General features: G+C 68.8%; 49 protein-coding genes (1 of these 49 running past the window's edge). 19 read left to right on the top strand and 30 right to left on the bottom strand.

The features are described from left to right. The 4 genes from JN22_RS29195 to JN22_RS29180 all read right to left on the bottom strand — a co-directional run. Positions 1–327, bottom strand: the 5' portion of a protein-coding gene (locus JN22_RS29195; RefSeq protein ID WP_085557440.1) for a ParA family protein. 318 nt of this gene lie to the left of the window's left edge; the window shows 327 of its 645 coding nt (coding positions 1–327); its start codon is at positions 325–327; its stop codon lies off the left edge, out of view. A 205-nt stretch (positions 328–532) separates the two neighbouring features. Further along, on the bottom strand, positions 533–1,465 hold the full coding sequence (locus tag JN22_RS29190; protein WP_085557439.1) for a replication protein RepA: 933 nt from the start codon (positions 1,463–1,465) through the stop codon (positions 533–535). A 623-nt stretch (positions 1,466–2,088) separates the two neighbouring features. Next, positions 2,089–3,057, bottom strand: a complete 969-nt coding sequence (locus tag JN22_RS29185; RefSeq protein WP_085557438.1) for an IS5 family transposase — start codon at positions 3,055–3,057, stop codon at positions 2,089–2,091. Positions 3,058–3,763: 706 nt separating this feature from the next. Then, positions 3,764–4,249 (bottom strand): transposase, encoded by a 486-nt coding sequence (locus JN22_RS29180; RefSeq protein ID WP_179166286.1) that lies wholly within the window; start codon positions 4,247–4,249, stop codon positions 3,764–3,766. On the opposite strand from JN22_RS29180, the gene JN22_RS29175 reads away from it, so the two are divergent. From JN22_RS29175 to JN22_RS29160, 4 genes are all read left to right on the top strand, one after another. After that, the gene (locus JN22_RS29175; RefSeq protein ID WP_317852940.1) at positions 4,242–5,183 is read left to right on the top strand and encodes an ABC transporter ATP-binding protein; all 942 of its coding nucleotides are present in this window, start codon (positions 4,242–4,244) and stop codon (positions 5,181–5,183) included. The two genes, JN22_RS29180 and JN22_RS29175, sit on opposite strands and share 8 nt — an antisense overlap. After that, on the top strand, positions 5,167–6,189 hold the full coding sequence (locus JN22_RS29170; protein WP_085557435.1) for an ABC transporter ATP-binding protein: 1,023 nt from the start codon (positions 5,167–5,169) through the stop codon (positions 6,187–6,189). Before JN22_RS29175 ends, JN22_RS29170 begins: the two co-directional genes overlap by 17 nt. A 22-nt stretch (positions 6,190–6,211) precedes the next feature. After that, entirely contained in the window at positions 6,212–6,760 is a 549-nt protein-coding gene (locus JN22_RS29165) for a carboxymuconolactone decarboxylase family protein (protein WP_085557434.1), read from the top strand. Positions 6,761–6,892: 132 nt separating this feature from the next. Continuing rightward, positions 6,893–7,927, top strand: coding sequence for an aldo/keto reductase (locus JN22_RS29160; protein ID WP_085557433.1), 1,035 nt, complete (start codon positions 6,893–6,895; stop codon positions 7,925–7,927). A gap of 48 nt (positions 7,928–7,975) precedes the next feature. Here the strand turns inward: JN22_RS29160 and JN22_RS29155 are convergent, their stop codons facing one another. The 11 genes from JN22_RS29155 to JN22_RS29105 are packed head-to-tail and all read right to left on the bottom strand — an operon-like array spanning position 7,976 to position 20,631. Further along, positions 7,976–8,962: a ketopantoate reductase family protein gene (locus JN22_RS29155; RefSeq protein ID WP_085557432.1), complete on the bottom strand. Its 987-nt coding sequence runs from the start codon at positions 8,960–8,962 to the stop codon at positions 7,976–7,978. Then, positions 8,959–10,623 (bottom strand): rhodanese-like domain-containing protein, encoded by a 1,665-nt coding sequence (locus JN22_RS29150; protein WP_085557431.1) that lies wholly within the window; start codon positions 10,621–10,623, stop codon positions 8,959–8,961. Before JN22_RS29150 ends, JN22_RS29155 begins: the two co-directional genes overlap by 4 nt. Further along, positions 10,620–11,414: a class II aldolase/adducin family protein gene (locus JN22_RS29145; protein ID WP_085557430.1), complete on the bottom strand. Its 795-nt coding sequence runs from the start codon at positions 11,412–11,414 to the stop codon at positions 10,620–10,622. The genes JN22_RS29150 and JN22_RS29145 overlap by 4 nt, the downstream gene beginning before the upstream one ends. Next, complete coding sequence (locus JN22_RS29140; protein WP_143268719.1) at positions 11,411–12,433, bottom strand: ABC transporter ATP-binding protein; 1,023 nt, start codon at positions 12,431–12,433, stop codon at positions 11,411–11,413. Before JN22_RS29140 ends, JN22_RS29145 begins: the two co-directional genes overlap by 4 nt. After that, positions 12,430–13,446 carry an ABC transporter ATP-binding protein gene (locus tag JN22_RS29135; protein WP_143268712.1) on the bottom strand — a complete coding sequence of 339 codons (1,017 nt, stop codon included), beginning with the start codon at positions 13,444–13,446 and terminating at the stop codon, positions 12,430–12,432. Before JN22_RS29135 ends, JN22_RS29140 begins: the two co-directional genes overlap by 4 nt. A gap of 3 nt (positions 13,447–13,449) precedes the next feature. Beyond that, a complete protein-coding gene (locus JN22_RS29130) occupies positions 13,450–14,343 on the bottom strand; it encodes an ABC transporter permease (protein WP_223677964.1) in 894 nt (297 codons plus the stop codon). Beyond that, entirely contained in the window at positions 14,340–15,323 is a 984-nt protein-coding gene (locus JN22_RS29125; protein ID WP_143268706.1) for an ABC transporter permease, read from the bottom strand. Before JN22_RS29125 ends, JN22_RS29130 begins: the two co-directional genes overlap by 4 nt. A 25-nt stretch (positions 15,324–15,348) precedes the next feature. Then, positions 15,349–16,179 carry an SDR family NAD(P)-dependent oxidoreductase gene (locus JN22_RS29120; protein WP_085557427.1) on the bottom strand — a complete coding sequence of 277 codons (831 nt, stop codon included), beginning with the start codon at positions 16,177–16,179 and terminating at the stop codon, positions 15,349–15,351. Positions 16,180–16,204: 25 nt separating this feature from the next. Further along, the gene (locus JN22_RS29115) at positions 16,205–17,593 is read right to left on the bottom strand and encodes an LLM class flavin-dependent oxidoreductase (RefSeq protein WP_085557426.1); all 1,389 of its coding nucleotides are present in this window, start codon (positions 17,591–17,593) and stop codon (positions 16,205–16,207) included. Continuing rightward, positions 17,590–18,975: an LLM class flavin-dependent oxidoreductase gene (locus JN22_RS29110; RefSeq protein ID WP_085557425.1), complete on the bottom strand. Its 1,386-nt coding sequence runs from the start codon at positions 18,973–18,975 to the stop codon at positions 17,590–17,592. The genes JN22_RS29115 and JN22_RS29110 overlap by 4 nt, the downstream gene beginning before the upstream one ends. A 9-nt stretch (positions 18,976–18,984) precedes the next feature. Continuing rightward, positions 18,985–20,631, bottom strand: coding sequence for an ABC transporter substrate-binding protein (locus JN22_RS29105; RefSeq protein ID WP_085557424.1), 1,647 nt, complete (start codon positions 20,629–20,631; stop codon positions 18,985–18,987). 400 nt (positions 20,632–21,031) lie between these two features. On the opposite strand from JN22_RS29105, the gene JN22_RS29100 reads away from it, so the two are divergent. The 4 genes from JN22_RS29100 to JN22_RS29085 all read left to right on the top strand — a co-directional run bounded on the left by JN22_RS29100 (position 21,032) and on the right by JN22_RS29085 (position 26,535). Further along, positions 21,032–22,372 carry an LLM class flavin-dependent oxidoreductase gene (locus JN22_RS29100; RefSeq protein ID WP_085557423.1) on the top strand — a complete coding sequence of 447 codons (1,341 nt, stop codon included), beginning with the start codon at positions 21,032–21,034 and terminating at the stop codon, positions 22,370–22,372. Between the two features lie 68 nt (positions 22,373–22,440). Continuing rightward, the gene (locus JN22_RS29095; RefSeq protein WP_085557422.1) at positions 22,441–24,069 is read left to right on the top strand and encodes an ABC transporter substrate-binding protein; all 1,629 of its coding nucleotides are present in this window, start codon (positions 22,441–22,443) and stop codon (positions 24,067–24,069) included. Continuing rightward, positions 24,066–25,262 (top strand): acyl-CoA dehydrogenase family protein, encoded by a 1,197-nt coding sequence (locus tag JN22_RS29090; RefSeq protein WP_085557421.1) that lies wholly within the window; start codon positions 24,066–24,068, stop codon positions 25,260–25,262. Before JN22_RS29095 ends, JN22_RS29090 begins: the two co-directional genes overlap by 4 nt. A 31-nt stretch (positions 25,263–25,293) precedes the next feature. Continuing rightward, positions 25,294–26,535, top strand: coding sequence for an acyl-CoA dehydrogenase family protein (locus tag JN22_RS29085; RefSeq protein WP_085557420.1), 1,242 nt, complete (start codon positions 25,294–25,296; stop codon positions 26,533–26,535). A gap of 62 nt (positions 26,536–26,597) precedes the next feature. On the opposite strand, the gene JN22_RS29080 is transcribed toward JN22_RS29085, so the two are convergent. Together JN22_RS29080 and JN22_RS29075 are read right to left on the bottom strand one after the other, a co-directional pair. Continuing rightward, positions 26,598–27,734, bottom strand: coding sequence for a mandelate racemase/muconate lactonizing enzyme family protein (locus tag JN22_RS29080; RefSeq protein ID WP_085557419.1), 1,137 nt, complete (start codon positions 27,732–27,734; stop codon positions 26,598–26,600). Further along, on the bottom strand, positions 27,731–29,065 hold the full coding sequence (locus JN22_RS29075) for an MFS transporter (RefSeq protein WP_085557418.1): 1,335 nt from the start codon (positions 29,063–29,065) through the stop codon (positions 27,731–27,733). Before JN22_RS29075 ends, JN22_RS29080 begins: the two co-directional genes overlap by 4 nt. Before the next feature lie 147 nt (positions 29,066–29,212). On the opposite strand from JN22_RS29075, the gene JN22_RS29070 reads away from it, so the two are divergent. Further along, positions 29,213–30,109 carry a LysR family transcriptional regulator gene (locus tag JN22_RS29070; protein WP_085557417.1) on the top strand — a complete coding sequence of 299 codons (897 nt, stop codon included), beginning with the start codon at positions 29,213–29,215 and terminating at the stop codon, positions 30,107–30,109. A gap of 569 nt (positions 30,110–30,678) precedes the next feature. After that, entirely contained in the window at positions 30,679–31,512 is an 834-nt protein-coding gene (locus JN22_RS29065) for a ParB/RepB/Spo0J family partition protein (protein ID WP_085557416.1), read from the top strand. A gap of 51 nt (positions 31,513–31,563) precedes the next feature. Here JN22_RS29065 and JN22_RS29060 read toward each other — a convergent pair whose 3' ends face one another. The 9 genes from JN22_RS29060 to JN22_RS29020 form a co-directional block, all read right to left on the bottom strand. Next, positions 31,564–32,664 (bottom strand): peroxidase-related enzyme, encoded by a 1,101-nt coding sequence (locus JN22_RS29060; protein ID WP_085557415.1) that lies wholly within the window; start codon positions 32,662–32,664, stop codon positions 31,564–31,566. Next, entirely contained in the window at positions 32,661–34,130 is a 1,470-nt protein-coding gene (locus JN22_RS29055) for an NAD(P)-binding domain-containing protein (RefSeq protein ID WP_085557414.1), read from the bottom strand. The genes JN22_RS29060 and JN22_RS29055 overlap by 4 nt, the downstream gene beginning before the upstream one ends. An 80-nt stretch (positions 34,131–34,210) precedes the next feature. Next, a complete protein-coding gene (locus tag JN22_RS29050; protein WP_085557413.1) occupies positions 34,211–34,939 on the bottom strand; it encodes an ABC transporter ATP-binding protein in 729 nt (242 codons plus the stop codon). A 14-nt stretch (positions 34,940–34,953) separates the two neighbouring features. Then, positions 34,954–35,874, bottom strand: coding sequence for an ABC transporter ATP-binding protein (locus JN22_RS29045; protein WP_085557412.1), 921 nt, complete (start codon positions 35,872–35,874; stop codon positions 34,954–34,956). A gap of 7 nt (positions 35,875–35,881) precedes the next feature. Beyond that, the gene (locus JN22_RS29040; RefSeq protein ID WP_085557592.1) at positions 35,882–37,720 is read right to left on the bottom strand and encodes an ABC transporter permease; all 1,839 of its coding nucleotides are present in this window, start codon (positions 37,718–37,720) and stop codon (positions 35,882–35,884) included. Between the two features lie 20 nt (positions 37,721–37,740). After that, positions 37,741–38,922 carry an ABC transporter substrate-binding protein gene (locus tag JN22_RS29035; RefSeq protein ID WP_085557411.1) on the bottom strand — a complete coding sequence of 394 codons (1,182 nt, stop codon included), beginning with the start codon at positions 38,920–38,922 and terminating at the stop codon, positions 37,741–37,743. A gap of 30 nt (positions 38,923–38,952) precedes the next feature. Beyond that, complete coding sequence (locus JN22_RS29030; RefSeq protein WP_085557410.1) at positions 38,953–40,140, bottom strand: ABC transporter substrate-binding protein; 1,188 nt, start codon at positions 40,138–40,140, stop codon at positions 38,953–38,955. Positions 40,141–40,314: 174 nt separating this feature from the next. Further along, a complete protein-coding gene (gene groL / locus JN22_RS29025) occupies positions 40,315–41,946 on the bottom strand; it encodes a chaperonin GroEL (RefSeq protein WP_085557409.1) in 1,632 nt (543 codons plus the stop codon). A 73-nt stretch (positions 41,947–42,019) separates the two neighbouring features. Next, a complete protein-coding gene (locus tag JN22_RS29020) occupies positions 42,020–42,313 on the bottom strand; it encodes a co-chaperone GroES (protein ID WP_085557408.1) in 294 nt (97 codons plus the stop codon). A gap of 294 nt (positions 42,314–42,607) precedes the next feature. Between JN22_RS29020 and JN22_RS29015 the strand changes: the two genes are divergently transcribed. The 8 genes from JN22_RS29015 (at position 42,608) to JN22_RS28980 (ending at position 52,351) form a co-directional block, all read left to right on the top strand. Continuing rightward, complete coding sequence (locus JN22_RS29015) at positions 42,608–44,302, top strand: FAD-dependent oxidoreductase (protein WP_143268699.1); 1,695 nt, start codon at positions 42,608–42,610, stop codon at positions 44,300–44,302. Continuing rightward, complete coding sequence (locus JN22_RS29010) at positions 44,299–44,646, top strand: 4Fe-4S dicluster domain-containing protein (RefSeq protein WP_085557406.1); 348 nt, start codon at positions 44,299–44,301, stop codon at positions 44,644–44,646. The genes JN22_RS29015 and JN22_RS29010 overlap by 4 nt, the downstream gene beginning before the upstream one ends. 36 nt (positions 44,647–44,682) lie before the next feature. Beyond that, positions 44,683–45,726: an ABC transporter substrate-binding protein gene (locus JN22_RS29005; protein WP_085557405.1), complete on the top strand. Its 1,044-nt coding sequence runs from the start codon at positions 44,683–44,685 to the stop codon at positions 45,724–45,726. A gap of 61 nt (positions 45,727–45,787) precedes the next feature. Continuing rightward, entirely contained in the window at positions 45,788–47,107 is a 1,320-nt protein-coding gene (locus JN22_RS29000) for an LLM class flavin-dependent oxidoreductase (protein WP_085557404.1), read from the top strand. A gap of 234 nt (positions 47,108–47,341) precedes the next feature. Then, positions 47,342–48,217, top strand: coding sequence for an ABC transporter permease subunit (locus JN22_RS28995; RefSeq protein ID WP_085557403.1), 876 nt, complete (start codon positions 47,342–47,344; stop codon positions 48,215–48,217). Beyond that, positions 48,214–48,939 carry an ABC transporter ATP-binding protein gene (locus JN22_RS28990; RefSeq protein WP_085557402.1) on the top strand — a complete coding sequence of 242 codons (726 nt, stop codon included), beginning with the start codon at positions 48,214–48,216 and terminating at the stop codon, positions 48,937–48,939. The genes JN22_RS28995 and JN22_RS28990 overlap by 4 nt, the downstream gene beginning before the upstream one ends. Before the next feature lie 71 nt (positions 48,940–49,010). After that, the gene (locus JN22_RS28985; protein WP_085557401.1) at positions 49,011–50,051 is read left to right on the top strand and encodes an NrtA/SsuA/CpmA family ABC transporter substrate-binding protein; all 1,041 of its coding nucleotides are present in this window, start codon (positions 49,011–49,013) and stop codon (positions 50,049–50,051) included. Further along, the gene (locus tag JN22_RS28980; protein ID WP_085557400.1) at positions 50,051–52,351 is read left to right on the top strand and encodes a molybdopterin-dependent oxidoreductase; all 2,301 of its coding nucleotides are present in this window, start codon (positions 50,051–50,053) and stop codon (positions 52,349–52,351) included. Before JN22_RS28985 ends, JN22_RS28980 begins: the two co-directional genes overlap by 1 nt. Positions 52,352–52,408: 57 nt before the next feature. On the opposite strand, the gene JN22_RS28975 is transcribed toward JN22_RS28980, so the two are convergent. From JN22_RS28975 to pyk, 4 genes are read right to left on the bottom strand one after another with little or no spacing between them, the layout of a single operon-like run. Next, on the bottom strand, positions 52,409–53,161 hold the full coding sequence (locus JN22_RS28975) for a metallophosphoesterase family protein (protein ID WP_223677963.1): 753 nt from the start codon (positions 53,159–53,161) through the stop codon (positions 52,409–52,411). Then, positions 53,158–54,084, bottom strand: a complete 927-nt coding sequence (locus JN22_RS28970; RefSeq protein WP_085557398.1) for an AEC family transporter — start codon at positions 54,082–54,084, stop codon at positions 53,158–53,160. The genes JN22_RS28975 and JN22_RS28970 overlap by 4 nt, the downstream gene beginning before the upstream one ends. 19 nt (positions 54,085–54,103) lie before the next feature. Then, positions 54,104–54,838 carry a TSUP family transporter gene (locus JN22_RS28965; RefSeq protein WP_179166285.1) on the bottom strand — a complete coding sequence of 245 codons (735 nt, stop codon included), beginning with the start codon at positions 54,836–54,838 and terminating at the stop codon, positions 54,104–54,106. A gap of 43 nt (positions 54,839–54,881) precedes the next feature. Continuing rightward, positions 54,882–56,318 carry a pyruvate kinase gene (gene pyk / locus JN22_RS28960; RefSeq protein WP_085557591.1) on the bottom strand — a complete coding sequence of 479 codons (1,437 nt, stop codon included), beginning with the start codon at positions 56,316–56,318 and terminating at the stop codon, positions 54,882–54,884. Between the two features lie 421 nt (positions 56,319–56,739). On the opposite strand from pyk, the gene JN22_RS28955 reads away from it, so the two are divergent. Then, positions 56,740–57,323: PLP-dependent transferase (locus JN22_RS28955; RefSeq protein WP_179166284.1), on the top strand; the 584-nt coding region annotated here is incomplete at its 3' end.

Below are 57,323 nucleotides of genomic sequence, written 5' to 3'. Positions count from 1 at the left end.
CAGGTCCGCTTTGGTCGGGATCAACACCAAGCTGGATATGTCGATCGCGTTGATCAGGGCGGTGCTGTTGGCGCCCGGCACATCGATGAGGACGAAGCTGTGGGACTCGGCCATCGCGTTGGCCACTTGGACGAGGTCGTCAGCCTGGACGACGCGACCTTCGACGAGTTGGGACTGCGCGAGCCAACCGGACAGGTTCTTGTTCGGATCGGCATCGAGGGCGCACACCGCCTCGCCCTTACGCTTCAGGAACTCGGCCATCGAGTAGGCAAGGGTGGTCTTGCCCACGCCGCCTTTGCTGCTGCCGAAGGTGATGATCCTGCCCATCTGATGCTGTCCCCCGCACGTGCGATCAACCAGGCAGGGCCGGAAAGGTCCGACCGCCACGGCTCTGGTCTGGCGGGAGGGTGCGAGATCCGCAGCGGCGGTGTCAACGCCTATAGGGGAGGCGCATTTCAACCCTGGTACAGCTTTCAGTCCAGGCAAGGAGTGGACTTTGGGGGCGCGCCCCTAAAGTCCACGGAATGGTCGACTACCTGATGAGGAACTGCTTCTCCGGGATCGGAGGTGCGGACGGCTTCAGGACCACAGCTTCATCCGTGATTTCGACATCCGCTTCTGGGTAGACTGCAAGGGCGGCCTTGAGCGGCTCAATGAACCGTTCCTTGAACTTCCGGATGCGGTCATAGCCGGCGCCGAACTGTCCGTGGAGAGCCGCCCAGGTGACAGGTGCCGGCTTGTCCAAGGAGTGCAGGCGGTAGGCAAGCCAGATATAGACGTCGATCGCCATGCTCTGGTTGGAGATATGCCGCAGTGCAGGCTCTGCAATTGGTACCGGATGGTCAGTAAGAGCCTTGTAAAAGTTGTCGCCAAGCCTGACGGTGTCGACCCATAGACGGGGCTGGTTGTCATCATCGGCTTCGTAAAGCTGGATGCCGCCCTTGACGATTGAGTCCTTCGCGAACTTGGCCTTGCGGCCATCGTCGTCCCATACGAATGTCAGATTGCAGGCTGAAATTCGATTTGCCTGCTCCTTGATGTCCCTGTAGCTCTTTCCACCGATCGGCACACCCATGCGGCTCATCCACTCTCGCATGCTCCTGCCGAGTTCGACCTCGGGGCAACTGGTCTGGATGGCGCGGGTTTGGAGATAGAGCAGCATCAGGCGGGCACGGCTGCCGAAAGGAACACCGTAGAGCTTGTCCTCGCCGCCGGGGAGAGGAAGGCGGCCGGGTTCGATGATCAGCCGAACCTTATGGCCCTGCCGGCGCCAGACCGCCTCATCTTCGAGCCGTTTGTGTGGTAGTGCGGTGAGGCAGAATCCGGAGTAGGTGATGCCAAGGGCAGGATTCTCTTCAGCCAGCATTCGAGCGGCAATGTCTACATACTGCCGGTCTTCGACCGGGACGAGGCGCTTGGCTTCGTCGCGACCGTGTTTGATGATGAGCTGGTGAATTTCAGCCATGGCCTACTCCTGATCCGGTGGCAGGATGACGATCAGTCCTAGATTCTTCAAGTTGGACTCTGGGGGCGCAGGCTATTTGACAACCTAGTAGTTATCTTACTATTTGATTCGCCCCTATAGTCCACGGGATTTGCCGATTCGCATCGATTCGCCTGCCCCCAGAGTCCATGGGGTTGCCCCCAAAGTCCAAGTTTTGACTGTGCTCAACTCGCCCGTCGTTGGGTCGCTGCCGAGCCGTTGAACGCGAATCGAGACACAGGAACCCGAATCGGAGCCGCGCCCCCAGAGTCCAAATGCCGGCACCGTCGGATCGGCAGAGCCGGCAATTAGGATGAAGCGCCCCCAAAGTCCACTGTTCCAGACCGGATGGCGCTGTTCTGCTCCGCCCGAGCGCAATCCTATGCGCCCCTAGAGTCCAAAGCTGTTCTCAGGCGCCCCTAAAGTCCACGCCTTCAGATCGACATTCGAGGTGTCAATGAATCAATGTTCTTGAAAAGTTCTCTCCGGCGCACATTGTTGCTCTGATACCCGGGGTGGGCGCTGAAGCGGGGGAGGGGACGGTGCGGATCGACTTTGGTGCAGAACTCGGCCTGCCGACGGATTTCGCCCAGAAGCGATGGAGATCAGGCGACCTTCCGGGAGATCGGCATGCCAAGACTGGTCATGCGATTGATGACGGCGCAGGCGGCCTTGGCTTCGGCTTTTTGTGCGGGCAGAGTGCGGGCGCGCAGGCTGCGTCCGATCAAAACCTTGTACCGAAGCATCGCCACCTCGACCAACGATCTCCTGCCGTATTGGACGGCTCGCTGCCAGCCCAGCCGACCATGCTCCTTGATCATCTGGATGTGGCGGTCGCGCCGGGTGGGCGCGCTCTCGGCGATGTCGCTCACCACCGCAGTCGCGCGCGGCGGGATGATCACCTCGGCGTCCGGCGCACGCTCGGCGACAGCACGATAGACGGGCTCGCCGTCGTAGGCGCCGTCCGCCAGCACCGTGCCGATCGGGCGGGCGATCTGGTCGAGCAACGGGCGAACCAGAGAGGCATCCCCTTCCTCGTTGCTCGTCAGCTCCGAGGCGAGGATCTCGCCGGTATCGGGATTGACGGCCAGATGGAGTTTGCGCCAGCTCCGGCGCGCTTGGCCGCCGTGCTTTTCCAGATGCCACTCGCCCGTGCCGAACACCTTCAGCCCGGTGGAATCGATGACCACGGTGACCGGCCCGTCCGTCTTCGTCAGTTCGCTTACCACCTCCAGGTCGGCGCTGCGCCGGGAGAAGCTGGTGTGATCGGGGACCGGCAACTCCAGGCCGAGCAGGCGCATGAGCGATCCCAGCAGCCCCTCGGTCTGGCGCCACGGCCGACCGAAGGCCAGGCGCAGCAGCATCCCGGCTTCGATCGCCAAGTCTGAGTACCGCACCGGCCGGCCACGCCGCTCCGTGGCGGGCGGCGTCCACGCGGCGATCGCCTCCGGCGACACCCAGATCGTCAGGTCACCCCGCCGGCGCAGCGCCGCATCGTAAGCTGACCAGTTCTCCACACGGTACCGGACCTTCGGGATCTTGTGGCGGCAGCTCTCGTTCATTTTGTATGGCATCGCAGGCTCGGCTTCAGCGGGGCCGCTTTCGCACACCACCGGCCCGGCCATTTTGCACCAACGTCTACGGCCGGCAGTGATCCGCCCGCTCGCGGCGTCCAGCCGGCGCCGCCCGGGCCAGGTGGAAGTGTCGTTTCACCCTACCGAGGACCGGCGGGTCGAAGGAATTGGCATTCAACCGCTACGATGCATTCGGACGAATGCCAACCGATTGGTTCGGCTTCGTTTGTCCGGCAAACCTTCATCCCAAGGGTTTGCCGGACAATCTCCTCTTGGTTGTCCAGATGGGCCCCCCCTTGCGCTGTCCTCGGCCTGGAGTCGCTCCCACGGTGATGACCTAACCAACCTCAGCAACCACTACATAGAGGGCGAGGCACCTGGAGGCGACGCCACCGATCTCCCGCGGGATTCTCGGTCGAAGACATGGACGTTGGGGCGCCGCGCGCAAGCCCGTACTAGGCGGATCAGAAGGCGCACGCCTGGGCAACGTTATAGGCCACCTTCACTCCATCCGGCGGCGCCCCAGCGGGATCCACCGGCTTCAGCCCCTGTTCAGCGTACAGCTGGGCCAGATCCTCGACGCTCGTCCCCGGAGCGGTCCAGCCATACGGCGCATGCGGCTCGCCGCGACCGAAACGCTCCAGCGCCGCCCAGCGTGTTGCAGGGAGGCTCGGCGGACCGAGAAGCTTCCTTTCCCGGCTTCTGCTCACGCGGCGCGGACGGAGTTCGGGCGTCCAAGGTCGAGCATGCGGTTAAGGACCTCCACGGCGATAGCGATCTCGGTTGTCTGCGCCGCAGCGGTGTGGGAGCGCAGGGTGCTGCCGATGATGCGTTTCCAGCGCCCGATCTGGGCCTCCACCAGCGCGCGCAAATTGTATCGGCTGTGGCGTTGCCAGTTCAGCCGCCCAATTTCGGCGATCTGCTGAAGGTGCCGGTCACGCTGCGTCGGCGCGGTTTCGGCGGTGTCGCTGAGCACGGCGCCGACGCGCGGCGGCACCACAACCGCAGCCTCCGGATGGCGCGCCTGCATGTCGGCGTAAACACACAGACAGTCGTAGGCACCGTCGCCCAGGAAGGCGGCGATCGGGTCAGCCACCTGATCCAGCAGTGGCCCGACCTGTGCGGCGTCATCGACGGCCCGGTCGGTCAGGGCCGCAGCGACAATCCGGCGCAGCCTGCTGGCGGTGCGCAACCTGTCCTTCCAGGTGGCGCGCGGCGAGACGCTGGCCATCGTCGGAGAGTCCGGCTGCGGCAAGTCGATCACCGCGCTGGCCCTTCTCGGCCTCGTTCCACCGCCGGGCCGCGCCGAGGGCAAGGCGATCCGGCTGGAGGGACGCAACCTGTTGGGGCTCGGCCCCGAGGCTTTGCGCGATGTCCGTGGCCGCCGGATCGCCATGGTCTTCCAGGAGCCGATGACCACGCTCAACCCGGTGCTGACCATCGGCGAACAGATCGTCGAAGCCATCCGCGACCATGAAACGGTGAGCCGCCGCGAGGCCCGCGACCGCGCGCTGACGCTGCTGGAGCGCGTACACATTCCCGACCCGGTCCGCCGCTTCGGCGAGCACCCGCACCGGCTGTCCGGCGGAATGCGCCAGCGGGTGGTGATCGCCATGGCGCTGGCCTGCAACCCGGCGGTTCTGGTCGCCGACGAGCCGACGACGGCGCTCGACGTCACCATCCAGGCGCAGATTCTCGACCTGATCGACGAGCTGAAGCAGGGCGGCATGGGCGTCGTCCTCATCACCCACGATCTGGGCGTCGTCGCCGGCCATGCCGAGCGGGTGCTGGTGATGTATGCCGGCCGCAAGGTCGAGGAGCGCGCCGCCACCGACCTGTTCGCAACCCCGCTGCACCCCTACACCCGCGGCCTGATCGCCGCCCGCCCGCGCCGCCGCGTCGAGGGCGGGGAGCGTCCCCGGCTGGTCGAGATCCCCGGCACCGTGCCGTCGCTGGCGGCGATGCCGCCGGGCTGCGCCTTCGCCCCGCGCTGCGCGCTGGCGACGGAAGACTGCACCGTCGCCGAACCGCCCCTGACATCGTTGGAAGACGGGCAGGTCGCCTGCCTTCGCGTCGGAGACTTCCTTGCCCCAAGCCACAGCCTTCCCCATGTCCGCCTCGCCTGACACCGTGCGGCCCGATGCGGGGCAGGGAGACCCGCTGCTGGCGGTCGAGGACCTCGTCGTCCGCTACGACACGCCGCAGGGTGTCGTCCACGCGGTGGACGGGGTGTCGCTGACCGTCGGGCGGGGCGAGACGCTCGGCCTCGTGGGCGAGTCAGGCTGCGGGAAATCGACGCTCGGCCGGGCGATCTTGCGGCTGATCGAGCCGGCGTCCGGCCGCATCCGTCTGGACGGCGAGGATCTGTCCGGCAAGAGCCGGGCGGCACTGCGCCCGATCCGGCGCAAGTTGCAGATGGTATTCCAGGACCCGTTCGGCTCGCTCGATCCCCGCTGGACCGTTGGGCAGCTGCTCGCCGAACCACTGCACGTCCACGGCATCGGCCGGCGGTCGGAGCGGCGTGACCGTGTCATCGACCTGCTCGCCCGCGTCGGCTTGCCTGCGGATGCGGCCTCGCGCCATCCGCACGAGTTTTCCGGCGGCCAGCGCCAGCGGATCGGCATCGCCCGCGCGCTCGCCCTGTCGCCGGCCCTGGTGGTCTGCGACGAGCCGGTGTCGGCGCTCGACGTCTCGGTGCAGGCGCAGATCCTCAATCTGCTGGACGATCTGCAACGCGACCTCGGCGTCGCATTCCTGTTTATCAGCCACGACCTGTCGGTGGTCGAGCACATCGCCGACCGGGTCGGCGTGATGTATCTCGGCCGCATCGTCGAGACCGCCCCGCGCGCGGTGCTGTGGCGGCGTCCGCTGCACCCCTATACCCGGGCGCTGTTCGATGCGGTTCCACGCATGGAGCCGGACCGGCCGGCGGAGCGGCGGACGCGGGCGGCGCTGACCGGCGACCTGCCCAGTGCCTTCGCGCCGCCGGCCGGCTGCCGTTTCCACACCCGCTGCCCCCTGGCGGTCGAGCGGTGCCGCCATGAGGCGCCATCGCTGCGTGCCGTCGGCGACCCGGACCACCTCGTCGCCTGTCACCTTGCCGAGCCCCCGTCCAAAACCGATCTTGCCTGATCCGACAGAAGGAACCGTTCCCATGGCCCGTGTCCGCAACATCGAAATCGAGGACGTCAGCGGCGAAGCCCGTGCCGTCTACGAGCGCATCCAGCGCGACTACGGCCCCTTCGGCAACATGCTGCGCGTCTTCGCCCACCGCCCGCCGGCCTTGCGTCATGTCTTCGGGTTGCTGCTGGAGTCCGCATCCGACGCGGTGATCTCCAAACGGCATCTGGAGATCGTGCTGGTGACCGCATCGAAGGCGGCAGCCTGCGCCTACTGCGTCGCGCACCATGCCCCGCGTCTGGTCGAGCAGGGCCTGCCTGCCGCGACGGTGGAGCGGATCCTCGATCCCGACGTGCCGGGGCTCGACCCGGTGGACCGTCTGGTCCGGGACTATGCGGCGCAGGTCACCCGCGACCCGGCGCGGGTGAGCGACGCCCTGTTCGCCCGTCTGCGCGAGCATTTCAGCGAGGAGCAGGTGGTCGAACTGACGCTGCGCACCGCGCTCTGCGCGTTCTTCAACCGGTTCAACGAGGCGCTGGGCATCGAGATCGAGGAGGACGCCCTAACGCTGCCGCTTGCCTGAATGGCGGGGCGACTGTTCTACTGGTCTCGGCGCAGGGGTCGGTAGCAACAAGAACGTACAAGACTGCCTGCCGGGGGGCTGCCGGCCGGGGATCCGCAGGGTGAGGCTTCCAGCCAAGGGAGATTTGGGGACATGGTCGATTACCGCAATCTTGGCCGCAGCGGACTGAAGGTTCCGCCGCTGGCGCTGGGCACCATGATGTTCGGCGGGCAGGCCGACGAGGCGACTGCCCACCGCATCATCGCGAAGGCGCGGGCTCAGGGCTTCACCTTCATCGACACGGCCGACGTCTATCATCGCGGCGCGTCGGAGCGGGTGGTCGGAAGCGCGGTCCGCGGCGACCGCGACGCCTGGGTGCTGGCGACCAAGTTCGCCAACCCGATGGGGGAGGGGCCGAACAGCAGGGGCATTTCGCGCAAGTGGATCGTCGAAGCGGTGGAGAATAGCCTGCGCCGCCTCGGCACCGACTACATCGACATCGCCTATATCCACCGGGCGCCGCTCGACGCACCGCTGGACGAGGCGGTGCGGGCCATCGCCGACCTGATCCGGGCCGGCAAGCTGCGCTATTTCGGCCTGTCCAACTTTAGCGGCTGGCGGATCGCCGAGATCGTCCATCTGGCCGACGCCCACGGCATCGACCGGCCGGTGGCGAGCCAGCCGCTCTACAACATCGTCGACCGCAAGGCGGAGGTGGAGCAGCTTCCGGCCGCGGGCCATTACGGGATCGGCGTCGTCTCCTACTCGCCGCTCGCCCGGGGCGTGCTGACCGGCAAATATGTTCCCGGTGCGGCGCCGGCGCCGGACACCCGGGCCGGCCGGGCCGACCGCCGCATCCTCGAAACCGAATGGCGCCCGGAATCCCTGGCCATCGCCCAGGAAATCCAGCGCCATGCAGCCACCCGCGGCATCTCCGCCGCCGATTTCGCACTGGCCTGGGTGCTGAACAACCGGCTGGTCACCGCCGCCATCGCCGGCCCCCGCACCGAGGAACAGTGGGACGCCTATGTGCGGGCGCTCGATTACCGCTTCACCGCCGAGGACGAGGCGCTGGTCGACCGTCTGGTGTCGACGGGCAATGCGTCCACCCCCGGCTACAACGACCCCGGCTATCCGGTCGAGGGCCGCGTCCCGTTCGTCCCGGCGGCCGGTCCGGCGCCGGACTGACGGACCGCCTGCCGCCGATGGCGATGCCAGAAAAGACCTACGCCGCCGTCACCGGCGCAGGGACCGGTCCAGGCCGCGCAGGATCGGCAGGACGATGTCGATGACCGGTGTCGGGACGGACCGCTCCCTGGCAAAGGCCTGCACTTGGCCGAGCAGGCATTCGACCTCGGTGGCGCGGCCGTGCAGGACATCCTGCAACATGGATGGCCGGGTTTCCGACCGCGTGGCGGCCCACCTCATCGTATCGTCGGCATCGACGTGCTGGGTCAGATCATAGCCGAGCGCCCGGGCTGTGTCGGCCACCTCGTCGGCGATGCGCCGCCCGAGTTCGGCCAGCTCGGGGTCGGCGGCCCGGTCCTTCGCCGACAGTCGGGTCAGGGCGGCCAGCGGGTTGCCCGGCGCGTTGACCAGCAGCTTGAGCCAGATGTCGGTCCGGATGTCGGTCGACAGCAGGGCGGGCATGCCGGCGCCGGTGAACAGCTCGACCAGCCCACGCGCGCGTGGGCTGTCGTCGCCGTCGGGTTCGCCGATGATGAACCGGTTGTGCGCGCCATGGACGACGACACCCGGCTCGACGATCTCGTTGGGCGACATCACGACGCCGCCCAGCGCCCGCGCCGGTCCGACCTGACGCCAGAGTGCGGCGTCGGGATCGAGCAGCGGCAGCGGACCGCCGCCCTCCCGCAGGCCATAGTTCCACCACCACGGGATCCCGTTCAACAGGAAGACCGCGACCCCATCGGGAGCCAGCAGCCGGGCGAGCGCGCCCGCCGCCGGCGGTAGGGCCGGCGCCTTCAGCGTGACGACGACGATGTCCTGCGGCGGCAGGATCGACGGGTCGTCGGTCGCCACCGGCACCGCGACGCGGAACTCTTCCCGGCTGCTCCGGAAGGTGAGGCCGCGCTCGCGCATCGCGGCCAGATGAGGACCGCGCGCGACGACGGCGACGCCAGGGATACCGGCGCGCAGCAGCCTCGCCGCCACATGGCTGCCCACCGCGCCCGCCCCGAAGATGCAGATCCGCGGGGCGGTCATCGCGCCGCCGGTCCGATGCGGAATCCGGCGGCTTCCGGCGTGCCGACGGCCCCCGGAAGCGACAGCTCCCAGTCGAGATAGGCGCGCGACGCTTCGAGGTTGCCGCTGTGGCGGTCATGGAGCCAGAACAGATGGTCGATGCGGTCGGCGTCGGCAGGCTCGACGGGCGACGAGACGACCGTAAGGCCGGCGGCTGTCCAGGCCGCCTCGCCGCCGGGAAGGACCGCGGCCGGAATGCCGGCCTCCTCCAGGTCCAGGGCCAGGAGATGGGCGGTCGCGGGATCCCGCCCGGTCACCACGACCCCGGCCGCGCGGTCGAACCGTTCCGGCGGGCCGAGGCGCGAGCGGTTGGCCCAGAGCGCTCCCGCCGGGTGGGAGCGGCGGTAATCGCCGCTGGAATCCGAGAAAAGCAGAACCGCGCCGCGCCGCAGCCGGTCGCCGGCCTCCTCGGCGGAAAGAACCTTCGCCCAGGAGGGAGCGACGGGCACCGCATGGGCGGGAGGCGGGGCGGTCCCCGACACCAGCCCCGGCAGGACCAGCGCATCCCAGCCGAGCTGGCGCAGCCAGTGTGCCGTCACGGTGGCGCGCACGCCGTCGTCGTCGGTCAGCACGATCCGTGCCCCGCGGGTGGCCGCCCATTTGTCGAGCGCCTGCACCAGCTGCCCGCCCTGGGCGGACGGAACCCCCTCGGCATGCCCCCCGGCATGCTCGGTCGGCAGGCGGACGTCGAAGAGATAGGTGGTTCGGGCGGGATCGGCACGCAGCCACTCCAGCGCGGCGCGGTCGATCACCGGGACGGCGAAGCGCCGGGCAAGGTCGGCGGCGCGCCGCCGCGCCGTTTCGCGGGCCTCCGGCCCCACCGGCGGCCGGGGCGGAAGCGGGGTGTCGCGCTCCAGCTCGAAGCCGGCGAGGCGCCAGCCCTGGGTTCCGCCCGACAGGGCGACCACGCGGTTGGGAATGCCGGCGTTGATCAGTGCCTGCGCGCCGATGATGCCGCGCGTCCGTCCGGCGCAGGACACGACGACGAGACTTTCCGGCGAGGGAACGAGGTCGGCGAAGCGGTGGACGATCTCAGCACCCGGCGCGCTGACGGCGCCCGGCACGTGGAAACGCTCGAACTCCTCGGCGGTGCGGCTGTCGAGAATCACCAGATCGGCACCGGCCCGGACAAGCCGGTCGAGTTCGGTCGCCTCGATGTCCGGCGTATGGTAGGCGTGTTCGACGCATTCGGCGAAGGCCTTGCCCGGTACGTTGACGCTGGGGAAGAGCGGCAAGCCGGCGGCGGACCAAGCCTCCACCCCGCCGGACAGCACATGGACGCCGGTATAGCCGAGCGCCGAGAGCCGGCGGGCTGCCCGCGCGGCGACAAGCTCTTCGGCCAGCAGCACGATGCGGGTGTCGGCGCGCGGGACGAGCGCGGCGATTTCGAACTCCAGCCGGCTGAAGGGAATGTTGACGGCGAGAAGCGGGTGCCCCTCGCCGAAGGGGCCTTCCTCGCGCAGGTCGAGGAAGGCGATCTCGCCGCCGTCCTCCAGCCAGTGCAGAAGCGTCCGGGGATCGATGCCGGTCGTCCCGGCCGGCGTCTCAATCGGCGTCTCGGCCGGGGCGTGGGGGAAGGCGGTCAAGGCGGTGCCCTTTCGGTCGAAAACGGAGACGGTCATTCGCGGTAGCCGGGATTCTGGCGGTCGAGCAGCCGCTTCAGGGCGCCGAAATGCAGCTCGTGGCCCGACGGCACGCCGGGGGCCAGCGGGCCGCCGGCGATGGTGGCGTGGACATGCGCCACCATCTCGCCGGGCAGTTCGCGCAGCGGCTTGCCGGTCCATTGGGCGAAGAGCTGCACCCGCGCCGCCCGCTCCAGCGTATAGAGCCGGTCGTAGGCTTCCGAGACGGTCCGGCCGGCGACCAGCACGCCGTGATGCGCCATGATCAGGATGGTCTTGTCGCCGAGGATGTCGGCCAGACGCTCGCCCTCGGCCGGGTCGCGGGCGAGGCCGGTGTAGTCGTCGTCATAGGCGATCTCGGCGATCAGCTGGGCCTCGGTGTGCCCGATCGGCAGCAGCCGCTGGTCCTGCAACCGGGTCAGCGCGCTGGTGTAGGGCATGTGGGTGTGGAACAGCGCGGCGTGCTGCGGCTTGCGCCGGTGGATGGGGGCGTGGATGCAGAAGGCGGAGCGCTGGAGCGGTCCCTTGCCGTCGAGCAGGCGGCCGTCGTAATCGACGGTGAGCAGGTCGCCGGCCTTGATCTCCGACCAGTGCAGCCCGAGCGGGCTGACATAGAATCGGTCGTCATGTCCCGGCACCGCCAGGGTGAAATGGTTGTACATGCCCTCGCTCATCTCCTGGATCACCGCCAGGCGCTGGGCCGCGGCCAGATCGACGCGGGCCTGCCTCTGTTCGGCCGTCGCGAAACTCGGGTCATGCGCGGGGACGGGCTTGCCGGTGACGGCGTTCATTGGACGGTGTCCTTCTGCAGGCAATGGGGGAGGGACGGGGCTGCCGCGCCACCGAGTGCGCCATCGGGCGCGGTATGGAGATGACAGGCGACCGCATGTCCGGGGGCGATCTCGGCCAGCCGCGGCGTCTGCTCGCGGCACAGGCGGGTTGCGAAGGGGCAGCGGCCGGCGAAGCGGCATCCTGGTGGCGGATCCTGCGGTGCCGGCAGGTCGCCCGGCAGCAGCCGGGTCCGATCCAGCCCGCGCCGTTCCGGTTCCATGCGCGGAACCGCGGCGATCAGCGCCTGGGTGTAGGGGTGGGCCGGCGACCGCCACAAGGCCGCGCGGTCGGCGATCTCGACGATCTGGCCGAGATACATCACGGCGATCCGGTCGGCGAGATGCTGGACCACGGAAAGGTCGTGGCTGATGAACAGGTAGGCGATCCCGCGCGACGCCTGGAGGTCGGCCAGCAGGTTGAGGATCTGCGCCTGCAGCGAGACGTCGAGCGCCGACACCGGCTCGTCGCAGACGATCAGGCTCGGCTCCAGCATCAGGGCGCGGGCGATGGCGATGCGCTGGCGCTGGCCGCCGGAGAATTCATGCGGAAGCCGGTCCGCCATCTCGGGGTGCAGCCCGACCTGGGCCATGACCTCGCGCACCCTGTCGCGCCGCTCGCTCCGGTCGCCGCGGCCATGCACCGCCAGCGGCTCCTCCAGGGCGCGGTGGATGCGCTGGCGTGGGTCGAGCGAGGCCGCCGGATCCTGGAACACCATCTGGAGGCGGCGGCGGTGCGGGCGCAGATGGCGGCCGTTCAGCCGGCCGATGTCCACCCCGTCGAGCCGGATGGCGCCGGAATGCGGATCGACGATCCGCATGATCGCCTTGCCGAGCGAGGATTTGCCGCAGCCGGACTCGCCGACCAGACCCAGCGTCCTGCCGGCGTGCAGGGCGAAGGACACGCCGTCCACCGCCATCAGGGAGCCGCGCCGGGTGACGTAGCGGACACGGAGATCCTCGACCTCCAGAAGCGCGCTCATTCCGCCGCCCTCCATTGGTTGCGGTCGGCCCATTGCGGGACCTGTCGGGGCGTCCAGGCCGGCAGCTCGGCCCTGTGGCAGGCGACCGCTGCCTGCCCGTGCCGCTGCAACGGCGGGACGGTGGCGCAGCCGGCGTCGGCGTCGGCGCAACGCGGAGCGAAGGCGCATCCCGGCCGGATGGCGCCCGGCAGGGGCACCAGGCCGGGGATTTCCTGCAACCGCTGCCGCGGCGGCGGCTCGCCCAGCGTCAGCCGCGGCTTGGCCCCCATCAGCCGGCGGGTGTAGGGGTGCAGCGGGGCGGCGAACAGGCCGGGCGTGTCCTGCTCCTCGACCTTGCGTCCGGCATACATCACCAGCACGCGGTCGGCGGTTTCGGCAACGACGCCGAGGTCGTGGGTGATGAGGATCAGCCCCATGCCGAGGTTGCGGCGCAGCTCGTCGAGCAGGCAGAGGATCTGCGCCTGGATGGTGACGTCGAGCGCCGTCGTCGGCTCGTCGGCGATCAGCAGGGCAGGGTTGGCGGCGATGGCGATGGCGATGGCGACCCGCTGGCGCATGCCGCCCGAGAAGCGGTGCGGATGGTCGTCGAGGCGGCGGTGGGCGTCGGGAATATGGACGAGATCCAGCAGCTCCGCCGCCCGCGCCCGCGCCGCCCGTGCACCGAGCGGGCTGTGGGCGCGCACCGCCTCGGCGACCTGTTCGCCGACGGTCAGCACCGGATTGAGCGCCGACATTGGATCCTGGAAGACGATGCCGACGCGGTCGCCGCGCACGGCGCGCATCCGCGCCTCGGGCAGGCCGGTCAGGTCCAGCCCGTCGAGCCGCACCCGTCCGCCGATCCGTCCCGGCGGCGCCACCAGCCGGGTCAGCGCCAGCGCCGTCATCGACTTGCCGCAGCCGGATTCACCGACGATGGCCAGCGTCTCGCCGGCGTCGACCGAGAAGGACAGCCGGTCGACGACGACGGCGTCGCCGAAACGGACGGTCAGGTCTTCGACTTCGAGCAGGCTCATGGCTCACCTCACGGGGGTGCGGGGATTGAGGAGATCGTTCAGGCCGTTGCCAATCAGCATGAAGCCCATGACGGTGAGGAAGATCGCCCCGCCGGGAAGCGCCGTCATGTACCAGGCGGTGCGCAGCATCGGCCGGCCGGCGCCGACCATGCTGCCCCAGCTCATGCCGTTGGGGTCGCCGAGGCCGAGGAAGGACAGCGAGGCGTCCGACAGGATCGCCTGGGCCACCAGGATCGAGGCGGCGACCACGACCGGCGCCAGGCTGTTCGGCAGCACATGCAGCAGGACGATCCGCCCATGTCCCATGCCCAGCGTGACCGCGGCGTCGACATAGTCGAGCCGGCGCACCCGCACCGCCTCCGCCCGCACCAGCCGGGCGATCTGCGGCCAGGCGGTGATGCCGATGGCGAAGCTGATGCTGGCGGTGGTCGGCCCGAGGATCACCACCAGGATGATGGTAAAGAGCAGGCTCGGCATGGTCTGGAACAGTTCGCTGATCCGCATCAGCACGTCGTCGACGGCGCCGCCGAAATAGCCGGCCAGCACGCCCGCGGCGATGCCGACCAGCAGCGCCAGCGCCGCCGCGGCGATGCCGACGGTCAGCGAGGTGCCGGCGGAATGGGCCATCGCCGCCGCCATGTCGCGGCCCAGCATGTCGGTGCCGAGGGGGAAGCGGGCGTCGATGCCGGGCCAGGTGCCGGCTGGGCCGGCCATGTCTCGCGGATCGCCCGGATAGAGCAGGCCGGCGGACAGGGCAACGGCGACGACGGTGGCCAGCAGCAGCAGGCCGACCAGCAGCGCCCGCGAACCGCGCAGCCGGCGGAGCCCCGGCGTGCGCATCAGGCGCTGGAGGATGCCGCCCGGCATCCCGCCATGGGTCGGGGCGGACAGGCTCATTGACGGACCTCCACCCGAGGGTCGAGCGCCGCATAGAGCAGGTCGACCGCCAGATTGACGACGATGACGATGAAAGAGCTGCACAGGAAGATGCCGAGCAGCAGGTTGACGTCGCGCGAGAACACCGCCTCCTGCGCCAACCGGCCGAGGCCGGGCCAGCCGAAGACCGTCTCGACCACCACCGTGCCGCCGAAGATGGCGCCGAGCTGCAGGCCGGTGACCGTCACGATGGGCAGCAGGGCGTTGCGCAGAACGTGGCGGATCACCACGCGGGCCTCTGTCAGCCCCTTGGCCCTGGCCGTGCGCACGAAATCGAGCCCGTAGACCTCCAGCATCGCCGAGCGGGTGATGCGGACATAGATCGACAGGAAGAACAGGCTGAGCGTCACGGCCGGCAGCACCAGATGCCGGCCGATGTCGAGCCACTCGTCCCAACGGCCGAGGTAATCCGCCCCCACCGTCACCATGCCGGCCGACGGCAGCCAGCGCAGCTCGATGGAGAACAGCACGATCAGCATCAGCCCGACCCAGAACAGCGGGGTGGCGAAGCCCATGGTGGAGACGACCGAGATCGCCTCGTCCAGCAGGCTTCCGCGCGACCGCGCCGCCACCACGCCGAGCAGCACGCCGATCAGGAGCGCGAACAGGATCGCGGTCAGCGACAACAGGATCGTCGCCGGAAGGCGTTCGAGGATCAACTCGCCCACCGGCATGCCCTGGCGGAAGGAATAGCCGAGGTCGAAATGCAGGATGCCCTGGATGTAGTTCAGAAACTGGAGGTGGACCGGAATGTCGAGCCCGTAGAGCCGGCGCAGGTTCTCCATGAACTCCGGCGTCGCCGAGCCGGATTCTCCGGCGATGACGTCGGCGAGGTCGCCCGGCGTCAGCTTCAGCAGCAGGAAGTTCAGCAGCACGATGGCGAAGGCCATCGGCAGTGCCTGGACCAGCCGGCGGAAGACGTAGCGCAGCGATGTCGGCATGGCGTTCTCCGTCCTCGGGCGGCCGCTACAGGGCCAGGCTCTGACCGCCATCCACCGCGACCAGCGCGCCGACCACGTAGCTCGCCCGCTCGCTGGCCAGGAACAGCGCCACCTCGGCGATCTCGTGGGCCTCGCCGTAGCGGCGCAGCGGCGTGGCGGCGGCACCGGCGGCCAGCGCCTCGTCGCGGCCGATGCCGAGGCGCTTGGCCTCCAGGGCGAGGTTCTGCTCGATGCGGTCGGTCAGGGTGAAGCCGGGATTGATGGCGTTGATGCGGATGCCGTAGGGCGCGTATTCGCGGGCGAGCCCCAGCGTCGACAGCAGCAGGGCGGCGTTGGCGGAGCCGCCCGGCAGGTGGGTGCCGGAGGGAATCCGGCCGCCGGTGCCGACGATGTTGACGATGGCGCCGATCTGGCGGGAGGGAGGCAGTCTCGTTTCCGTACGGGCATCCGCCCCCGCCCGGCGCCGGAAGCTCTTGAGCACGGCGTCCTGGGCGTGGATGTAGGGGAAGAACTTGGCGTCCAGCCCGGCCTTCCAGGCGGCGGCGTCGAGCTCCTCGGCCGGGGTGCGCGTCGCGGCGCCGGCGCTGTTGATCAGCACCTCGACCGGGCCGAAGGGGCGTTCGGCCTCGGCGACGGCACCGGCGGCCTCGGCGGCGTCGGCGAAATCGGCGGCGACCGTCGCGACCTCCAGCCCGTCGGCGGCCAGGGCGGCCTGCGCGGCGGCGAGGTTCTCAGGGCTGCGCGATGCGATGACCACGCGCGAGCCTTCCCGGGCGAAGGCGCGGGCGGCGGCGAGGCCGAGCCCCTTGCTGCCGCCGGTGACGAGGACGACCTTGCCGGCAAGGGCGAGATCCATGGCGAAACTCCTGTTGATCTGGCGGTCAGGCTGTAGGGCCGGGATGGCGGAAGGCGTGGCCGGGATGGCGCGGCGAAAGCCGGGCGCGGCCGGGACCGAACAGCTTCTCGCGCAGGGTGCCGGGGCTGTAGTCGGTCTTGTAGACCCCGCGGTCCTGCAGTTCGGGCACCAGCAGGTCGACGATGTCGGTCAGGTTGGCCGGCTCCACCACGCGGGTGAGGTTGAAGCCGTCGGCGCCGGCCTCGACCCAGGTCAGCAGCTCGTCGGCCACCTGCGACGGCGTGCCGACGATGAAGGGGCCGCGCCCGCCGACCTCGCCGAAATCGGCGAGGTCGCGCACGCGCCAGACGCGGTCTGGGCTGCGCAGGGTCATCGCCTCGATCTTCGACTGCATGCCGTTGCTCTTGACGTAGCGCACCGGATCGTCGGGGCCGTATTGCGAGAAGTCGATGCCGGTCCAGCCCGACAGCAGGGCGAGCGCGCCGCGGGTGTCGAGATGGCTGCGGTACTCCTCGTACTTGTCGCGCGCCTCCGCCTCGGCCGGGGCGACGATGACGGTGGCGCCGACGAAGACCAGCAGATCCTCCGGGTGCCGGCCATAGGCGGCGGCGCGGCGGCGGATGTCGGCGGCGGCCTCCGCCACCGCGGCCCTGCTCTGGTTCATGAACACGCATTCGGCGTGGCGGGCCGCGAACTCGCGCCCGCGGCCCGAGGTGCCGGCCTGGTAGAGCAGGGGGGTGCGCTGCGGCGAGGGTTCGCTGAGATGGATGGCGTCGAGGTCGAAGAAGGTGCCGTGATGGGTGATCCGGTGGACCTTCTCCGGCCGGACGAAGACCCGGCCGGCCTTGTCGCGAACCGCGGCACCGTCCTCCCAGCTGCCTTCCCACAGCCGGTAGGCCAGTTCCAGGAACTCGTCGGCGCGGTCGTAGCGCTGGTCGTGCTCCCGCACCCCGCCGTCGCCGATTGCCCGTGCGGCGCTTTCCAGATAGCCGGTGACGATGTTCCAGCCGACCCGCCCCTTGGTCAGGTGGTCGAGCGTGGAGAAGCGGCGGGCGAGGTAATAGGGCTGCTCGTACCCGACCGAGGCGGTGACGCCGAAGCCGAGATCGCGGGTCGCCGCGGCCATGGCGGAGATCAGGACCGACGGGTCGTTGCTCGGGATCTGGGCGCCGGCCGCCAGCGCCGCGTCCGGCGTGCCGGCATAGACGTCGTAGACGCCGGAGACGTCGGCCAGGAAGATGCCGTCGAGCTTGCCGCGCTCGGCGATGCGTGCCAGTTCGATCCAAAAATCGAGGTCGGTGTAGTCGACGCAACGGTCCTTCGGGTGGGTCCACAGGCCGGCCCAGGAATGGCCGGGCGCGTTCATGTGGAAGGCGTTCAGACGGATTTCCTTTTGGCGGGTCCGGCCGGTCATGCCGCGTCCTCCGCCGGCAGGTGCCGGAAGGCCGCCGCCGGATGCGGGGCGCCCAGCCGGGCCCGTCCGGGGCCGTAGAGCTTCTCGCGCAGCGTGCCGGGGGCGTAGTCGCGTTTGCAGGCGCCGCGGCGCTGCAGTTCCGGCACCACCAGATCGACGAAATCGACGTAGCTGTCCGGCGCAACCGCATAGGCGAGGTTGAAGCCGTCGGCGCCGACCTCCTCGACCCACGACTGCAACTCGTCCGCCACCTGGTTTGGCGAACCGACGATCACCGGTCCCTGCCCGCCGATGCCGGCATGGCGGGCGATCTCGCGCAGGGTCCAGGAGCGGTCGGGATCGGCGGTGGTGAAGGCCTCGATGGTGGAGACCACGCCGTTGTCGCGGTTCTCGAAGCGCAGGACCTCGTCGGGATCGCGCCCGGCGAGATCGATTCCGGTCCAGCCGGAGAAGAGCACGAGGGCGCCTTCGTGGCTGATGTAGCTCTGGTAGTCCGCCAGCTTGGCCTTCGCCTCCCGTTCGGTCTCGCCGGTGATGACGGTGACGAGCGGGAAGAACAGAAGCTCGGCCGGATCGCGGCCGTTCTCGGCGGCGAGGTGGCGCACGTCGCGGACGACGGCGCCGGCCACCGTCTTGCTGGGGGCGGCCAGGAAGATGCCTTCGGCGTGCCGGGCGGCGAACTGGCGCCCGCGCTGCGACCCGCCGGCCTGGAAGAGCAGGGGCGTGCGCTGTGGCGACGGCTCGGTCAGGTGGATGGCGTCGAGGCGATAATGCTCCCCGTCGTGACGGACGCGGTGCACCTTGGCGGGATCGGCGAAGATGCCGGCCTCGCGGTCCCAGAGGACCGCATCGTCCTCCCAGCTGCCCTCCCACAGCTTGTAGACCACCTCCATGAACTCGTCGGCGATGTCGTAGCGCCGGTCGTGGGCGACGATGCTGCGCCCCAGCCCCTTGGCGCCGGCCGCCGACTTGCCGGTGACGATGTTCCAGGCGAGCCTTCCGCGGGTGAGCTGGTCGAGGGTGGACAGCCGGCGGGCGAACAGATAGGGCTGCTCGAAGGACAGGTTGCCGGTGACGGCGAAGCCGAGGTCGCGGGTGGCGTGCGCCATCGCCGGGATCAGCAGGATCGGGTCGTTGGTCGGCACCTGCGAGCCGTGGCGCAGCGCCGCCTCGATCCCGCCGCCATAGACGTCGTTCACCCCGATGCCGTCGGCGAGGAAGACGGTGTCGAACCTGCCGCGCTCCAGCGTGCGCGCCAGTTCGACCCAGTAGCCGAGATCCTGGTAGGAGGTGGAGCGGTCGCGCGGATGCCGCCACAGTCCCGGCGACTGGTGGACCGGCCGGTTGACGACGAAGGCGTTGAAACGGATTTCCTTGGCCATGCGTTCCTCTCAGGCCGACAGCCAGGCGTCGGCGAGCGAGGCCAGCGCCGCATCGGGGGCCTGTGCCAGGCCCCGGAGTTTCCGGCTGTGGATGGTGACGTGCCGCATTTCGGACAGCGGCAGGATCGGCAGATCGGTCATGGCGATCGCCTGCAACTCGCCGAACAGCGCCTTGCGTTTTCCGGCGTCCGGCTCGACCTGGAGCGCCTTGATGACGCGGTCGGCCTCCGGGTTGTCGTAGCCGGTGTTGTTGGAGGTCGGAACCCCCCGGACATGGTTGGTCGACAGCAGCAGCCGCGGCAATCCCATCTCGGGATCCATCATCACGGCAACGGTGTTGCTGTCGATGTCGTAGGCGTAGTCGGTGTAGACCCGCCTGGTCCAGCTCGGATAGTCCTGGCCGCGCAGGACGAAGTCGATGCCGACCTTCTTCAGGTTGTTGCGGATGTATTCGCCGGCATCCCGATAGGTCTCGCCGAAGGGCAGATAGTCGTGGGTGACGGTGAAGCGGATGCCGTTCGTCCCCCGTAGCAGGCCGGCCTCGTCAAGCAGCGCTTCCGCCCTGCCGGGATCGTAGTCATGGCGCGGGACGTCGGGATTGTGGAACCGGGTGAGCTGCGACGGCACGGGGCTTACCGCCGGCTTGCCGAAGCCGTACCAGACCGTGTCGATCAGCCCCTGGCGGTCGATGGCATGGGCGATGGCGCGCCGCACCCGCAGGTCGGCCAGATGCGGGTTCGACAAATTGAAATCGAGCAGGAAGACGTGGGACTGGAAGGCATAGCCGCTGGTGCTGACCGCCAGCGCCGGGTCGTTGCGGAGCCGGGCGACGTCGGCGAGAGGGACCGCGGTGAAGGGAGCATAGTGGATCTCGCCGGTCTCCAGGGCCACCGCCCGCGACGCGGCATCGGGAATGATCCGGAAGACGAGGCGGTCGAGGTGGGGCTTGCCCTCGTCCCAGTAGCCGGGATTGCGGTCCAGCACGATGTGCTGGCCCTTCCTCCACTCCTTGAAGATGAAGGGGCCGGTGCCGACCGGCGCGTTGTTCCTCGGATTCTTCAGGATGTCGGTGTTCTCGTACAGGTGCTTCGGCATCACCTGCGATTCCGCCGCGTTCAGCGCGCTCAGGATCACCGGGGCCGGTGCCGAGAGGCGGAAGATCGCGGTGTGCGGATCGGGCGTCTCGACGTCGAGCAGGGCGGCGAAGGTTACCCGGCCGCGGGCATGAAGCTTCTTCCACAGCTCCAGCGCGCTGAACCGCACGTCGGCGGCGGTGAAGTCCGCGCCATCATGCCATTTCACCCCCTTGCGCAGCCGGAAGAGGATGCTGCGGCCTCCGTCCGACACCTCCCAGGATTCGGCCAGCGCGGGCTGCGGCAGCATCTCCTCGTCGTAGCGCAGCAGCCCGTCATAGACGTTCGCACTGACCGAGGCGTTGGCATAGTTGTTGTTTACCGCGCTGGCGAGTGCCGTCGGTTCCGGCTGGATAACCGCCACCAGGGTACCGCCGCGCACCGGCTGCCCGGCGGCGGGAACCGCTGCCGCGGACGCCACTCCTCCCGGCAGTCCCAGCGCGGCGAGCGCGATGAAGGCCCCCTGCGAGAAGCGGCGGCGCGAGACCGCCGGAAGCGGCGATCGTGAGGGATTCTTGAGCAACGCGGCCTCTCCCGGCCGGCATCGGCCGGCCTCTGTCCTGATGGCGTTGAGAGCGATCTTGCGGCTGGCGTCCGGCCGGACCTGACATTGTCCGCCTGGTCCGGATCCGCCCGGCGAGGGTGGCTGGAGGGTGTCCAGTGCTTTCCGCCCGTCTGGTTTCTACCCTTACTCATTTTTGTCTATAAGATCCATAGACAAAAATATCCCGGTATGTGATTTTATGTATAACAACGATGGACATGCGTAAAACATGTCCGGATTTCCAGGCTTTCCCGTGGAACCGGGGGGCCTGCGTGCAGCCCGACCACCCAGCGCCGCACCCCCGTCCTGGCCGTCCGCAGCCCCTCCGCCGTGTTCCGTCTTCCGTTCCAGCGCCATGCGCCATCCAGCGAGAGCCGCCATGAGCCCCCCGAGACAGCTGCACCTGAATCTGAACTTCATGAATGCCGGTTCCTACAGCTCCGCCTGGCGACGGCCGGAGAGCGAGGCGGCGGACTTCATCGACCCAGCCTTCCTCGTGCGCCAGGCCCAGATCGCCGAGCGGGGCACCTTCGACGCCGTCTTCCTCGCCGACAATCCGGCCCTGCCTGACCGGCCGGATCTGCGGCCCTACCAGGCCCTGGAGCCGACCATCGTGCTGGCGGCGATGGCGGCGGCGACGACGCACATCGGGCTGATCGCCACCCTGTCGACCACCTACAACGAGCCTTACAACGTGGCGCGCCGCTTCGCGTCGCTCGACCATGTCAGCGGGGGCCGGTCGGGATGGAACATCGTCACCACCGCTGAAACCGGCACGGCGCGCAACTTCGGTCTCGACGAGGTGCTGCCCCATGACCAGCGCTATGCCCGCGCCGTCGAATTCGCCGATGTCGTGACCGCCCTTTGGGACAGCTGGGAGCCGGACGCCCTGGTCGGCGACAAGGAAAGCGGGCGCTTCATCGACGGTTCCCGCATCCATCCGATCGACCATCGGGGACGCTACTTTTCCGTACAGGGGGCGCTCAACGTTCCGCCTTCGCCGCAGGGCCGGCCGGTCATCGTCCAGGCCGGTGGGTCGAGCGACGGCCAGGACCTCGCCGCCCGCCATGCGGATCTCGTCTTCTCGGTCGCGCACAGCCTTGATGAGGCCAGGAGCTTCGCCGACGGCTTGCGGGCCCGCCTGCTGCGTGCCGGCCGGGCCCCGGCCGACGTGGTGATCTGCCCCGGTCTGGTTACCATACTGGGCAGCACGGAAGCCGAAGCGAAACGGCGCGAGCGGGAGCTGTGGGAGAGCGTGCCGATCGATTATGGGCTTGCGCGGCTGGCCCGCACCCTCAACGTCGATCCCGGCCGGCTGAAGCTGGACGAGCCGCTCCCCGCCGACATCCCGTTCCCGGAGAATCACAGCCAGACCTTCTTCAAGGGAACCGTGACGCTCGCCCAGCGGAACGGACTGACGGTGCGCGATCTCGTCAAAGCCCAGGGCGGCGGCGGGACCCAGCACCGCCTGGCCGTCGGCACGCCGGAGCAGGTGGCCGACGGGATCGAGGCGTGGTTCCGCTCGGGCGCCGTCGACGGCTTCAACATCATGCCGGACGTCACCGCCTCCGGCCTGGAGGTCTTCGTGGAGGAGGTCGTTCCGCTGCTGCGCAGGCGCGGGATCTTCCGCGAGGCCTACAGCGGACGAACACTGCGCGACCATCTGGGATTGCCGCCGCCGTCCGTCCGGCATCGTCGACCGGCGGCGGCCACGGCCTGATGCCGGTCCCGCAACACCAGACTTTCACACCCAGACTTTTACACCGCCCAATCCAGAAGGAATCGACCATGGTCCTCGTCCGTGGGCGCCCCGCCGCGCGCCCATTCGTCCGTCCGTTCGCCCTTGCCGCCCTGGCCTTCGGACTGGCGGCGCTCCCGCTCCAGGCCGGGGCGCAGCAGGCCGCGGCGCCGGTACGCGGCGGTACGCTGATCGCCACGATCGAGCCGCAGCCGTCCGTCCTCACCACCGCCTTCAACAACCAGTATGCCAACGCCGCCCTGTCGACGAACGTGTATGACGGGCTGCTGAGCTATGCCGAGGATCTCTCGGTCCGGCCGAGCCTCGCCGAAAGCTGGGAGGTCGCGCCCGACGGGCTGTCGATCACCTTCAAACTGCGTCACGGCGTCAAATGGCATGACGGGGTCGAGTTCACCTCGGATGACGTGAAGTTCAGTGCGCTGGAGGTGTGGAAGAAGACGCACCCGCGCGGGCGGCTGACCTTCGCGTCGCTGCAGGACGTCGAGACGCCGGACAGATACACCGCCGTCTTCCGCCTCTCCGCACCGTCGCTGGTGATCCTGAGCGCCTTGAACGCGGCGGAATCCCAGATCCTGCCGAAGCATGTCTTCGAGGGTGCGCCGATCCAGACCAACCCGGCCACCTCCCGGCCGGTCGGCACCGGTCCCTTCCGCTTCAAGGACTGGAAGAAGGGCCAGTATGTCGAGCTGGAGCGCAATCCGGACTATTGGGACGAGGGCAAACCCTATCTCGACCGGGTCATCTTCAAGGCTATCCCCGACACCGCGAGCCGCGCCGCGGCGCTGGAAACCGGGGAGGTGCAGTACGCACCCTACGACGCGGTGCCGTTCGGCGACGTCGCCAGGCTGCGCAAGGATCCGAACCTGCGGTTCGAGACGCGCGGCTACGATTACCATTCGCAGTTCTACATCCTGGAATTCAACCTGCGGAACCCGATCCTGGCGAACGACAAGGTCCGCAAGGCGGTCGCCCATGCGGTCGACAAGGCGAAGCTGGTGGAAACCGTGTGGTACGGGCTGGGTAAGCCGTCGACCGGACCGATTCCGGCCAGCGTCAAGACATTCTACACGTCGGACGTCCAGCGCTATGACTTCGACGTTGCGGCGGCGAACCGGCTGCTCGACGAGGGTGGCTATCCACGCAAGGCCGACGGCATCCGCTTCGCGCTCAACCTCGACTTCACCGCGGTCGGCGACGTGACCTCCCATTCGGCCGAGTTCATCCGGCAGAACCTGAAGGCCGTCGGCATCGACGCGAAGCTGAACAGCACGGACGATCCGACCTACCTGCGCAAGGTCTACAAGGACTACAGCTTCGATCTCAACCTGTTGCAGATTTCGCCGCTGATCGATCCGCAGATGGGGCTGTTCCGGCTTTACTGGACCAAGGCCCAGGCGCCGGGCGTCCCTTACGTCAACGCGTCCAGCTATTCCAGCCCGGCGATGGACGGCATCATCGAGGCGATCCGCGTCGAGAGCGATGCGGACAAGCGGAAGCTCCTGTTCCACGACCTCCAGCGTCAGGCGATGAACGACCTGCCGCTGGTGCCGCTGTTCGACATGCAGCACTTCACCTTCTACAACCGCAAGGTCCACGGCATCAACACGACCCCGGACGGCGCGATCTCGTCGTTGAAGAACGTGTGGATCGAGCGATGAGCGGCCCCCCCGTACGCGACCGCGCCGCGCTCGTCGAACTGTCGGCCGAATTCGGCCGGCGCTTCGCCACGGGCGCCGCTGCCCGCGACCTCGAACGCCGGATGCCGTTCGAGGAGATTTCCGAGCTGGCGCGCAGCGGCGTGTTGGCGGCCCGCGTGCCGGCCGCCTATGGCGGGCCGGAGGTGAGCATGGGCGAGTTCGCCCGGATCATCGTCAACCTGTCGAAGGGCGATCCGAACATCGCGCAGTCCGCCGCCGCGACCTTTCCCAATGTCGAGAAGATCCGCATCTACGGCAGCGATGCGCAGAAGCGGCGCTATTTCGGCCTGCTGCTGGACGGCCGGCGGCTCAACGGCAACGCGGCGGCGGAGCGCGGCGGCACCCGCATCGGCGACATGGCGACGCGGATCGTCTCCGACGGCGGCGGCTATCGGCTCGACGGGCGCAAATACTACACGACCGGCAGCCTGTTCGCCGAATTCACCCTGGTCACGGCTCTGCTGGAGGGTGGCCGGGCGGCGGCGGTGGTTCCGGTCGACCGCGCAGGCGTCACCGTCATCGACGATTGGGACGGGATGGGGCAGCGAACGACGGCGAGTGGCACCATGATCTTCGAGAATGTCCGGCTCGACGAGGGCGAGGTCATGCCGATCCCCGATTACGGCCGCCGCCGCACCTACGAAGGCGCTTTCGCCCAGCTTCTGCATTCGGCCCTCGACACCGGGATCGCGCTGGCGGCGCTGGAGGACGCCGTCGTCTATGGGCGGACCCATGCCCGTCCGCTGCCCGAGGCCGGGGTCGGGCTTGCGGTCGAGGACCCTTACGTCCAGTACACCGTCGGCGAGATGGCGGTCCTGGCCCATGGCGCCGAGGCGCTGGTCGGACGCGCCGCGGCGGTTCTGGACGAGGCGGTCCGCCTGTTCCATCGCGACGGCGCCGCCGACCGGCTGCTCGGCGAGGCCTCGGTCGCCGTCGCCGAGGCGAAGTTCGCCGCCAGCGAGGCGTCGGTGAAGGTGAGCGAGATGCTCTACCGGATCGGCGGGGCATCCGCCACCTCGCGGGCGCTCAACCTCGACCGCCACTGGCGCAATGCGCGCACCCATACCACCCACGATCCGGTGGCCTACAAGGCCAAGGCAATCGGCAACTTCTACCTCACCGGCGCGCTGCCTCCGATCAACACCAAGATCTGATCCGCACCGGGTCGACATAGTGGAGACGACAATGACCGTTATCGACAGGACCGGCCCGCGCCACGGCGAGCCCGGGATCGGCGAGGCCGAGGTCCCCGGACCCGGTTCGCCCGCGCTGCGCCGACTGGTCGAAGCCATCGCCGCAGGGGCCGAGGCCCGTGACCGCGGCGAGGGGAGGGCAGGCGAGGCGATCGATCTGCTGCGCGCGGCCCGTCTCGGCGCCTTCCGGCTGCCGCGGCAGGACGGCGGCGGCGGGGCATCGCTGACCGACCTGTTCGAACTGGTGCTCGACCTTGCCGAGGCCGATTCCAACATCCCCCATATTTTGCGCAACCATTTCGCCTTCGTGGAGAAGGCGCTGCGCACCGCGGACAATCCGAAATACGCGCGCTGGCTCGGCCATGTGCGCGACGGCCGTATCATCGGCCTCGGCGTCAGCGAACTCGGCATCCAGAACATCGGGCTGAACGACGGCGACACCCGCCTCGAACCGTCCGGGACCGGCTACGTGCTGAATGGACGGAAATACTACAGCACCGGCAACTTCTATTCCGACTTCATCCTGGTGAATGCGCGGACGCCGGACGGCAGGACGGCGTCGGCCTTCGTGCCGACCAGCAGTGAAGGGGTGACCGTCGACGACGACTGGGACGGCATCGGCCAGCGGCTGACCGCCAGCGGCACGACGGTCCTGTCACGGGTGCCGGTGTCGCGGGACGACGTGCTGTTCGGCGCCGACGAGGATGTGCGGCTGCCCTTCCGGGCAACCTTCGCGCAGCTCTACCTGACCGCCATCGTCGCCGGCATCCTGCGTGCCGTGGTGGCGGATGCCGCGGCACTGGTGGCGGGGCGCGAGCGAAACTACTACCACGCCGTCGCCGCCCGTCCGGCCGACGACCCGTTGCTGCAGCAGGTCGTCGGCCGGCTGTCGAGCGCCGCCTATGTCGCCGAGGCCGCGGTGCTCAGGGCGGTCGACGCGCTGGATGCCGCTTTCCGCTCCGCCGTAGTCGGGCCTCCCGATCAGGCGCTTTTCGTCGAGGCGGCACTGCGCACCGCGAAGTCGAAGGTGATGGTGGACGAACTGGCTCTCGATGCGGCGACCCGCCTGTTCGAGGTCGGCGGCGCCTCCGCCATCCGGGCCGGCAACCGTCTGGACCGCCACTGGCGGAACATCCGCACCCTCTCGTCACACAATCCGAATGCCTACAAGGCGCGGGCGATCGGCGATCATGCGGTCAACGGGACCCCGCTGCCGACCGCGGCCTTCTTCTGAATGAACCTCTGTCGGAACCAGCCTGCCTGACCGACGACGCCGATCAACCGCACCCTGGGGGACTATAGTGCCGTCACGTCCTGCCGTGCGACGACGAAGGGTGCCAGCATGTCGGCGTTCAGATCGATGCCGAAGCCCGGACCGTCCGGCACCGTGACGGTCCCGTCGTTGTTGACGGCGGGACGGCCGCAGAGGTCCAGCAGCGGGTTGGGTCCGGCATCGAATTCCAGGAACGGATAGCCTCCGGCAGCGCCGCCGCTGCGCAGCGCGGGCAGGGTCGCGGTCAGGTGCAGCGCCGCCTGGAAGTTGACAATGCCGCCCCAGACATGGGGAACGACCGGCCGGTCGTACAGCTCCGCCAGGGCCGCCACCCGTCCGACGCCGGTCAGCCCGCCGCAGACGGCGATGTCCGGTTGCAGCACATCCATGCAGCCGGCCTCCAGGAAGGGGCGGAAGGCACGGGCGTCCGTGAAGGTCTCTCCGCCGGCCAGGGCGGGCGTCATCCGGCCGGACAGCATGCGGTATCCTTGCAGGTCGCCCGGAACCGTGGGCTCCTCCACCCAGAGCAGGCCGGCCTCCCGCATGTTCGATACGGCGGCCAGTGCCGCCCGCGGCGCATAGGACTGGTTGAAATCCAGCATCAGCGTGCCGTCCGGCCCCATCATCTGCCGGACGGTGTTGACGATGGCCGCATCGTCCGCCGGGGCGAAGCCGCTGCGCAGCTTGACCGCCTTGAAGCCCGCCCGGAGATAGCCCTCCACCTCGCGTTCGAACTCGCGGTAGGGATGGCCGCCGGGCTTGAAGAAGGGGCCGCTGGCATAGGCGGCCACCCGGTTCCGCAGGGCGCCGCCCAGCAGCGTGCTGACCGGAATGCCGCGCTGGCGCGCCGCAAGATCGTGCAGCGCCATGTCGATGGCGGCGACGGCCCCCATCGCCCCGCCGGCAGCTTCGCGCATCTCCTGCCAGAGCCGGCCGATCTGCTGGGGGTCCTGCCCGAGCAGGCGCGGGGCCAGACGCGCGGCGATGGTGGCGCGCTCGGCGGCCGGGGTGTGCCAGGCCTCGCCCCAGCCGGAACGGCCGTGGCGGTCCACGATCTCGACGAACAGGCTCTCGCGGCGGTCGAAGGACACCAGCGCGTTGCCGATGACCTCGGGCAGCGGGGCGACCAGATGATGAAGGCAGACTGCGGCGATGCTCATGCCTTGCTTTCCTGTGCGTTGTCCCGGGCGGACCGCGATGCGGGCACGATGCCGCCGCGCATCATGTCGCGCATCAGATGGCCGAGCAGCAGGATCGCGCAGGCCGTCAGCGCCATGGCGCCGGCGAGGACCAGCTGCGCGCCGGCGAAGCCGCCGGTGGCGTCCCGCACCCAGCCGATGATGGTGGGGCCGAAAAAGCCGCCGGTGCTGCCGACAGAGTTGATCAGCGCGATCCCGGCCGCGGCGGCGGTGCCGGTCAGGAGGGTGGTCGGGAAGATCCAGATGTTGGGCGAGGCGCCGCCGATGCCGGCCGCCCCGATGGTCAGCCCGATCAGCCCGATCAGCGGATCGCTGCTGAGGGCTGCGAGGACGAAGCCGGCGGCGCTGACCAGGAACGGCCCTGCCGCGTGCCAGACCCGCTCGCCGGTGCGGTCGGCATGGCGGCCGACCAGCAGCATGGCCAACGCCATGAAGGCGGAGGGGATGGCGGCGACGAAGCCGGTCTGCACTGTGCTGAGGCCGAAGGCCTTGACGAACTGCGGCATCCAGATGGCGATGCCCGTGGTGCCCATGACGAGGCCGACTGCGATCAGGCACATCAGCAGGACACGCGGATCGCGGACGGCGCGGCCGACGGTGAAGCGTTCCGTCCTCTCCTGGGCCGCGCGCTCGGCCTCCAGCCGGGCGTATAGCCAGCGGCGCTCGTCCTCGGCCAGGAAGCCGGCCTTCTCCGGCGAGGATGGCAGGAAGAGGGCGACGACCACACCCATGACGATGGCGGGCATGGCTTCCAGGATGAACATCCACTGCCAGCCGGCCAGACCGTTCCAGCCGTTCAGATGCTCGATGATCAGGCCGGAGGCCGGCGCGCCGATGACCGACGACAGCGGCACGGCGATGTTGAAGGTTCCGAACATGCGGGCGCGGTATTCCCGCGGGAACCACAGCGTCATGTAGAAGATCATGCCCGGAAAGAAGCCGGCCTCGGCGGCGCCCAGCAGGATGCGCACCAGATAGAAGCTGCCGGGGCTCCAGACCAGGGCGGTCGCCGCCGAGAGCAGCCCCCAGGTGATCAGGATGCGGGCGATCCACAGCCGCGCGCCGTAGCGCACCAGCAGCAGGTTGCTGGGAACCTCGCACAGCACGTAGCCGAGGAAGAAGATGCCGGCGCCGAAGCCGAAGGCCGACGCCGAGAAGCCCAGATCCTGGTTCATGGTCAACGCGGCGAAGCCGATGTTCACCCGGTCGAGAAAGGCCGCGAAATAGCAGACCATCAAAATCGGCAGGATTCGCCATCCCACCTTGGCGATGACGTCGGATCGCTCTTTCATCCTGGTTTCCTCCGGATTGCGCGGACTTCGCCACGCTTTGCGCAACGTTTTGCTTTGATGACCAACAGTGTCCGTTCATTGACATTGATAATCAAATAGGATGTTCTTAACATCTGATATTGGGAAAACTGATATTAGAAACCGGCCATGCGGATCACCGTCGCGCAACTGGAGGCTTTCTTCTGGACCGCGCAGCTGGGCTCGGCGCAGCGGGCGGCCGAGCACCTCAACCTGGCGCAGCCCACCCTGTCGCTGCGCCTGAAGGATCTGCGCGACGCGCTGGGAACCGACGTGTTCGAACGGACGGGGCGGGGTTTGCGGCTGACGCCGGAAGGACGCCTGCTGCTGCCGCGGGTCTCAGCGATCATGACGGAGCTGCAGGCCATCGGTGGACAGGACGAATCCCGCACCGTCGCCGGCCGCGTCCGGGTCGGGTTGGCCGAGGGCTTCGCCGTCACCTGCCTCTCGCCGCTGCTGGCCGGGCTTCAGGAGGATCATCCGGCGCTGCAGCCGGACTGGGTGGTGTCGACCAGCACCACGCTGGAGAGCGCCCTGCTGCGCGATGCGCTGGACGTGGCGGTTCTGCTCAACCCGATCGGCGACGAGCAGCTCCATCTCCAGCCGCTCGGCGCCCAGCCGACGAGCTGGGTCGTTCCGAAATCCTGGGGGCAGGCTGGTCCGCTGACGCCGCGGGATCTGTGGGCGCAGCCGGTCTTCTCCAACCCTCCGCCGTCGGCCATGCACCGGCAGATCAGCAGCTGGTTCGCGACCGCGGGCCTCTTTCCCAGCCGTCTCAGCACCTGCACCAGCGTCGCGGTGATCGCGGAACTGGTGGCCGGCGGGGTCGGCGCCGGGCTGCTTCCCATCCCGATGGCGCAGCGGTTCCTTGCGCTGGGCCAGGTCCAACTGGTGGCGTCCGATCCCCCGGTGGAGAACGGGCGGCTTTTCATCTGCTATCGGACCGGCGTCAACGATCCCAAGGTGGCGGCCGTCGCACGGTCCATCGCCCAGGTGATGCGGCGGATCGATTACGTCGACCTCTGACGGAGGACGACACCACCGCTCCACCTACTCTCCATGTCCCATGGGGGTGGTTCGTAGCTGTCATCGCATCGCCCGGGTGATGCGCGCAGACCAAACGGCATGTGCATAACGATGCCGCTGCCAGGCCAGCGTGCCGTCCCCCCACCAACGCCCTGACCCGCGCCGACCTGCGCCCGCACCCACTCGCCTGAGGTCGCCGAGCTTATGCGACGTCGCATAACATGAAGAGTTGATAGGCATCTGCTGCCGGCCGCGGACCCGGACAACGGGAAAGTTGCACCTCAGAATAGAACCTGCCCCGCTTAAACGACAAAAACATATAAGATATATTATGAAAATTATATTCAATTGCAGACCATGGGCCATGGCTTCCACGGAAGGCACGCGGTCGGTCATGTGCTAAAATCAGGAATCGACAAACGCACGACTTCGGCAGGCATGATGAGGTCGCTAATTCATAAGATTTAATTCCTTTTCATTGACAATATGCCTTAAAATCGGCAGTTTCGTCGTCGCCAGCGGGCCAGCTGCGCCCGCAAACTCCCCTGCGCCCCAGGAGTTTGTGAGCCATGAGCCTTGCCGCCATGGGCGACGCCGCATGCATCGCCGTCGCCGCCATCGCCGTGCCAGACAGCCATGCCCGCCGCCGCATCGACGACGACGGGTTAGATTCGCTCGCCCGATCCATCGAAGAGTTCGGGCTGTTGCAGCCCATCGTGGTCCGTCCGCTGGGGAATGGGCGTTACGAACTGCTGGCCGGCGCAAGGCGGCTGCGCGCGATGCAGGCGCTGGGCTGGGCCGGCGTGCAGGCGGTGCCGGTGACCAACGAAGGAGCCGCGGTGCTGTCTCTGGTGGAGAACATGCAGCGCCAGGGACTGGACGCGCTGGAACTGGCCGAAGCGCTCCAGCGGCTGGTGGGGCTGGGCTGGGGACGCGAAGCGCTGGCCCGGCTGGTCGGGCGCAGCACGAGCTGGATCGGCGACATGCTGGGCCTGAACCGGCTGCCGGACTGGATCAAAGCGGAATACCCGCAGGCGCGGCGGCTGGTGTCGCGCTCGCTGCTGGTGGAGATCGCGCGGGTGCGCGACGCGGCGGCGCAGGCGGAGCTGTGGCGGCAGGCGGCGGGCGGAGCGCTCACCGTGCGGCAGGCACGGCGGATGCGGCGCGAGGCGCTGCCGGCAGTCCCGCGCGCTCTATCGGCGGTGCGGCGCTGTGCCCGCCAGCTGGACCGGATCGACACGGCGGCGGATCTGGCGGAGAAGGACCGGTCGGCGCTGCTGGCCCTGCGCGACAAGATCGACTTGCTGCTCGGCGCCGGAGGCGGAGGCGGTGATGAGGCCCGCGGCTTTCCCGATGGCCGTCTCCAGGCGAGAGGTGTGGTGGCCGCCGCGGATGCCCGGTGAAAGGCCTGACCGCCGCTGCGGACAGGCCTTTCGGTCCGGCCAAGGCTCCGTTCAGCGCACGGCCTCGCCCAGGCTCAGCATCAGGCGGTTGGCCCAGGCGAAGATCGCGACCGCCAGGACGAGATCCAAGATCTCGCCGTCCTCCACTCCGGCCCGGCGAAGCGTTGCGACATCCTCCGCCGTCAGGGCGGCCGGCGTGGCGGTCAGGCGGGCGGCGGCCTGGGCGATAGCCTGCCGGCGCGGATCGTCCTGGCCGGAAATTCCCTGCGCGAACAGCAGATCGACCGCGTCCCTGCCGCCGGTCAGCTCGACGAAGCGGCGGGCATGGACAGAGGCGCAATAGACACAGCCGTTCAGCACCGATTCCACGGCGGTCGCGAACTCGCGCTCGGCCCGGGGCAGGCCGCGCGGGGCGTACATGATGCCGTTGAACAGCGGCGTGCGGTGAAGAAGCGATTCCGGCTCATGCGCCAGCACCAGCGAATAGGCGCCGATGGCGATGTTGGACGGCGTCACCGCCAGGGCGAGCCGCTGCTCCTCCGTCGCATCCTCCAGCACCACAGGCGTCAGCCAGGGCTTCCAGTCCAGCACGTCGGTGGTGAAGCCGATGTCCGCATCGACCGGCACCGGTGCCCCGGTGGGCAGCGGGCCGGACGACTCTTCCGCCGCCACCGCCGCATCCCCCGCCAGCGCCCGCAGACCGGCCAGCAGGCGGACCTGATAGTTCACCAGTGCGATCAGTTGCGACAGCGCGACGATGCCGTGCGCATCCAGCCCCGCCGCCTCCAGCGCGCCCAGATGCTCCGGCCGGGAGTCGCGCGGGGACCGGGTGACCCGCTCCGCATGGGCGACCAGGGCCGGGCGGGCCTCGGTGCCGGCGGCAAGCCCGCGGTAATGGGCGGCGAGCGCGTCGTTGCCGGCCAGCGCCGCGATGCGTTCGGCCACCGCGGCGCGCTCGGCGGCCGGAAACAGGCCGGGCCGCCGCGGCGCCAGCAGGGCATCGTGCGCCGCCTGGGTGCGGGCGCGGATTTCCGCCCGGCGGGCGCGCAGGGCCAGCAGCGGGGAGGCGTCGGACAGGCCGGCCAGCCGGTCGATCAGGTCGGGGGTGACCGGGGCTGCCCCGTCGGCGGTGGCGCTGCTGGTGGCGCTCATTGGAAATCCTCCGCTTCGGTCCATTCGTCGCCCAGCAGTTCCGGCGTCTCGAACTCGACCAGCCGCTGCCAGTGGTAATCGTAATCCTCGGTGAACAGCGCCGCCGTGATGCTGTCGGCCAGACGCTCCGCCCCGGCGCTGATGCCGGGGATGTCGCCGGTCACCTTGCCGTGGCTCAGCACCGCAGCATAGTTGAAGGCGTGGACGCGGTTCAGCCAGGGCGCCTCTCCGGGGCTGCGTTCCAGAAACTCGAAATCGGCGCCGAGATAGGGGTGCTGGGCGAACTCGCCGGTCTCATGGCCGGGAAGGACATAGCGGTCGCGCCACAACAGGGTGTGGCGAGCAATTTCCGCCAGCTCCGGCCGCTGTTCCCAATTCAGGGCGAAGCCGGTGGCGAGGATGACGTGATCGACCGTCACCGTGCCGCGCCCGGTGCGCAGGACCAGACGGTCGCCCTCGGGCTGCGCGGCCTCGACGGCACAGCCGGTCAGCAGCGAGAAGTTGGGGTGGCGCGAGCAGCGCAGCATGGAATTGTGCGGCGCCGGCACGCCGGTGTCGGCGATGTACTGGTTGTAGGCCCAGCGCCGCTCGTCCGACAGGGTGTGGAAGCCCAGCACGATGCCGGGATGGCCGGCGCCCAGGCTCTTGTTGATGCGCGGCAGCTCCGCCCGACGGATCAGCATGTAGACCTTGGCGGCGCCCCGCTCCAGCGCCTCCGCCGCATTGTCCACTGCACCGGCACCGGCGCCGAGCACCGCCACCGTCCTGCCCTTCAGACCGTCGAAGTCGATGGGCTCATGGGCATGGCTCCAGAACCGCTTGTCCACCGCCTTCCAGAAGGCCGGGACGAAGGGGCCGCCCAGACCGTCGCGCCCGTTCGCCAGGATCACCCGGCGCGCCCGCACCCGCTGCCGCCCCTCCGGACCGTCGAGGTCGAGCGTCACGCCGTCGGCATCGCCGGCGAGACCCGTCAAAGCGGTGTCGTTCTGCACCGGCGCACCGGTGACGCGGCGGTACCAGGTCAGGTAGTCCAGCCATTGCAGGCGCGGGATGCGGAACAGCGTCTCCCAGGCGGCGCGGCCGAACTGCGCCTCGAACCAGGCGCGGAAGGTCAGGTTGGCGAAGCCCAGCGCCGGACCGGTCAGCGTCTTGGGCGACCGCAGGGTCTCCATGCGGGCATAGGTCCCCCACGGCCCTTCGCAGCCGGCAGGCGCCCGGTCGAACAGCCGGATGTTGGAGATGCCGACCTTGCGCAGGGCGAAGGCGGCGGTCAGCCCGGCCATGCCGGCGCCGACGATGGCGACGTCGAGAACGCTGTCCCGTGCCGGCACCCAGTCGGCCGGCGGCAGGGTGAGCAGGTCGAGATCGCGGGCGAGCCGCGCCTCCAGCTCCGCCAGGGAGCGGGGGCCGGGGTCTGTCACATCGAAGGGTGCGCTGGGGGGCAAAGCGGGACTGTCCTTGGTCATCGGAAAAGGGTCCTCTCCATGGTGGGGCACCGCTTTGCGCGGCTGTTATCCGTGTTGGTCTCTACCCCTGGAGGAAGGTTTCAGGCGGCCTGGGCGCCACCCAGATAGGCGTCGCGGATCTGCGGATCGCGGGCAAGGTCGACGGCGGCACCGAACAGGACGATGCGTCCGGTCTGCAGCACATAGCCGCGGTGGGCGATCTGCAGGGCGAGGCTGGCGTTCTGTTCCACCATGAAGATGCTGACGCCCTGCCGGTTGATGGTCTGGATCATCTCCAGCACGCGGTCGACATGCAAGGGCGACAGGCCCATCGTCGGCTCGTCCATCACGATCAGCCGCGGACGCCCCATCAGGGCGCGGGCCATCGCCACCATCTGCTGTTCGCCGCCCGACAGGGTGCCGGCCTGCTGGGCATGACGTTCGCGCAGCTTGGGGAACAGCTCGAGGACGCCGTCGTAATCCTCCGCCACCGCCTTGGAATCGCTGCGGGTGTAGGCGCCCATCAGCACATTCTCGCGCACCGTCATGGTGCCGAACAGTCGGCGGGATTCGGGCACGGAGCCGATGCCGCGCCGGACGATCTGCGGCGTGGTCAGGCCGGTCAGCGGCTGCCCATCGAAGACCACCTGCCCGGAGCGTGGCTTCAGCAGCCCTAGGATGACCTTCATTGTGGTGGATTTGCCGCTGGCGTTGCCGCCCAGCAGGCAGACGATCTGCCCGCGCGGCACCTCCAGCGACAGGTCGAAATGGACCTGCACCGGCCCGTAGAAGCTGTTCACGCGGTCGAGCCGCAGCAAGACGTCGGTCATTCCGCCGCTCCCCCTCAATGCGCCACGAGGATGCGGGCGGCGTCGCCCTCCGCATCCCGCCCGCCGTCCTGGTTCGGGCCGTCTTGGTTCGCGGCCCCCACTGCCTTGTGCCCGAGATAGGCCTCGATCACCGCCGGATCGCCGGCGACGGCGGCGGGCGGCCCCTCGGCGATGCGGGCGCCATGGTCCATCACCACCACCCGGTCGGACAGCTGCATCACCAGATCCAGCTTGTGTTCGATCAGCAGGATCGTCAGTCCACCCGCCTTCAGGCCGCGGATGATCTCCAGCATCTCCGCCGTCTCGGTCGGGTTCATGCCGGCGGTCGGCTCGTCCAGCAGCAGCAGGCGGGGATGCAGGGCCAGCGCGCGGGCGATCTCCACCCGGCGGCGGTTGGCGTAGGACAGGCTGTGCGCCGGCTTGTCCAGGCGCGGGGTCAGCCGCTCGCCGAACATCCGGACGATCTCCGTTGCCTCGGCGCGCAGACGCTCCTCCTCCGCGCGGACCGACGGCGGGCGGATCAGCGCCAGCGCAAGCTCGACCAGCGGCCCCACCAGCGGAATTTGCGGCTTCACCGCGCGCAGTCGGGTGTGGGCGCCGACCAGCACATTGTCGAGCACGCTGAGATTGCCGAACACCCGACCATGCTGGAAGCTGCGGGCGAGCCCGAGGGCGGCCAGCCGCTCGGCGGAAAGGCCGGTGACGTCGCCGCCCTCGAAGGTGACGGCCCCCGCATCCGGCGCGTCGAGCCCGGAGATCAGGTTGAACAGGGTGGTCTTGCCGGCGCCGTTCGGGCCGATGATGCTGACCAGCTCGCCCGGCTCCACCGTCAGCGACAGGCCGTTGACCGCGGTCAGTCCGCCGAAGCGGCGGGTCAGGCCGGCGATCTCGAGCAGGGGTTTCTTCGGCAGGGAGTTCTTCAATTGGTCTGCCATGGCGTCCTCACACCGTTCCCAGAAGGCCCTGCGGGCGGAAGCGGATCAGCAGCAGCAGGACGACGCCGTAGATCAGCATGCGGTATTCGGCCGCCGCGCGGAACAGCTCCGGCAGCCCGACCAACACCGCCGCCCCCAGCACGGCCCCGGCGACATTGCCGAGCCCGCCGAGGATGACCATGGTCAGCGCCAGCATCGACACCGGCGCCGGGAAGGTCTCGTGGTTGATGTAGGAGTAGAAATGCGCCATCAGCGCGCCGCCCACCCCGGCGATGAATCCCGCCACGGCAAAGGCCAGCCCCTTGTAGCGATTGAGGTCGACGCCGTAGGAGCGCGCAGCCACGTCGTCCTCGCGGATCGCCCGCAGCGTGCGGCCGAGATGGGAGTTCAGCAGGCGGGATTGCAGGGCGGCGAAGGCCAGCAGGACGATCAGCGGCACCCAATAGACCCATTGTCCGCTGACCAGCGGCTTGCCCGCCACCGACAGCGGCGGGATGCCGGTGACGCCGATCGGGCCGCGGGTCAGGCTCTCCCAGTTGAGGATGACCAGCGTCACGATCTCTCCCACCGCCAGCGTGGCGATGGAGACGTAATGGCCGCGCAGCCGGAAGGCCGGATAGACCAGCGCCGTGCCCAGCGCCGCCGCCACCAGCCCGGCCAGCGGCACCGCCAGCAGCACCGGCACCCCGGCATCGAGCGCCAGCAGCGAGGAGGCATAGGCGCCGATGGCGAGCAGCCCGGCATGGCCGAGCGACACCTGCCCGACCGTGCCGGCGACCAGCGTCAGGCTGAGCGCCAGTAGGGCGTAGAGCCAGGCATTGCCCAGCGTCTGCAACAGATAGGGCTGCTGCACGACCAGCGGCAGGGCAAGCGCCAACGCGGCCAGCGTCCACACCGCCCATTTCGGCAGGACCAGCGGCCGGCTGGGGGCGATGAAGGTGCCGGTCAACGGCTCCGGCGGCAAGCGGCGGGCCCGGGCGAACAGGCCGTTCGGCCTCAGTACCAGGATCAGGATCAGCGCCACGAAGGCGAACAGGTTGCGGTAGCTGGTGCCGAACAGGGCGATGCCGTAGCTCTCGATCAGGCCGAGCAGCAGGCTGCCGGCGATGGCGCCCGGCACGTTGCCGACGCCGCCGATCAGCTGGGCGACGATGCCCTTCAGCCCGGCCTGGAAGCCCATGTTGGGGTCGATGGTGTTGTAGTACATGCCGACCAGCAGGCCGCTGACCCCGCCCAGCGCCGAGGCTATGGCGAACACCGTCCGGTTCACCTTGTCGACATCGACGCCGCACTGCTGCGCCGCATCGCGGTCGAGCGCCGTCGCCCGCACCGCCCAGCCGAGCTTGGTGAAGCGCAGGAAGCCGTAGAGCAGCCCAGCGCTGCCGATGCCGACCCCGGCGATCAGCAGGTCGAGCGCGCCGATGCTGCCGCCGCCGATGGCGATCCGCCAAGTCGGCAGCTGGGTCGGCAGCGCGCGCGGGTCGGGGCTGAACAGCAGCTGCGCCGACTGGTCGAGCACCACCGACAGGCCGATGGTGGCGAGCAGCGGGGCGATGCGCGGGGCGTTGCGTAGCGGGCGCAGGCCGACCCGCTCGATGACCGCCCCCAGCAGCCCGCAGCCGGCGGCCACCGTGACGAAGGTCACCGGCAGCGGCAGGGCGAGCTTGGTCACGCACAGCCAGCCGATATAGGCGCCGACCATGTAGACCGAGCCGTGGGCGAAGTTGATCAGGTGCGAGACGCCGAAGATCAGCGCCAGCCCGACCGCCAGCAGGGCATAGATGTTGCCGATGACCAGCCCGTTGATCGTGTAGTCGAGCCACGGGCCGAGAGTGGTTGGAAACACGATGATCGGTCCTTCCGGCGTCAGTTCGAAACCTTGGCCGTACCCGGCTCCCACAAGGCAAATCCGCCGTTCTTCACGACGAGCCGCGTGCTCAGCGGCTTGTCGACGCGGCGGGTCTGCGGATCGAAGCGGACGGTGCCATAGACGACGCTCGGCGCATCCTTGACGGTGGCGAGCCCGTCGCGGACGGCGGTGCGGTCGGTGCCGCTCTGCCGGAACACCGTCGCCAGCAGCAGAAGCGCGTCGTAGGCTCGGCTGGAATAGGCATCCGGCTCCACCCCGTATTTGGCGCTGTAGGCCTTGACGAAGGTCTGGACCTCCGGGCGCGGGTCGCCGGGGAAGAAGGGGGTGGTGGTGTGGACGCCCTCGACCGCCGCCCCGCCCAGTTCCAGGAATTTCGGCGAATAGACCGACCCGGCTGCTACCACCGGCTGGGTCAGCCCGGCCTCGCGCAGCTGGCGGGTGATCTGGGCGCCGTCGGCATAGTAGGAGACCAGCACGATGCCGTCCGGCTTCGTGTCGCGCACCCGGACCAGGGCGGAGCGGAAATCCTTCTCGTCGGCCAGATAGCCCTCGGCACCGACCACCTCCGCCCCGCGCTCCCTGGCCGCCTTGGCGAACAGGTCCTTGCTGGTGCGGCCCCAGTCGTTGTTGATGAACAGCAGGGCGACGCGCTTCAGCCCCAGCGCCGTCACCGCGTAATCGGCCAGGACCGGCATCTCCTCCGCCTGATTGAGCGCGTTGCTCCAGACGAAATCGCCGCCCCTGGTGAAGTCGGGGTGCGAGTTGGTGAAGCCGAACTGCACCAGCCCGCCGGTCTGGTAGATGGGAGAGGCCGCCATCGACGCCGCACTGGTGAAGTCGCCCAGCTCGGCGACGATGCGGCTGTCGGCGACGAATTTGCGGGCGATGGCGACGGTCTGCTTGGGATCGCTCTGGCTGTCCTCGAACTGGACGCGCAGCGGGCGGCCCTGGATGCCGCCGCCGGCATTCACCTGCTCCAGCGCCAGATCGAAGCCGCGCTGCCACTGCGCGCCATACTGCGCATACTGGCCGGTCAGCGGGCCGCTGACGCCGAGCACCACAGGCTCCTTCGCCGGATCGGCGGGCTGCGAGAAGGCCGGCTGGACGACGCCGAGCGCGGTCAGCAGCGACAGGGTGCCGGCGACCAGCGCGGTGGAGCGGAGAAACAGATCGAGCATCGGAATCGCTTTCAAACTACAGAATTCGGATCAGTTGGTGGCGGCGGGGACGCTGCCGTCCCACAGGGCGAAGGCGCCGTCCTTGACCACCAGCTTGACGTTGCGCACGCCGGACACGCGGCGCGTCTCCGGATTGAAGGTCGCCTTGCCGAAGATGACGCTGGGGATGTCCTTCACGCGGGGGAAGGCGTCGCGGATCGCGGTGCGGTCGGTGCCGCCGGCCTCGATCACCCGCTGCGCCACCAGCACCGCGTCATAGGCGTAAGCGGAAAAAGCGTCCGGCTCCTCCTGGTACTTCGCACGGTAGGCGGCGACGAAGCCCTGCACCTCCGGACGAGGTTCCGCTGGAAAGAAGTTGGCACGGGTGTGGACGCCGTTGACCGCCTCGCCGCCCAGTTCGAGAAACTTCGGCGAATAGACGGACCCCACCGCGACCACCGGCTGGTTGAGGCCGACCGGCTTCAGCTGCCGGGCGATGGCCGCCCCGTCGGCGTAGTAGGAGATCAGCACGATGCCGTCGGGATTGGCCTCGCGCACCCGCACCAGGGTGGAGCGGAAATCCTTCTCGTCGGGCAGGTAGCCTTCGGTGGCGACGACCTCCGCCCCGCGCTCCTTCGCCGCCTTGACGAAGATGTCCTTGCTGGTGCGGCCCCAGTCGGTGTTGAGGTGCAGCACCGCCAGCCGCTTGAGCTTCAGCGAGGTGACCGCGAAATCGGCGACGTTCGGCTGCTCCTCCGCCTGGCTGATGGAATTGCTCCAGACGAAGTCGCCGCCCTTGGTGAAATCGGGGTGGGAATTGGTGAATCCGAACTGCACCAGCCCGGCCCGCTGGTAGATCGGCGAGGCGGCCATCGACGCCGGACTGGAGAAGTCGCCCAGCTCGATCAGGATCTTCGGGTCGGAGACGAATTTCTGGGCGATGGCGATGGACTGGCGCGGATCGTTCTGGCTGTCCTCGAACACATAGCGCAGGGGACGGCCGCTCACCCCACCGGCGGCATTGATCTGGTCGAGCGCCAGATCGAAGCCCTTTTTCCACTGCGCGCCATAATGCGCGCTGGGACCGGTCAGCGGCCCGCTGACCCCGAACCACAGCGGCTCGCCGGCAGCCTCCGCCGCAGTCGCCAGCCCGCTGGACATCGCCATGCAGGCGAGCGCCATGGTCCCGGCCAGGGTGTGGAACAGCACGGAACGTCGCGAAAGCTGAGGCTGGGACATGGCGTCGTCTCCAATTGGGCTCGGAGCCCGAATTCGAAAAAGGCCGCCGCCCGGAAACGGGGCGTGGACCCGCTGACGGGCGGCGGCTTCAGGCACGGGAGGACGGGATACCGACGGGGTGCTGCGCCGGAAGAACATTGGTCGCAGCGCCCGCCGGCACCCGGACGGTCGCGATCAGAAATCGTAACCGCCGCCGGCCCCGGCCGGTGCCGCCGGGGACTTCGGTTCCGGACGCTCGACGATCAGCGCCTCGGTGGTGATCAGCAGGCCGGCGACCGACGCCGCGTCCTGCAAGGCGATGCGAACGACCTTGGCCGGATCTATGATGCCGGCCTTCAGCAGGTCGGTGAACTCGCCGGTCTGCGCATCGTAGCCGAAGGCGGTGTCGCCCCCCTCCAGCAGCTTGCCGACGATGACGGAGCCGTCGGCCCCGGCATTCTCGGCGATCTGGCGCACCGGCGCCTGAAGCGCCCGCCGCACGATGTCGATGCCGACGCGCTCGTCGTCGTTGACCGGCACCACCGCATCGATGGCGCGGGTGGCATAGAGCAGGGTGACGCCGCCGCCGGGCACGATGCCCTCGGCGATGGCGGCGCGGGTGGCGTGGACGGCGTCGTCCACGCGGTCCTTGCGCTCCTTCACCTCGACCTCGGTCGAGCCGCCGACGCGGATCACCGCGACGCCGCCCGACAGCTTGGCCAGCCGCTCCTGCAGCTTCTCGCGGTCGTAGTCCGAGGTGGTCTCCTCGATCTGGGCGCGGATCTGATTGATGCGGGCGTCGATGGCCTCGCGTCCGCCGGCGCCGTCGATCACCGTCGTCTCCTCCTTGGCGATCACCACCCGCTTGGCGGTGCCGAGATCGGCCAGCGAGACGGTCTCCAGCTTGAGGCCGATGTCCTCGCTGATCACCTGCCCGTTGGTGAGGATGGCGATGTCCTCCAGGATCGCCTTGCGGCGGTCGCCGAAGCCCGGCGCCTTCACCGCGGCGATCTTCAGCCCGCCGCGCAGCTTGTTGACCACCAGCGTCGCCAGCGCCTCGCCCTCGACATCCTCGGCGACGATCAGCAGCGGGCGGGAGGACTGCACCACCGCCTCCAGCACCGGCAGCAGCGGCTGCAGGCTGGACAGCTTCCTGTCGTGGATCAGGATGTAGGGGTTGTCGAAATCGACCACCAGCTTCTCGGCGTTGGTGACGAAGTAGGGCGAGAGATAGCCGCGGTCGAACTGCAGCCCTTCGACCACGTTCAGCTCGGTCTCCAGGCTCTTGGCCTCCTCCACCGTGATGACGCCGTCGTTGCCGACCTTGGACACCGCCTCGGCGATGATGGCGCCGATGGCGCGCTCGCCGTTGGCGGAGATGGTGCCGACCTGCGCCACCTCGTCGTTGGTGGAGATGGTCTTGGCCCGCTCCTTCACGTCGGCGATCACCGCGGCGACGGCGCGGTCGATGCCGCGCTTGAGGTCCAGCGGGTTCAGCCCGGCGGCGACCGCCTTGGCGCCCTCGCGGACGATGGCCTGGGCCAGCACGGTGGCGGTGGTGGTGCCGTCGCCGGCCAGATCGGCGGTCTTCGACGCCACCTCGCGCACCAGCTGGGCGCCGAGATTCTCGAAGCGGTCGGCCAGCTCGATCTCCTTGGCGACCGACACGCCGTCCTTGGTGATGCGGGGGGCGCCGAAGGATTTCTCGATCACGACGTTGCGGCCCTTCGGGCCCAGCGTGACCTTCACGGCATTGGCGAGGGTATCGACGCCGCGCAGGATGCGGTCGCGGGCATCGGCGGAGAATTTGACGTCCTTGGCGGCCATGGCGATGTCCTTTTTATCGAAGTCTTTTTTGGGTGGGTTCCAGCGGAAACGGGCAGGTCTGCCTGGGCGGGCGTCAGGCGGGTTCGACCACGCCGACGATGTCGGATTCCTTGATGACCAGCAGATCCTCGCCCTGCACCTTGATCTCGGTGCCCGACCATTTGCCGAAGACCACACGGTCGCCGATTTTCACGTCGAGCGGGTGGATGCGGCCCTGGTCGTCGCGCACGCCGGGACCGACGGCGATCACCTCGGCCTCCTGCGGCTTCTCCTTGGCGGTGTCGGGGATGATGATCCCGCCCTTCGACTTTTCCTCCTGCGCCACACGGCGGACGACGACGCGGTCGTGCAACGGACGGAACGGCATGCCTGGTGTCTCCTGGTTCGGGCCTCGTTCGGGCCTCGCTGGGGGTCATGTGCGGCGCCCCGCATTCACCGTAGGGACAGAGCTTAATCACCGTTTATTCCTACTGTAAAGATAGTGATTTGAGTTTATATTATACAATTATACATCGCTAAAATTGATCCCGTTGGAGCCGGCGGCGTCCGACTCATTGGAAAAACTCAATGGAATCATGAGCATTCCAAAATTGACGGGGTGCCGCTGCGATATTGTAAGAAACAACACACAGATGCATCGAAGCGGCGGAGTTTCACAGAAATGCCGAACATCCGGGTATCGACCGCTCCGCCGACCGCTGGGTTGCCGGCCGCAAGGTTGCCCATCGCAGAGTTGCCGCCCATCGCCGCCGATGTGCTGGTGATCGGCGGCGGCCTGTCGGGAACCTGGGCGGCGCTGGCGGCGGCACAGGCCGGGGCCAGGGTGGTGCTGGCCGACAAGGGCTATTGCGGCGCCAGCGGAGTCGCCGCCACCTCGGGTCCCGGCCACTGGTGGGTGCCCCCCGATCCAGACGCGCGGGCCGAGGCGATCCGCCAGCGCATGGCGATTGCCGGCGGCATCGCCGACCCGGCCTGGATGGAGCGGATCCTCGACATCACCTGGACCACCCTGCCGACCATCGCCGATGTCTACGACTTCTCCACCGACGAGGCCGGAACGGTGCAGTACCGCGGCCTGCGCGGGCCGGAATATCTGCGGGCGATGCGCCGGAAGATCCACAGGCTCGGCGTCCGCATCCTCGACCAGAGTCCGGCGCTGGAACTGCTGGCCGACTCCGATGGGACCATCGTCGGCGCACGCGGCCTGCGCCGCCAGCGGGACGAGGCCTGGACGGTGCGCGCCGGGGCGGTGATCCTGGCGACCGGCGGCTGCGCCTTCAAATCGCGGCTTCTCGGCAGCCACACCAACACCGGCGACGGCCATTTGATGGCGGCGGAGGCCGGGGTGGATTTCTCCGGCATGGAGTTCTCCACCTACCACACGGTGGCGCCGGCCCATTCGACCATGACCCGGTCGATGTCCTTCGCCTTCGCCACCTATTACGACGGCGAGGGGCGGGAGATCGCCGTGCCGCCCGGCGACACCACCCGGACGCTGGCCCGCGCCATGCTGGACGGGCCGGTGCTGTGCAGCCTGCACCGCATGCCGGCGGACATCCGCGAGCGGCTGCGCCGGGTGCAGCCCAACATGATGCTGCCCTTCGACCGCGCTGGTGGTGGCGGGGGCGGCGTCGATCCCTTCACCCAACGCTTTCCCGTGCTGTTGCGGCCGGAGGGCACCATCCGCGGATCCGGCGGCATCCGGCTGGCCGACGACGACTGCGGCACCGCCGCCGACGGGCTGTTCGTCGTCGGCGATGCCGCGACGCGCGAGCCGGTGGCGGGGGCGGTGTCGGGCGGCGGCGCCATCCTGGCCGCCTGGGCGCTGTCGTCGGGCGTGATCGCCGGGCGCGCCGCCGCGGCGCGGGCGGCCCGCCACGGCCGGCGCACCGACAGTCCCGCCCGTCCGCTGGGACAGGCCGGACTGCGCCCGGCGCGCCACGCCGGCGCGGTCGATCCGCGCGCCGTCACCGCCGCCGTCCAGGCCGAGATGCTGCCCTACGACAAGACCATCTTCCGCCGCGGCCCGGCGCTGGCCCGCTCGCTGTCGCGGCTGGAGGGGGTGTGGAGCGACCTGCGCGACCATCTGGACGGCGAAGGGGCGGCCACGGCGGGGGAAACGGTGCAGGCGCGCGAGAGCGCCGCCCTGACCGCCGTCGCCCGCTGGTGCACCCGTGCCGCGCTCGTCCGGCCGGAAAGCCGCGGCATGCATCTGCGCGTCGATACCCCGGCCAGCCACCCGGCTCTGGCCCGGCGCCTGACCGTCGGCGGGCTGGACCGGCTGTGGTCCCGCTTCGAGGGCGCCGCCCCCCAGCCTCTCGACCACCCCGTCCCCACCCAGGCAGGTGCCGCATGATCAGCCTCGTCATCGCCGAACGCTGCACCGGATGCCAGGTCTGCGTCCGCGTCTGCCCCACCAACGTCTTCGACGCCGTCCGCGGCGGACCGCCGGTGATCGCCCGGCAGCAGGACTGCCAGACCTGCTTCCTGTGCGAACTCTACTGCCAGCCCGACGCGCTCTATGTCGATCCCGACTGCGAGACGCCGGCCACGGTCAGCGCCGAAGAGGTCGAACGCTCCGGCCAGCGCGGCCGTTACCGCCGCGACTCCGGCTGGGACGAATGGGCCGGCGACCCGCGCTATGCCAACGAACATTGGCGGATGGACCAGATTTTCGCCCGTGCCCGGGCCCTGTCCTGACTCCGCCGCCGCTTTCCCCGAACTGGATTTGCAAAAATGACCGAGCACCGTCCGCCCACCCTGTCGCGCCGCCGCCTGTTGAGCGGAGCCGGCAAAGCCGCCGCCGCCGGACTGCTGGCCCCCGCCCTGGCGGCGCCGCTGCTGTCCCGCCCGGCCTTCGCCGCCACCACGGCCACCGGTGCCGCCGGCGGCATCCTCAAGGTCGGTGACCAGCGGTCCACCATCCGCTCGCTGCTGGAAGCATCCGGCCAGTTGAAGGACATCCCCTACACGCTGGAATTTGCCGATTTCCCGGCCGCGGCGCCGGTGCTGGAGGCGCTGAACGCCGGCGCCATCGATGCGGGCTTCGCCGGCGACGCCGCCCATGCCTTCGCCCTGTCCAACGGGCTGCCGGCCAGGATCATTTCCGCCGCCCGCTCCGATCCCGGCTGCATCGGCCTGCTGGTGCGCAAGGACTCGCCGATCCGCACCGTGGCCGACCTGAAGGGGCGGACGATCACCGCGGTGCGCGGCTCCATCGGCCATTATCTGGTGGTCGCCGCGCTGAAGGCGAACGGCCTGTCGGTGAGCGACGTCACGCTGGCCTTCCTGCAACCGACCGAAGCGAAATCGGCCTTTTCCAGCGGCACGGTGGATGCCTGGGCGATCTGGACGCTGTACATCGCGCAGGAGGTGGTGGCCGGCACCGGCAGGGTTCTGGTCGATGGCCGCGGCCTGCTGAACAACAACGCCTTCATCAGCGCCACCGACGTCGCCATCGCGCAGAAGCGCGCGCTGTTGCAGGACTATGTCGCCCGCGTCGCCGCCGCCCGCATCTGGGCGCTCGGCAATGTCGAGCAGTATGCCCGCATCTGGGGCGAGCTGGTGAAGGTGACGCCGGAGATCGCCGTCGCCGCCTTCACCCTGGAGCGTTTCCGCCCGGTGGCGGTGGATGACGGCATCGTCGCCGACCTGCAGACCACCGCCGACTTCTACACCGGCATCGGCGTGATCCAGAAGCCCTTCACCGCGGCGGCCCATGCCGACCGCAGCTTCGCCCTCGACGCGGACCTGCTGGCGCAATCGGCCCGCGCCGGCTGAACCGGGCCGCCTCACCGCTCCTTTTCCGACCGCTTTCCCTTTCAGACCGATTGAGACCACGATGCATCTGGCTCTGTTCTGCACCGAGGCCGGGATGCACGCCGGCGGCTGGCGTCACCCCGACGCCGGCGCCGCGCGCCCGTTCGACCTCGGTTTCTACCGCGAGCTGGCGCAGAAGGCCGAAGCCGCCAAGCTCGACATGCTGTTCGTCGCCGACAAGCTCGGCCTCGACGACCTCTATGGCGGCGGGGTGGCGGCCACCGTCGCCCGCCGTCCCAACGCGCGGCCCGAGCCGCTGACGCTGATCGCAGCGCTGGCCGGCGCCACCAGCCGGATCGGCCTGGGCGCCACTGTGTCCACCAGCTATGCCGAGCCCTATCACGTCGCCCGCATGGTCGCGACCATCGACCATCTCAGCGGCGGACGGGCGGCGTGGAACGCCGTCACCTCGGTCAGCGACAGCGAGGCCCGCAACTTCGGGCGCGCCGCCCATCTCGACCATGCCAGCCGCTATGAGCGGGCCGACGAGTTCATCGACGTGGTGCGCAAGCTGTGGGACAGCTGGGAGGAGGACGCGATCCGCCCGGACAAGGAGTCCGGCCGCTTCGCCGACGACCGCCGCGTCCATTACATCGACCATGAGGGCCGCCATTTCCGCGTCCGCGGGCCGCTGAACGTCGAACGGCCGCCGCAGGGCCATCCCGTCGTCATCCAGGCTGGCGTGTCCGGCACCTTCCAGGACATCGCTACCCGTCAGGCCGATCTGGTCTTCACCGTGCAGCCCGATCTGGACGGCGCCAAGCGGGCCTATGCCGCCTTCAAGGCCCAGGTCGCCGCCAACGGGCGCCCGCCCGGCAGTGTCAAGGTTCTGCCCGGCATCATGCCCATCGTCGGGCGCAGCGATGCCGAGGCCGAGGACATCCGCGCCGAGCTGCGCGACCTGATCGACCCGGTGGCCGGCCTGACCTTCATGTCCGGCAGCATGAACTACGACCTGTCGCGCCATCCGCTGGACGGCCCCTTCCCCGATCTGCGCGACGTCATCACCGGCAGCCGCGGACGCTTCCAGCGGGTGATCGCCGACGCGCTGGAGCGCGGCGCCACCGTCGCCGAGGTCGGCGCCGCCTATGTCGAAAGCCTGTCCTTCGCCGTCGCCGCCGGATCGCCGAAGACGGTCGCCGACATTTTGGAACAGTGGGTCACGGAACAGGCGGCCGACGGCTTCGTCCTGATGCCACCCTATCTGCCAGGCGGCGTCGACGGCTTCCTGACGCGGGTGGTGCCCGAATTGCAGCGGCGCGGCCTGTTCCGGCGCGAGTACGGCGGGACCACGCTGCGCGACCATCTCGGGCTGGACCGGCCGGCGTCACGCTATGCGTGACGCTGCCGCCGAGGGCGACGCATTTATACAGTTATATTTTGTCTTATATATTTTATTTGTTGACTGAATTAGTAGATTAAATCAGGCTGGGATCGGTTCATTGCCCAGCCTGTCCGGCGCGCCGCCTTTCCGCCCGGCCATGCCGTCATCGGCCGTGCCATCCGCCGCCGCGAGCGGCACCACTCCGCCTCCCGCCCCTCGACAAGCCGTCCTGCCCAGCCGTGGAGATCCCGCATGAGCAGCCTCGACAGCAGTTTCGGCGTCCGCCGCGCCGCCACGCCGCAAGCACCGGCCGTAGCGAAACGGGTGCGCCGCCCGATCTCCGATCCACAGCACCGCATCGGCACGAGGGCACATGTCGCCCTGTCCTGGATCGCGCCGCTTCTGTTGCTGGCGGTTTGGGAGGGGCTGGCCCGCAACGGCTGGATCGAGCCGCAGGTGCTGCCGGCGCCCAGCAAGGTGGTGGCGACCGCCTGGAAGCTGGCGCTGCACGGCACGCTGCTGCGCGACCTCGGCACCAGCCTGCTGCGGGCGGCGGCCGGCTTCGCCATCGGCGGCGGCATCGGCTTCGCGCTCGGCACGCTGGTCGGCTTCTCCCGGCTGGCCGAGGCGCTGGTCGACCGCAGCGTGCAGATGATCCGCGCCATCCCCTTCCTGGCGCTGCTGCCGCTGGTGATCGTGTGGTTCGGCGTCGGCGAGGGGCAGAAGATCTTCCTGGTTTCGCTGGGCGTCGCCTTCCCGGTCTACATCAACACCACGCTTGGCATCCGGCAGGTCGATCCCAAGCTGCTTGAACTCGGCCGGGTGCGCGGCCTGTCCACCGCACTGCTGATCCGCCGGATCGTCCTGCCGGGCGCCCTGCCCTCCATCCTCACCGGCGTCCGCTATGCGCTGGCGACGGCATGGCTGGCGCTGGTGGTGGCGGAGACCATCGGCGCGCAGGCCGGGCTGGGCTTCCTCGCCATGGACGCGCGCGAGTTCCTGCGCACCGACGTGATCGTGCTGACCATCGTCATCTACGCCCTGATCGGCGTGCTGGCCGACAGCTTGGCCCGGCTGCTGGAGCGCCGCCTGCTGGCTTGGCATCCGAATTATGGAGCAGCCCGATGAGCGGCCCTCAAATGAGCGCCCTACACGTCGCGAACGCCGAACCCGCCGTCACCGTCACCGGGCTGCGCCGCGCCTATGGCCGCCGCGTGGTGATCGACGCGCTGGACCTGCGCATCGCCCGCGGCGAATTCGTCGCCCTGCTGGGCGAGAGCGGCTGCGGCAAGACCACGCTGCTGCGGGCGCTGGCCGGGCTGGACCCGATCCAGGGCGGCCGCATCGACGCCCCCGGTAAGCCGGCGGTGGTGTTCCAGGAACCGCGTTTGCTGCCCTGGGACAGCCTGTGGCGCAACGTCTCGCTCGGACTGCCGGAGCGCGGCGCGCGGAAGGCCGCGGCGGCGGCGCTGGCCGAGGTGGGCTTGGGCAACCGGCTGGACGATTGGCCGCGCACACTGTCCGGCGGTCAGGCCCAGCGCGTGGCGCTGGCGAGGGCTCTGGTGCAGGAGCCGGAGCTTCTGCTGCTCGACGAGCCCTTCGCGGCACTCGACGCGCTGACCCGCATCCGCATGCACGGGCTGGTCAAGGAGCTGGTGGCCCGTCACCGGCCGGGCGTCCTGCTGGTCACCCACGACGTGGAGGAGGCGATCCGGCTGGCCGACCGCATCCTGGTTATGCGGGACGGCGCCATCGCCGCCGAGCATCTGCCGGAGACCGCCGCCGATCCCCAGCGCTTCCGCGCCCTGCTGCTGGCCGAGCTGGGCGTGCAGGGAACCGCCGCCGCCTGACCGGCGCTGCCCAACCGGCCGCCGACCTCCTTCCCGACCGCCCCTTCTTCCGACCGAACGAGCCTTCTCCGATGACCGACCCGTTCCGCCCCGGCACCACCACCCGCCGTGCCTTCCTCGCCCGCTCGCTGATCGGCGCCGGGGCCGCCGGCCTCGCCGCGGGCTTCGATCTGCTGGCGGGTTCCCTCTCGGCTGCCCATGCCGCCACCCAGACCGGCGAGGGCCGCAACACAGACACCATCCGCCTGACCTGGGGCTTCTCCGGCCTGGCCTTCATCGCCAAGGAGCGGGGAGAGCTGGAGAAGATCCTGGCGAAGGACGGCATCAAGGTCGAGTGGCTCGGCCCCTTCCCCAACCATGCGCCGACCTTGCAGGCGGTGACCGGCGGCACCGCCGATTTCAGCTTCGGCGGCAGCACCACCCCGGCGCTGGCCGCCATCATCGCCGGCTCGCCGCTGGTCTTCAGCCTGTTCCTGAACTACACCCCGCGCACCACCGCGATCATCGCCAAGGACGGCTCGGGCATCGACAAGGTCACCGATCTGGTCGGCAAGTCGGTCGCGGTCAACCGCTCCGGCCTGGGCGAGTTCCTGCTGGTGGCGGCGCTGGAGAAGCATGGCGTCGACCGCTCGAAGGTCAATGTCGTCTATCTCAACCCGCCCGACGCCGCCCCGGCGCTGGCATCGGGCAAGGTGGACGCGTGGTCGATGTGGAGCCCCGGCGTCGACATCGCCCGCTTGGAGTACAAGGCGCACGACATCTTCCAGGAGGAGCGCGACCTCGATTTCCAGATCGATTTCACCAGCTACCTGACCCGCCGCCGCTTCGCGCAGGAGAATCCGGCCCTGATACGCGCCCTGAACGCGGCCTTCACCGCCGAAGCGGCCTGGGCCTCGGCCAACACGGTGGAGGCGGAAACCATCGTCCAGGCCAAGGCCGGTTATCGCGACGAGATCCGTGACGGCTACATCGCACTGAAACGGCAGTACCGGCTCTATCCGGTCAGCGACGCCGCCTTCGTCGGCGATCTCCAAAAGGCGGCCGACTGGCTGGTCGCCCGCCGCATCCTGCCGGAGCCGGTCAGGGTCGCCGACCATCTGGCGGCGCTGTGATGAGCGGCGGGCACGGCTTCACCGCGACGCATTGGGGCGTCTACCGGCCGCGGGTGGCGGACGGCAGGCTGACCGCGCTGGACCCCGCCCCGTGGGACGCGGCGCCGTCGGCCATCGGCCGGTCGGTGGTGGACGGGATCGACGCCCCCGCCCGCATCCGCTGCCCGGCGGTGCGCGAAGGCTTCCTGCGCCACGGCCCCGCATCGCGCGACGGGCGCGGACGCGAGCCGTTCGTCGAGCTGTCGTGGGACGAGGCGCTCGACCTCGCCGCGCGCGAGTTGGACCGGGTGCGGCGCGACCATGGCAATGCCGCCATCTTCGGCGGCTCCTATGGCTGGGCCAGCGCCGGCCGCTTCCACCATGCCCAGAGCCAGTTGCACCGCTTCCTCAACTGCATCGGCGGCTACACGGCGCATACCGACACCTACAGCTTAGGCGCCGGGCGGGTTCTGATGCCGCGCATCCTGGCGTCGATGGACGACCTGATGCTGTCCCACACCGCCTGGAGCAGCCTGGAAAAACATTGCGAGCTGTTCGTCGCCTTCGGCGGCCTGCCGGCCCGCAACGCGCAGGTCGGATCGGGCGGGGCCAGCGACCATCTGGTCAAGCCGGCGTTGGGCCGGCTGGCGGCGGCCGGCGTGCGCTTCGTCAATGTCGGCCCGGTCCGCCACGACCTCGACGACGTGCCGGGGGCGGAATGGATCGCCATCCGGCCCGGCACCGACACCGCCTTCATGCTCGGCCTCGCCCACACACTGGTGGCGGACGGGCTGGCGGACGGCGATTTCCTCGCCCGCTGCACCGTCGGCTATGACGATTTCCACCGCTATCTAACCGGCGAGGCCGATGGCGTCGCCAAGGATGCCGGCTGGGCCGCCGCCATCGCCGGCGTGCCGGCTGAAACCATCGCGACGCTCGCCCGCCGCATGGCCGGCAGCCGGACCATGATGAATCTCGCCTGGTCGCTGCAACGGGCGGTGCATGGCGAACAGCCCTTCTGGATGGGGGTGACGCTGGCGGCGATGCTGGGCCAGATCGGCACGCCCGGCGGCGGGCTGGGCGTCGGCTATTCGGTGATGAACACCATGGGGTCGGGCCGGCGCCGGGTGATCGGGCCGCGCCTGCCGCAGGGACGCAACCCGGTGGACACCGCCATCCCGGTGGCCCGCATCGCCGACATGCTGCTGACCCCCGGCGCCTCCTACCGCTACAACGGGCAGACACGGCGCTATCCCGACATCCGGCTGGTCCATTGGGCCGGCGGCAACGCCTTCCACCACCATCAGGACATCAACCGGCTGGTCCGGGCATGGCGGCGGCCGGAGACGATCATCGTCCAGGATCCCTTCTGGACCGCCCAGGCGAAATTCGCCGACATCGTGCTGCCGGCGACCACCGCGCTGGAGCGCGACGACATCGGCGGCGCCACCGGCGACCGCTTTCTGGTGTGGATGGCCCGCGCCCTCGATCCTGTCGGCGAGGCGCGCGACGACCACGCCATCCTCGCCGGGCTCGCCCGCCGGCTGGGGGTGGAGCGCGACTTCACCGGCGGGCTGACCACCGAGGAGTGGCTGGAACGGCTCTATGAGGAATGCCGGTTCAACGCCCCGGTGCCGCTGCCGGACTTCCGCAGCTTCCTGGCGGCCGGGCTGGCCGAAATTCCCCTGGTCGAGCCGGAGAAGGTCCTTCTGCAAGCCTTCCGCGCCGACCCCGACGGATCGCCGCTGCCCACCCCGTCGGGCCGGATCGAGATCGGCTCCGCCACCATCGCCGGTTTCGGCCTGCCCGACTGCCCCGGCCATCCGGTGTGGCGCGACCCGGCGGAACATCCGGGGCTGGCCGGCGAAGACGGCCCGCTGCATCTGCTGTCCTGCCAGCCGGCGACCCGCCTGCACAGCCAGTACGACCATGGCGCGGTCAGCCGGGAGAGCAAGATCGCCGGACGGGAGCCGATCTGCATCCATCCGGGCGACGCGGCGGCGCGCGGCATCGGCGACGGCGACGTGGTGCGGGTGTTCAACCGGCGCGGCGCCTTCCTGGCCGGTGCGGTGCTGACCGACGGCATCCGGCCCGGCGTGCTGCAGATCGCCACCGGCGCCTGGTACGATCCGGTGGATCCCGACACCGACGGCAGCCTCGACGCCCACGGCAATCCCAACATGGTGACGCCCGACACCGGCACCTCGGATCTCGCCCAGGGCTGTTCGGCCCAGAGCGCCCTGGTGGAGGTCGAGCGCTTCACCGGCCCGCTGCCGCCGATCCGCGCCTTCCAGCCGCCGCGCTTTGTCAACCGCCCATGAGTCGTGCCGGCACGGCGGTGACGGCGGGTTCAGCGACCGGATAGGCCGACGTTGCGTTCAGGCCGTCCATATGCGTCCGGTTCTCAGAACATATGCCCAACTCAGCCGCCCATTGCGTTCAGCCTGCCGGGCAGCCCGTTCAAAGTCGTAGGGCACGCTTCTGGACTCGATGCTCCACGAGCCTTGGGCGTGGCGATGCGCAATCAGGTAACGCGCTCTTGGGCCGCCGGCTTCGGCGATATCCGGATCGTTTCCGTCATCGTCATAGGCGGGCAAGCCGATGCTGCCGGGATTGGCGACGATCCTGCCATTCTGCAGCGTGACCGTGCGGGGAACATGGGTGTGCCCGCACAGCGCGAGCCGATGACTTGTCGCGAATGCGGCGACTTCCTCGACCGTCGCCTTTCGCATCGCTCCGGGCCGGCCACGGTGAAGCCAATACGCCGTATCGCTGTCGGGCGTCCCGTGGCACAGCAGAAGATCCGGTGCGAGAGCGATATGGCCGGGCAATCCGGCCAGCCATGCCTTCTGATCCGGGCGGAGCCGGGACAGAGCGAAGCCGTCGGAGGTGGCGGGGTCGCCGGTCCCCGCCGTCAGCATCTGTCGCTCATGGTTTCCCGCGAGGGTCGGCCAGCCGAGCGCCATCAGCAAGTCGGCGGTTTCGCTCGGCCACAGCGGACCGGACAGACAGTCTCCGAGATTGACGACGAGATCGGCACCTGAAGAAGCGATGTCGTCGATCACGGCGTCGAGCGCCGGCAGATTGCCGTGTATGTCCGAAACCACGGCAAGCGTCATCGTCGGCTTCATGCCTGCGGCCACGTCAGGGCAACCAGCAGGGCCGGTATGGAAACTGCCGCAAGCGCCGTCTGGATGCTGATGATGCCAGCGGCGACGCGGTGATCCCCACCGAGGATGCGGGCCATGATGTAGGTCGATGGGGTGCAGGGCAAGGCATTGAACAGGACCACTGCGCTCAATGTGACACCACGCAGGCCGAGCATGCTTCCGATGGCGTAGGTGGCGAGCGGCACCAGGGCGAGCTTGACGACGCTCGACTGCATCACCGGTCCACGAGAAACGCGAGCGGCCGTCATGTCGAGACCGGCTCCCACCGCGAGGAGGCCGAGGGGAAGCGAGGCGCCGCCAAGGATGGTCAGGACCGAGGCCATGGCTTTCGGGACCGGCAGCCCCGATCCGTTCACCAGCGCCCCGGCCAGCACCGACAGGATGACCGGGTTGGTCAGGATCGTTTTGGCCAGACGGCCCTTGTCGACCGGACCATCCTTTCCATGGATCGCCAGCACGACGATCGATCCGACATTCAGAAGCGGAATCATGATTGCGATCGCGACGGCGGTCACGGTGAGTCCGGATTGTCCATAGAGCGCGGTGGCCGCGGCAACTCCGACATAGGTGTTCGGCCGCAGCGCGCCCTGAAGGACGGACGAGAAGACCGGGCCGGGTTGCGGATGGAACAGACGCCATGCATAAAGGATGGAACCTCCGACGAGGACGGCGCCCAACAGCGTCACCGCCATCGGGCGCAACGACAGTCCACCGAACGACGCCGTCGCGATCTGGCTGAACATCAACGCCGGGAAGAGACAGAAGTAATTCAGCTTCTCACAGGGAAGCCAGAATTCGTCGGCAACCAACCCGCGGTGACGCAGGGCAAATCCCATGACGATCAGGACGAAGATGGGCACGAGCGCGGTTACGATTTCCAACATTTCATGACTTTCCGGCCGGCTACAGGCTGGCCTTTGCGAGCACGGCAACGCCGTAGACGGCAATGAACCCGGTGACGGCGCGCTCATAGGCGACAGCGGAAGCACGATGGAAGACCAGCCGGCCGGCGACGGCGTAAACGAAGGCCGCGGTGGCCGCCGCCGCCAGGCTGTGGTAGCCGAGCGCTTCGGGCCGCAGGACCGCGAGCATGGCGATCTGCACCATCCCGAAGAAAAGGTAATACACGGAAACGGTTGCCCTTACGGCGTGCTTGGTCCCGTTGATCGATGCCGCATAAACCGACAGAAGGGCGCCGCCCATGTTGGTGAAGCCATGCAAGATGCCCATTGCGACCAGATAGGTCCGTTCCGCCCGGTCGATCATGCGCCCGATGCGCTGTTGCAGAGCGGTATTCACGCGTATGGCCGACGCGGCGATCATGACGAGACCGATCGCGAGGTCGATCTTCGTGTGGAAATCGAACAGCAGGACGATCCCCAGGCTCGCCGCGAGGGGGACAATACACAGAAGCGGCTTGCCACCCTTCCAGACGGCTTGTGCATGCTTTGCGTCGCCGGAGACCTGAATGACGGAAATGGCGACGGATGCGGGGAGGAGCCAGCCGAGCGCATCCGAGAAGGGAAGCCCGAGCACGAGCAGAGTCGGGGTTCCGAACACCAGAAGCCCCATGCCGAAGACCGATTGAACGAGTGCGAAAACGCTGATGACGGACGCGATCAAAAGAGCCTGATCCATACGATGCCTCCGGCTTGTCGAGATTCGCGTAACGGCCGGCTTTTCAAGCCGCTGCGATCGTCCGCCCGTTGCCGGCCGGCGAGGTCCGGTCCAGGCCGCCCAGCCGGAATGTCTGGAAGCTGTTGAGAAACTGCCGATCATCGCCGGTGTTCGCGCCCACGATCAGCACCACGTCGTCGGGATCGAGGATTTGCCGGTCGGACAGCTCGCGAAGCAGGTCGGGTGCCGCGTCCAGTTCCCGCCAAGCCAGATCCGGAACATGCACGCCCCGGACCCCGGGAACGAGGTTCAGCGTGCGGGCGATGGCGACATCGGAGTGGACGGCGACGACGGGCTGCTCGATCGAGGCCGCGGCGACCAGGCCGGCGGCATAGCCGCTGCGGGACAGCACGACGATCTTGTCGACGGGAAGCGTCCTGGTCAGTGCCCGTACGGCCCGGCCGATTTCGTTTCCGGTTTCGGCGCCGGCTTTGGCCGTCAGCCGCTCGGACAGGATATGGCCGCGCGCGACTTCGGAGATGCTTTTTAGACGCGACACGGCCTCCACCGGATAGCGCCCGATTGCCGTTTCGCCGGACAGCATCAGGAGGCTGGCGCCGTCGATCACGGCGTTGGTGATGTCTGCGATCTCCGCTTTGGTCGGATAGGGGTTGTCGATCATCGTGTGGAGCAGTTCCGTCGCAACGATCACCGGCTTTCCGAAAGAGCGGCTAACGGAAATGATCTTCTTCTGGAAGATGGAAACCTTGTCGACATCGGTTTCCACCGACAGGTCGCCCCGGTCGATCATGATGACGTCCGCAGCGCGGGCGACATCCTCGACATGATCGAGACCTCCCTGGTTCTCCACCTTGGCGACGATCCGTGGCAGGAAACCGCCGATCAACTCGCGGATCGCCCCGACATGCTCGGCGCTTTCAACGAAGCTGATGCCGATATAGTCGACGCCGTTCTCCTTGGCGAAGCCAATCATCCTGCGGTCGTTGTCGGTCACCAGTTCCCGGCCCAACACCACGTCGGGGACATTGATGCCCTTGCGGCTCCGCAGTTTCCCGTCACCCAGGGCGCGCACATGGATGTCGCGTCCCTGGACGCTGTCGACGGTGAAGGACAAGGTCCCGTCGTCCGCATAAAGCCGGACACCGGAGCGGAGCTGCCGGTGCAGGCCGTCGAAATTCACGGGCACTTTTGCCCTGCCGTCATGGTCGGTGTCGGTGGTCAGGACCAGGATGTCCCCTGCCTTGAAGCTCGGCTCGTGGGCGAGCTGGGTCGTTCGGATTTTCCGGCCAGGGATGTCGAGAAGGATCGGAACGTCAGGCAGAACCTCGCGGAGCAGCCGGATGGTGTCCCGATGCCATGCGAGATCGCCGTGCGATCCGTTCAAGCGTGCAACCGTCATCCCAGCGGCTTTCAGCGCCTCCAGCGTCTCGGCATTGGCGGAGACGGGACCTACAGTCGCAATGATGCCTATAGCGCTCACGAACGCCTCCAAATTTTACGGATTTATGAAAGTTTTATGACCCCAGGGTTGTATTGTCAACTAGTTTAATAGACATATAATAGTATGTTTAACATGATTAAAATGGTTAAATATCTCGTAAGCGAATGGGTCCGGCTAAGCCTTGCCTCATGGCAGGAAAGGCGGACGAGCGGTCACAGGCCGCCTCTATGCCTTCAGGGAAGCCCTGCCAGAGATTGATCGCACCACTTTCGGCAGCCAGCCGCGACATTGGTCCGAACACCGAGGCGCGCGTGCTGGTGGACCTTATAATACACAATTTTTGTTTGCTATTTATCGATATAAAACAGACAATTCCACAATTGATCTCATTTTCCTATTGTGTAAGTATTCTTTAGCAGAGTTTCACGAATGAAACTGCACAGCCTTCGGATTTCCATCGATGACCGATCACACGTCGAACCGCGGCCGTTGGAGCGGACTGTCCACGCGCGCCATCCATCTCGGCTACGACCCGGCGAGCGAACAGGGTGCCCTGACCCCGCCGGTCTTCATGACCTCCACCTACGCCTTCGAAACGGCGGAGGACGGGGCGGCGCTGTTCCGCGGCGAAAAGGAAGGCTACATCTATGGCCGGACGAAGAACCCGACACAGTCGGTGCTGGAGGCCCGCATCGCCGACCTTGAGGGAGCGGAGGCCGGGCTGGCGGTCGCATCCGGCATGGCGGCGATCTCCGCCACCTTATGGACGCTGTTGTCGGCGGGCGATCTGGTGGTCATCGACCACACGCTTTACGGCAACAGCTATGCGCTGTTCACCCGCGGGCTGACCCGCTTCGGCATCCGGGTCGAGGTGGCGGACTTCACCGACCCCAACGACCTCGCCCGCGCCCTGGCGCTCCGCCCGGCGCTGGTCCATTTCGAAACGCCGGCCAACCCGAACCTGCGGGTGATCGACATCGCGGCGGTGAGCGCTCAGGCTCACGCGGCCGGCGCCCTGGTGATGGTCGACAACACCTTCGCCAC

Origin of the sequence: Azospirillum agricola (assembly GCF_020005195.1) — a bacterium.
In the GTDB taxonomy this organism is placed as follows: Bacteria; Pseudomonadota; Alphaproteobacteria; order Azospirillales; family Azospirillaceae; genus Azospirillum; species Azospirillum agricola.
The sequence above is the reverse complement of the archived record's forward strand: the minus strand, read 5'-3'. Positions and strand labels throughout refer to the sequence as shown.

What these genes read in the sequence shown, in the direction of transcription:
- JN22_RS29190 (WP_085557439.1), bottom strand. Translation starts at nt 1,465, where the DNA reads ATGGCTGAAATTCACCAGCTCATCATCAAACACGGTCGCGACGAAGCC.
- JN22_RS29185 (WP_085557438.1), bottom strand. Translation starts at nt 3,057, where the DNA reads ATGCCATACAAAATGAACGAGAGCTGCCGCCACAAGATCCCGAAGGTC.
- JN22_RS29170 (WP_085557435.1), top strand. Translation starts at nt 5,167, where the DNA reads ATGTCCGCCTCGCCTGACACCGTGCGGCCCGATGCGGGGCAGGGAGAC.
- JN22_RS29165 (WP_085557434.1), top strand. Translation starts at nt 6,212, where the DNA reads ATGGCCCGTGTCCGCAACATCGAAATCGAGGACGTCAGCGGCGAAGCC.
- JN22_RS29160 (WP_085557433.1), top strand. Translation starts at nt 6,893, where the DNA reads ATGGTCGATTACCGCAATCTTGGCCGCAGCGGACTGAAGGTTCCGCCG.
- JN22_RS29155 (WP_085557432.1), bottom strand. Translation starts at nt 8,962, where the DNA reads ATGACCGCCCCGCGGATCTGCATCTTCGGGGCGGGCGCGGTGGGCAGC.
- JN22_RS29150 (WP_085557431.1), bottom strand. Translation starts at nt 10,623, where the DNA reads ATGACCGTCTCCGTTTTCGACCGAAAGGGCACCGCCTTGACCGCCTTC.
- JN22_RS29145 (WP_085557430.1), bottom strand. Translation starts at nt 11,414, where the DNA reads ATGAACGCCGTCACCGGCAAGCCCGTCCCCGCGCATGACCCGAGTTTC.
- JN22_RS29140 (WP_143268719.1), bottom strand. Translation starts at nt 12,433, where the DNA reads ATGAGCGCGCTTCTGGAGGTCGAGGATCTCCGTGTCCGCTACGTCACC.
- JN22_RS29135 (WP_143268712.1), bottom strand. Translation starts at nt 13,446, where the DNA reads ATGAGCCTGCTCGAAGTCGAAGACCTGACCGTCCGTTTCGGCGACGCC.
- JN22_RS29130 (WP_223677964.1), bottom strand. Translation starts at nt 14,343, where the DNA reads ATGAGCCTGTCCGCCCCGACCCATGGCGGGATGCCGGGCGGCATCCTC.
- JN22_RS29125 (WP_143268706.1), bottom strand. Translation starts at nt 15,323, where the DNA reads ATGCCGACATCGCTGCGCTACGTCTTCCGCCGGCTGGTCCAGGCACTG.
- JN22_RS29120 (WP_085557427.1), bottom strand. Translation starts at nt 16,179, where the DNA reads ATGGATCTCGCCCTTGCCGGCAAGGTCGTCCTCGTCACCGGCGGCAGC.
- JN22_RS29115 (WP_085557426.1), bottom strand. Translation starts at nt 17,593, where the DNA reads ATGACCGGCCGGACCCGCCAAAAGGAAATCCGTCTGAACGCCTTCCAC.
- JN22_RS29110 (WP_085557425.1), bottom strand. Translation starts at nt 18,975, where the DNA reads ATGGCCAAGGAAATCCGTTTCAACGCCTTCGTCGTCAACCGGCCGGTC.
- JN22_RS29100 (WP_085557423.1), top strand. Translation starts at nt 21,032, where the DNA reads ATGAGCCCCCCGAGACAGCTGCACCTGAATCTGAACTTCATGAATGCC.
- JN22_RS29095 (WP_085557422.1), top strand. Translation starts at nt 22,441, where the DNA reads ATGGTCCTCGTCCGTGGGCGCCCCGCCGCGCGCCCATTCGTCCGTCCG.
- JN22_RS29090 (WP_085557421.1), top strand. Translation starts at nt 24,066, where the DNA reads ATGAGCGGCCCCCCCGTACGCGACCGCGCCGCGCTCGTCGAACTGTCG.
- JN22_RS29085 (WP_085557420.1), top strand. Translation starts at nt 25,294, where the DNA reads ATGACCGTTATCGACAGGACCGGCCCGCGCCACGGCGAGCCCGGGATC.
- JN22_RS29080 (WP_085557419.1), bottom strand. Translation starts at nt 27,734, where the DNA reads ATGAGCATCGCCGCAGTCTGCCTTCATCATCTGGTCGCCCCGCTGCCC.
- JN22_RS29075 (WP_085557418.1), bottom strand. Translation starts at nt 29,065, where the DNA reads ATGAAAGAGCGATCCGACGTCATCGCCAAGGTGGGATGGCGAATCCTG.
- JN22_RS29070 (WP_085557417.1), top strand. Translation starts at nt 29,213, where the DNA reads ATGCGGATCACCGTCGCGCAACTGGAGGCTTTCTTCTGGACCGCGCAG.
- JN22_RS29065 (WP_085557416.1), top strand. Translation starts at nt 30,679, where the DNA reads ATGAGCCTTGCCGCCATGGGCGACGCCGCATGCATCGCCGTCGCCGCC.
- JN22_RS29060 (WP_085557415.1), bottom strand. Translation starts at nt 32,664, where the DNA reads ATGAGCGCCACCAGCAGCGCCACCGCCGACGGGGCAGCCCCGGTCACC.
- JN22_RS29055 (WP_085557414.1), bottom strand. Translation starts at nt 34,130, where the DNA reads ATGACCAAGGACAGTCCCGCTTTGCCCCCCAGCGCACCCTTCGATGTG.
- JN22_RS29050 (WP_085557413.1), bottom strand. Translation starts at nt 34,939, where the DNA reads ATGACCGACGTCTTGCTGCGGCTCGACCGCGTGAACAGCTTCTACGGG.
- JN22_RS29045 (WP_085557412.1), bottom strand. Translation starts at nt 35,874, where the DNA reads ATGGCAGACCAATTGAAGAACTCCCTGCCGAAGAAACCCCTGCTCGAG.
- JN22_RS29035 (WP_085557411.1), bottom strand. Translation starts at nt 38,922, where the DNA reads ATGCTCGATCTGTTTCTCCGCTCCACCGCGCTGGTCGCCGGCACCCTG.
- JN22_RS29030 (WP_085557410.1), bottom strand. Translation starts at nt 40,140, where the DNA reads ATGTCCCAGCCTCAGCTTTCGCGACGTTCCGTGCTGTTCCACACCCTG.
- groL (WP_085557409.1), bottom strand. Translation starts at nt 41,946, where the DNA reads ATGGCCGCCAAGGACGTCAAATTCTCCGCCGATGCCCGCGACCGCATC.
- JN22_RS29020 (WP_085557408.1), bottom strand. Translation starts at nt 42,313, where the DNA reads ATGCCGTTCCGTCCGTTGCACGACCGCGTCGTCGTCCGCCGTGTGGCG.
- JN22_RS29015 (WP_143268699.1), top strand. Translation starts at nt 42,608, where the DNA reads ATGCCGAACATCCGGGTATCGACCGCTCCGCCGACCGCTGGGTTGCCG.
- JN22_RS29010 (WP_085557406.1), top strand. Translation starts at nt 44,299, where the DNA reads ATGATCAGCCTCGTCATCGCCGAACGCTGCACCGGATGCCAGGTCTGC.
- JN22_RS29005 (WP_085557405.1), top strand. Translation starts at nt 44,683, where the DNA reads ATGACCGAGCACCGTCCGCCCACCCTGTCGCGCCGCCGCCTGTTGAGC.
- JN22_RS29000 (WP_085557404.1), top strand. Translation starts at nt 45,788, where the DNA reads ATGCATCTGGCTCTGTTCTGCACCGAGGCCGGGATGCACGCCGGCGGC.
- JN22_RS28995 (WP_085557403.1), top strand. Translation starts at nt 47,342, where the DNA reads ATGAGCAGCCTCGACAGCAGTTTCGGCGTCCGCCGCGCCGCCACGCCG.
- JN22_RS28990 (WP_085557402.1), top strand. Translation starts at nt 48,214, where the DNA reads ATGAGCGGCCCTCAAATGAGCGCCCTACACGTCGCGAACGCCGAACCC.
- JN22_RS28985 (WP_085557401.1), top strand. Translation starts at nt 49,011, where the DNA reads ATGACCGACCCGTTCCGCCCCGGCACCACCACCCGCCGTGCCTTCCTC.
- JN22_RS28980 (WP_085557400.1), top strand. Translation starts at nt 50,051, where the DNA reads ATGAGCGGCGGGCACGGCTTCACCGCGACGCATTGGGGCGTCTACCGG.
- JN22_RS28975 (WP_223677963.1), bottom strand. Translation starts at nt 53,161, where the DNA reads ATGAAGCCGACGATGACGCTTGCCGTGGTTTCGGACATACACGGCAAT.
- JN22_RS28970 (WP_085557398.1), bottom strand. Translation starts at nt 54,084, where the DNA reads ATGTTGGAAATCGTAACCGCGCTCGTGCCCATCTTCGTCCTGATCGTC.
- JN22_RS28965 (WP_179166285.1), bottom strand. Translation starts at nt 54,838, where the DNA reads ATGGATCAGGCTCTTTTGATCGCGTCCGTCATCAGCGTTTTCGCACTC.